Source organism: Nocardia sp. FDAARGOS_372 (genome assembly GCF_002554515.1).
In the GTDB taxonomy this organism is placed as follows: Bacteria; Actinomycetota; Actinomycetes; order Mycobacteriales; family Mycobacteriaceae; genus Nocardia; species Nocardia farcinica.
On the sequence record NZ_PDDW01000001.1, the window covers coordinates 5,150,100 to 5,206,589 of the forward strand.

Annotated in this window: 57 protein-coding genes (2 of these 57 running past the window's edge); 31 read left to right on the plus strand and 26 right to left on the minus strand. The window is 70.8% G+C overall.

Features of this window, described 5'->3' with window-relative positions:
- Positions 1-181, plus strand: partial view of a carbonic anhydrase gene (locus CRM89_RS24175; protein WP_011206959.1) — the end only. The gene continues 443 nt to the left of window position 1, outside the view; the window shows 181 of its 624 coding nt (coding positions 444-624); its start codon lies off the left edge, out of view; its stop codon occupies positions 179-181.
- A 123-nt stretch (positions 182-304) separates the two neighbouring features.
- Entirely contained in the window at positions 305-970 is a 666-nt protein-coding gene (locus tag CRM89_RS24180) for a hypothetical protein (RefSeq protein WP_098086393.1), read from the plus strand.
- 25 nt (positions 971-995) lie between these two features.
- On the opposite strand, the gene radA is transcribed toward CRM89_RS24180, so the two are convergent.
- Together radA and CRM89_RS24190 are read right to left on the minus strand one after the other, a co-directional pair.
- On the minus strand, positions 996-2,384 hold the full coding sequence (radA, locus tag CRM89_RS24185; RefSeq protein ID WP_060593727.1) for a DNA repair protein RadA: 1,389 nt from the start codon (positions 2,382-2,384) through the stop codon (positions 996-998).
- Between the two features lie 96 nt (positions 2,385-2,480).
- Positions 2,481-3,152 (minus strand): hypothetical protein, encoded by a 672-nt coding sequence (locus CRM89_RS24190; RefSeq protein ID WP_076573951.1) that lies wholly within the window; start codon positions 3,150-3,152, stop codon positions 2,481-2,483.
- Between the two features lie 351 nt (positions 3,153-3,503).
- Here CRM89_RS24190 and carD point away from each other — a divergent pair, with 351 nt between their 5' ends.
- The 6 genes from carD to CRM89_RS24220 all read left to right on the plus strand — a co-directional run bounded on the left by carD (position 3,504) and on the right by CRM89_RS24220 (position 8,058).
- Positions 3,504-3,992: an RNA polymerase-binding transcription factor CarD gene (gene carD / locus CRM89_RS24195; protein ID WP_011206964.1), complete on the plus strand. Its 489-nt coding sequence runs from the start codon at positions 3,504-3,506 to the stop codon at positions 3,990-3,992.
- Positions 3,993-3,994: 2 nt separating this feature from the next.
- Positions 3,995-4,687: a 2-C-methyl-D-erythritol 4-phosphate cytidylyltransferase gene (gene ispD / locus CRM89_RS24200; protein WP_098086395.1), complete on the plus strand. Its 693-nt coding sequence runs from the start codon at positions 3,995-3,997 to the stop codon at positions 4,685-4,687.
- Between the two features lie 57 nt (positions 4,688-4,744).
- Positions 4,745-5,212, plus strand: coding sequence for a 2-C-methyl-D-erythritol 2,4-cyclodiphosphate synthase (gene ispF / locus CRM89_RS24205; RefSeq protein WP_060593724.1), 468 nt, complete (start codon positions 4,745-4,747; stop codon positions 5,210-5,212).
- A 66-nt stretch (positions 5,213-5,278) separates the two neighbouring features.
- Entirely contained in the window at positions 5,279-6,682 is a 1,404-nt protein-coding gene (gene cysS / locus CRM89_RS24210; protein WP_060593723.1) for a cysteine--tRNA ligase, read from the plus strand.
- Entirely contained in the window at positions 6,682-7,656 is a 975-nt protein-coding gene (rlmB, locus tag CRM89_RS24215; RefSeq protein ID WP_011206968.1) for a 23S rRNA (guanosine(2251)-2'-O)-methyltransferase RlmB, read from the plus strand. The genes cysS and rlmB overlap by 1 nt, the downstream gene beginning before the upstream one ends.
- 123 nt (positions 7,657-7,779) lie before the next feature.
- A complete protein-coding gene (locus CRM89_RS24220) occupies positions 7,780-8,058 on the plus strand; it encodes a DUF4190 domain-containing protein (RefSeq protein ID WP_098086397.1) in 279 nt (92 codons plus the stop codon).
- A 37-nt stretch (positions 8,059-8,095) separates the two neighbouring features.
- On the opposite strand, the gene CRM89_RS24225 is transcribed toward CRM89_RS24220, so the two are convergent.
- The 7 genes from CRM89_RS24225 to kstR form a co-directional block, all read right to left on the minus strand.
- Complete coding sequence (locus tag CRM89_RS24225; protein WP_011206970.1) at positions 8,096-8,905, minus strand: enoyl-CoA hydratase/isomerase family protein; 810 nt, start codon at positions 8,903-8,905, stop codon at positions 8,096-8,098.
- Between the two features lie 19 nt (positions 8,906-8,924).
- On the minus strand, positions 8,925-10,094 hold the full coding sequence (locus CRM89_RS24230) for an acyl-CoA dehydrogenase family protein (protein ID WP_041560602.1): 1,170 nt from the start codon (positions 10,092-10,094) through the stop codon (positions 8,925-8,927).
- Between the two features lie 93 nt (positions 10,095-10,187).
- Positions 10,188-11,054, minus strand: coding sequence for a metal ABC transporter permease (locus CRM89_RS24235; RefSeq protein WP_086839283.1), 867 nt, complete (start codon positions 11,052-11,054; stop codon positions 10,188-10,190).
- Positions 11,054-11,890: a metal ABC transporter ATP-binding protein gene (locus CRM89_RS24240; RefSeq protein WP_098087110.1), complete on the minus strand. Its 837-nt coding sequence runs from the start codon at positions 11,888-11,890 to the stop codon at positions 11,054-11,056. Before CRM89_RS24240 ends, CRM89_RS24235 begins: the two co-directional genes overlap by 1 nt.
- A 126-nt stretch (positions 11,891-12,016) precedes the next feature.
- Positions 12,017-12,997, minus strand: a complete 981-nt coding sequence (locus CRM89_RS24245; protein ID WP_229434845.1) for a metal ABC transporter solute-binding protein, Zn/Mn family — start codon at positions 12,995-12,997, stop codon at positions 12,017-12,019.
- Positions 12,998-13,145: 148 nt separating this feature from the next.
- On the minus strand, positions 13,146-15,716 hold the full coding sequence (gene otsB, locus CRM89_RS24250; protein WP_086839279.1) for a trehalose-phosphatase: 2,571 nt from the start codon (positions 15,714-15,716) through the stop codon (positions 13,146-13,148).
- Positions 15,717-15,965: 249 nt separating this feature from the next.
- Positions 15,966-16,601: a cholesterol catabolism transcriptional regulator KstR gene (kstR, locus tag CRM89_RS24255; RefSeq protein WP_060593720.1), complete on the minus strand. Its 636-nt coding sequence runs from the start codon at positions 16,599-16,601 to the stop codon at positions 15,966-15,968.
- 145 nt (positions 16,602-16,746) lie between these two features.
- Here kstR and CRM89_RS24260 point away from each other — a divergent pair, with 145 nt between their 5' ends.
- The 7 genes from CRM89_RS24260 to CRM89_RS24290 are packed head-to-tail and all read left to right on the plus strand — an operon-like array spanning position 16,747 to position 24,273.
- A complete protein-coding gene (locus CRM89_RS24260; protein WP_098086402.1) occupies positions 16,747-18,933 on the plus strand; it encodes an acyl-CoA dehydrogenase in 2,187 nt (728 codons plus the stop codon).
- Positions 18,934-18,957: 24 nt separating this feature from the next.
- Positions 18,958-20,022, plus strand: a complete 1,065-nt coding sequence (locus tag CRM89_RS24265; RefSeq protein ID WP_060593718.1) for an acyl-CoA dehydrogenase family protein — start codon at positions 18,958-18,960, stop codon at positions 20,020-20,022.
- The gene (locus CRM89_RS24270; protein WP_011206979.1) at positions 20,007-21,176 is read left to right on the plus strand and encodes an acyl-CoA dehydrogenase family protein; all 1,170 of its coding nucleotides are present in this window, start codon (positions 20,007-20,009) and stop codon (positions 21,174-21,176) included. Before CRM89_RS24265 ends, CRM89_RS24270 begins: the two co-directional genes overlap by 16 nt.
- 43 nt (positions 21,177-21,219) lie before the next feature.
- Positions 21,220-22,152 carry a bifunctional MaoC family dehydratase N-terminal/OB-fold nucleic acid binding domain-containing protein gene (locus CRM89_RS24275; protein ID WP_011206980.1) on the plus strand — a complete coding sequence of 311 codons (933 nt, stop codon included), beginning with the start codon at positions 21,220-21,222 and terminating at the stop codon, positions 22,150-22,152.
- A complete protein-coding gene (locus CRM89_RS24280; RefSeq protein ID WP_011206981.1) occupies positions 22,149-22,586 on the plus strand; it encodes a MaoC family dehydratase in 438 nt (145 codons plus the stop codon). The genes CRM89_RS24275 and CRM89_RS24280 overlap by 4 nt, the downstream gene beginning before the upstream one ends.
- Entirely contained in the window at positions 22,576-23,772 is a 1,197-nt protein-coding gene (locus CRM89_RS24285) for a lipid-transfer protein (protein ID WP_098086403.1), read from the plus strand. Before CRM89_RS24280 ends, CRM89_RS24285 begins: the two co-directional genes overlap by 11 nt.
- Positions 23,773-23,817: 45 nt before the next feature.
- Complete coding sequence (locus CRM89_RS24290; protein ID WP_098086404.1) at positions 23,818-24,273, plus strand: NUDIX domain-containing protein; 456 nt, start codon at positions 23,818-23,820, stop codon at positions 24,271-24,273.
- Here the strand turns inward: CRM89_RS24290 and CRM89_RS24295 are convergent.
- Entirely contained in the window at positions 24,270-24,854 is a 585-nt protein-coding gene (locus CRM89_RS24295; protein WP_098086405.1) for a TetR/AcrR family transcriptional regulator, read from the minus strand. The two genes, CRM89_RS24290 and CRM89_RS24295, sit on opposite strands and share 4 nt — an antisense overlap.
- A gap of 80 nt (positions 24,855-24,934) precedes the next feature.
- Between CRM89_RS24295 and zapE the strand changes: the two genes are divergently transcribed.
- The 6 genes from zapE to CRM89_RS24325 all read left to right on the plus strand — a co-directional run bounded on the left by zapE (position 24,935) and on the right by CRM89_RS24325 (position 30,172).
- A complete protein-coding gene (zapE, locus tag CRM89_RS24300; protein WP_098086406.1) occupies positions 24,935-25,885 on the plus strand; it encodes a cell division protein ZapE in 951 nt (316 codons plus the stop codon).
- Positions 25,886-26,043: 158 nt separating this feature from the next.
- Entirely contained in the window at positions 26,044-26,979 is a 936-nt protein-coding gene (locus tag CRM89_RS24305; protein WP_228821904.1) for a DUF4129 domain-containing protein, read from the plus strand.
- Positions 26,976-27,473 carry a hypothetical protein gene (locus tag CRM89_RS24310; protein ID WP_011206987.1) on the plus strand — a complete coding sequence of 166 codons (498 nt, stop codon included), beginning with the start codon at positions 26,976-26,978 and terminating at the stop codon, positions 27,471-27,473. Before CRM89_RS24305 ends, CRM89_RS24310 begins: the two co-directional genes overlap by 4 nt.
- A gap of 10 nt (positions 27,474-27,483) precedes the next feature.
- Positions 27,484-28,446: a MoxR family ATPase gene (locus tag CRM89_RS24315; protein WP_060593713.1), complete on the plus strand. Its 963-nt coding sequence runs from the start codon at positions 27,484-27,486 to the stop codon at positions 28,444-28,446.
- A complete protein-coding gene (locus CRM89_RS24320; protein ID WP_060593712.1) occupies positions 28,443-29,717 on the plus strand; it encodes a DUF58 domain-containing protein in 1,275 nt (424 codons plus the stop codon). Before CRM89_RS24315 ends, CRM89_RS24320 begins: the two co-directional genes overlap by 4 nt.
- Positions 29,714-30,172, plus strand: a complete 459-nt coding sequence (locus CRM89_RS24325) for a hypothetical protein (RefSeq protein ID WP_098086408.1) — start codon at positions 29,714-29,716, stop codon at positions 30,170-30,172. The genes CRM89_RS24320 and CRM89_RS24325 overlap by 4 nt, the downstream gene beginning before the upstream one ends.
- Positions 30,173-30,258: 86 nt before the next feature.
- On the opposite strand, the gene CRM89_RS24330 is transcribed toward CRM89_RS24325, so the two are convergent.
- Positions 30,259-31,119 (minus strand): MaoC family dehydratase, encoded by an 861-nt coding sequence (locus CRM89_RS24330; protein ID WP_011206991.1) that lies wholly within the window; start codon positions 31,117-31,119, stop codon positions 30,259-30,261.
- 267 nt (positions 31,120-31,386) lie between these two features.
- Positions 31,387-33,111, minus strand: a complete 1,725-nt coding sequence (gene kstD / locus CRM89_RS24335; RefSeq protein ID WP_060593709.1) for a 3-oxosteroid 1-dehydrogenase — start codon at positions 33,109-33,111, stop codon at positions 31,387-31,389.
- A 99-nt stretch (positions 33,112-33,210) separates the two neighbouring features.
- On the opposite strand from kstD, the gene CRM89_RS24340 reads away from it, so the two are divergent.
- Genes CRM89_RS24340 through dmpG form a run of 4 tightly spaced genes read left to right on the plus strand, consistent with a single transcriptional unit; the run spans position 33,211 to position 37,602 of the window.
- On the plus strand, positions 33,211-34,845 hold the full coding sequence (locus tag CRM89_RS24340) for an FAD-binding protein (RefSeq protein ID WP_098086409.1): 1,635 nt from the start codon (positions 33,211-33,213) through the stop codon (positions 34,843-34,845).
- A gap of 1 nt (position 34,846) precedes the next feature.
- Positions 34,847-35,632, plus strand: coding sequence for a 2-keto-4-pentenoate hydratase (locus CRM89_RS24345; RefSeq protein WP_011206994.1), 786 nt, complete (start codon positions 34,847-34,849; stop codon positions 35,630-35,632).
- 10 nt (positions 35,633-35,642) lie between these two features.
- The gene (locus CRM89_RS24350; RefSeq protein WP_011206995.1) at positions 35,643-36,551 is read left to right on the plus strand and encodes an acetaldehyde dehydrogenase (acetylating); all 909 of its coding nucleotides are present in this window, start codon (positions 35,643-35,645) and stop codon (positions 36,549-36,551) included.
- A gap of 13 nt (positions 36,552-36,564) precedes the next feature.
- Positions 36,565-37,602 (plus strand): 4-hydroxy-2-oxovalerate aldolase, encoded by a 1,038-nt coding sequence (gene dmpG / locus CRM89_RS24355; protein WP_011206996.1) that lies wholly within the window; start codon positions 36,565-36,567, stop codon positions 37,600-37,602.
- Positions 37,603-37,842: 240 nt separating this feature from the next.
- Here dmpG and CRM89_RS24360 read toward each other — a convergent pair whose 3' ends face one another.
- The 7 genes from CRM89_RS24360 to hsaA all read right to left on the minus strand — a co-directional run bounded on the left by CRM89_RS24360 (position 37,843) and on the right by hsaA (position 43,750).
- Complete coding sequence (locus tag CRM89_RS24360; protein ID WP_098087111.1) at positions 37,843-38,979, minus strand: Fic family protein; 1,137 nt, start codon at positions 38,977-38,979, stop codon at positions 37,843-37,845.
- 65 nt (positions 38,980-39,044) lie between these two features.
- Positions 39,045-39,431, minus strand: coding sequence for a helix-turn-helix transcriptional regulator (locus tag CRM89_RS24365; protein ID WP_098086410.1), 387 nt, complete (start codon positions 39,429-39,431; stop codon positions 39,045-39,047).
- Positions 39,431-40,087, minus strand: coding sequence for an SRPBCC family protein (locus CRM89_RS24370; protein ID WP_098086411.1), 657 nt, complete (start codon positions 40,085-40,087; stop codon positions 39,431-39,433). The genes CRM89_RS24365 and CRM89_RS24370 overlap by 1 nt, the downstream gene beginning before the upstream one ends.
- Positions 40,088-40,160: 73 nt before the next feature.
- Positions 40,161-40,748: a 3-hydroxy-9,10-secoandrosta-1,3,5(10)-triene-9,17-dione monooxygenase reductase subunit gene (gene hsaB / locus CRM89_RS24375; protein WP_011207000.1), complete on the minus strand. Its 588-nt coding sequence runs from the start codon at positions 40,746-40,748 to the stop codon at positions 40,161-40,163.
- A 46-nt stretch (positions 40,749-40,794) separates the two neighbouring features.
- Positions 40,795-41,703, minus strand: coding sequence for an iron-dependent extradiol dioxygenase HsaC (gene hsaC / locus CRM89_RS24380; protein WP_011207001.1), 909 nt, complete (start codon positions 41,701-41,703; stop codon positions 40,795-40,797).
- A 2-nt stretch (positions 41,704-41,705) separates the two neighbouring features.
- The gene (hsaD, locus tag CRM89_RS24385) at positions 41,706-42,587 is read right to left on the minus strand and encodes a 4,5:9,10-diseco-3-hydroxy-5,9,17-trioxoandrosta-1(10),2-diene-4-oate hydrolase (protein WP_011207002.1); all 882 of its coding nucleotides are present in this window, start codon (positions 42,585-42,587) and stop codon (positions 41,706-41,708) included.
- Positions 42,587-43,750 carry a 3-hydroxy-9,10-secoandrosta-1,3,5(10)-triene-9,17-dione monooxygenase oxygenase subunit gene (hsaA, locus tag CRM89_RS24390; RefSeq protein WP_060593704.1) on the minus strand — a complete coding sequence of 388 codons (1,164 nt, stop codon included), beginning with the start codon at positions 43,748-43,750 and terminating at the stop codon, positions 42,587-42,589. Before hsaA ends, hsaD begins: the two co-directional genes overlap by 1 nt.
- 199 nt (positions 43,751-43,949) lie before the next feature.
- On the opposite strand from hsaA, the gene CRM89_RS24395 reads away from it, so the two are divergent.
- Both CRM89_RS24395 and CRM89_RS24400 read left to right on the plus strand, forming a co-directional pair.
- Complete coding sequence (locus CRM89_RS24395; protein WP_011207004.1) at positions 43,950-45,167, plus strand: Rieske 2Fe-2S domain-containing protein; 1,218 nt, start codon at positions 43,950-43,952, stop codon at positions 45,165-45,167.
- On the plus strand, positions 45,167-45,499 hold the full coding sequence (locus tag CRM89_RS24400; RefSeq protein ID WP_011207005.1) for a hypothetical protein: 333 nt from the start codon (positions 45,167-45,169) through the stop codon (positions 45,497-45,499). Before CRM89_RS24395 ends, CRM89_RS24400 begins: the two co-directional genes overlap by 1 nt.
- Before the next feature lie 59 nt (positions 45,500-45,558).
- Here the strand turns inward: CRM89_RS24400 and CRM89_RS24405 are convergent, their stop codons facing one another.
- The 7 genes from CRM89_RS24405 to CRM89_RS24435 all read right to left on the minus strand — a co-directional run bounded on the left by CRM89_RS24405 (position 45,559) and on the right by CRM89_RS24435 (position 53,137).
- Positions 45,559-46,800 (minus strand): MFS transporter, encoded by a 1,242-nt coding sequence (locus tag CRM89_RS24405; protein ID WP_060593702.1) that lies wholly within the window; start codon positions 46,798-46,800, stop codon positions 45,559-45,561.
- Positions 46,797-47,258, minus strand: a complete 462-nt coding sequence (locus tag CRM89_RS24410) for a MarR family winged helix-turn-helix transcriptional regulator (protein WP_041560605.1) — start codon at positions 47,256-47,258, stop codon at positions 46,797-46,799. Before CRM89_RS24410 ends, CRM89_RS24405 begins: the two co-directional genes overlap by 4 nt.
- Before the next feature lie 136 nt (positions 47,259-47,394).
- A complete protein-coding gene (locus tag CRM89_RS24415) occupies positions 47,395-48,450 on the minus strand; it encodes an acyl-CoA dehydrogenase family protein (protein ID WP_098086412.1) in 1,056 nt (351 codons plus the stop codon).
- 73 nt (positions 48,451-48,523) lie between these two features.
- Entirely contained in the window at positions 48,524-49,552 is a 1,029-nt protein-coding gene (locus tag CRM89_RS24420; RefSeq protein ID WP_098086413.1) for an acyl-CoA dehydrogenase family protein, read from the minus strand.
- Positions 49,549-50,691 (minus strand): acyl-CoA dehydrogenase family protein, encoded by a 1,143-nt coding sequence (locus tag CRM89_RS24425; protein WP_011207010.1) that lies wholly within the window; start codon positions 50,689-50,691, stop codon positions 49,549-49,551. The genes CRM89_RS24420 and CRM89_RS24425 overlap by 4 nt, the downstream gene beginning before the upstream one ends.
- Complete coding sequence (locus tag CRM89_RS24430; RefSeq protein WP_098086414.1) at positions 50,691-51,581, minus strand: enoyl-CoA hydratase; 891 nt, start codon at positions 51,579-51,581, stop codon at positions 50,691-50,693. The genes CRM89_RS24425 and CRM89_RS24430 overlap by 1 nt, the downstream gene beginning before the upstream one ends.
- The gene (locus CRM89_RS24435) at positions 51,581-53,137 is read right to left on the minus strand and encodes a FadD3 family acyl-CoA ligase (RefSeq protein ID WP_305778354.1); all 1,557 of its coding nucleotides are present in this window, start codon (positions 53,135-53,137) and stop codon (positions 51,581-51,583) included. Before CRM89_RS24435 ends, CRM89_RS24430 begins: the two co-directional genes overlap by 1 nt.
- A 90-nt stretch (positions 53,138-53,227) precedes the next feature.
- Between CRM89_RS24435 and CRM89_RS24440 the strand changes: the two genes are divergently transcribed.
- From CRM89_RS24440 to CRM89_RS24455, 4 genes are all read left to right on the plus strand, one after another.
- The gene (locus tag CRM89_RS24440) at positions 53,228-54,418 is read left to right on the plus strand and encodes an acyl-CoA dehydrogenase family protein (RefSeq protein ID WP_011207013.1); all 1,191 of its coding nucleotides are present in this window, start codon (positions 53,228-53,230) and stop codon (positions 54,416-54,418) included.
- A complete protein-coding gene (locus CRM89_RS24445; RefSeq protein ID WP_060593697.1) occupies positions 54,415-55,212 on the plus strand; it encodes an SDR family oxidoreductase in 798 nt (265 codons plus the stop codon). Before CRM89_RS24440 ends, CRM89_RS24445 begins: the two co-directional genes overlap by 4 nt.
- Before the next feature lie 45 nt (positions 55,213-55,257).
- Positions 55,258-55,881, plus strand: coding sequence for a TetR/AcrR family transcriptional regulator (locus CRM89_RS24450; RefSeq protein ID WP_170916178.1), 624 nt, complete (start codon positions 55,258-55,260; stop codon positions 55,879-55,881).
- A gap of 61 nt (positions 55,882-55,942) precedes the next feature.
- Positions 55,943-56,490, plus strand: partial view of an acetyl-CoA C-acetyltransferase gene (locus tag CRM89_RS24455; RefSeq protein ID WP_086838542.1) — the 5' end (the start) only. The gene runs 607 nt beyond the window's last position; the window shows 548 of its 1,155 coding nt (coding positions 1-548); it begins with the start codon at positions 55,943-55,945; its stop codon lies beyond the right edge, outside the window.

Here is a 56,490-nt window from a genome sequence, read left to right on the forward strand (position 1 = left end):
CGTGGACGAGATGGAAGCGCGACACGTGGTGGAGACGAGCAAGCTGCTCATGCAGCGTTCGATGATCATCTCCGAGAAGGTCGAGTCCGGCCAGCTCGCCATCGCGTGCGTGACCTACAAGTTGGCCGAGGGCAAGGTGCAGCTGCAGCGTGTCGTCGGCAACATCGGTGAAGTCGTCTGAACCAGACACAGCCGACATAACTCCAGCGTGCGGTGGGCGTCGACCTCGGCGCGCGGCCCCCTGCGGGGCCGACACGCCGAGGTCCTGAACCAACGCACCCCGCGGTGGCCGTAAGTTTGAATCGTGCTGGAACCGACTGGACCGCTGCCACCGGAGATCTACTGGCGTCGTCGTGTTTTCGCCGTCGGGATCCTCGTCGTGGTGCTCGCGCTGGTGATTTGGCTCGTGCTGATGGTGGCGCGCGGCGGTGACTCGCCGGGTGACGCGGCGGCCGCCACGACCACCTCGACCTCCTCGGCCGATCGGGCCACCGAGACCACCAAGCCGTCCGGCAGCGCCGATCCGAGCGCGCCCAAGTCCTCCGGGGCGAGCACGACCGCCGAGGCGCCGGTGGCCAACCAGTGCCCGGACCAGTCGCTGGCGGTGAAGGTGACCGTCGCGCAGCCGACCTACCGGGTGGGGGAACAGCCGGTCTTCGGCATCGTGATCACCAACATCTCCGCCGAGCCGTGCGCGCGGGACGTCGGCTCCGCCGCCCAGCAGGTCTTCGTCCAGACCCTCGACGGCACCCGCAGGCTCTGGGCCAGCACCGACTGCTACCCCGACGGCCAGCCCGACGTGCGCACCCTCGATCGCGGCGAACAGGCGGCCTTCCAGGTCACCTGGTCCGGCTCCACCTCGCAGCCCAACTGCGCGGGCGAGCGCGTCCCGGTCCCGCCGGGGGCCTATTCCGTTGTGGCGCAACTGGGCTCGGTGCGCAGCGCCGCCGAGCCGTTCAACATCGCCTGACGGGTATCGCCTGATCGGCGCGGAATCAGTCACCGCCGGACTTGCGTCCGCGTAATCCGCTGATGCGCAACGCCGAACGCACGTCCCCGACCTCGTGGACGCGAATGGTCGCGCCCTTCAACCGCTCCGAGCCGGGCGGCACCAGCGCGGTGGTGAAACCGAGCCGCTCGGCCTCGGCCAGCCGCCGCGCCACACCGGTCACCTTGCGCACCTCGCCCGCCAGGCCGACCTCGCCGAGGATCACCCAGCCGGCGGGCAGCGCGGTATCGCATTCCGCGCTGGCGATGGCCAGTGCGATGGCCAGGTCGGCGGCGGGTTCGGCCAGCCGCATGCCGCCGACGGTGGCGGCGTACACGTCGTGCTTGCCGAGGAACACCCGGCCGCGGCTCTGCAGCACCGCGAGCACCATCGCGACCCGGTTGTAGTCCAGGCCGCTGACCGCGCGGCGCGGTGCCGGGATCTCGGTCTTCACCGTCAGCCCCTGCACCTCGCCGACCAGCGGCCGCTTGCCGTCCATGGCCACGGTGACCGCGGTGCCCGGCACCGGGTCGGTGCGGTGGTGCAGGAACAGCCCGGACGGGTCGTCCACGCAGGCGATGCCGTCCTCGTGCAGTTCGAAGCAGCCCACCTCGTCGGCGCTGCCGAAGCGGTTCTTGATGCCGCGCACCATGCGCAGCGTGGAGTTCTTGTCGCCCTCGAACTGGAGCACCACGTCCACCAGGTGCTCGAGGGTGCGGGGCCCGGCCACGTTGCCGTCCTTGGTGACGTGACCGACCAGCAGCACCGCGATACCGCTGGCCTTGGCCAGCGAGGTGAGTGCCGCGGTCACCGCCCGGACCTGGGTGACACCGCCGATGACGCCCTCCGCCTCGGGCGCGAGCATGGTCTGCACCGAGTCCACCACCAGCAGCGTCGGCCGCACCTGCTCGACGTGGCCGAGCACGATCGACAGGTCCGACTCCGCGGCGAGGAAGACCTGCTCGTGCACGGCGCCGGTGCGGTCGGCGCGCAGCCGGACCTGCCCGGCCGACTCCTCGGCGGTGACGTAGAGCGCCTTCTCCCCGGGCCGGCGCGCCCACTGGTGGGCGACCTCGAGCAGCAGGGTGGACTTGCCCACCCCGGGTTCACCGGAGAGCAGCACCACCGATCCGGCCACCACCCCGCCGCCGAGCACCCGGTCCAGTTCCGACACTCCGGTGGGCCGGGCCTTGGTGACCTGCGAATCGATCGCGGAGATCGGTGCGGCCGCGGTGCTCGGCAGCATCGCGCGCCGACCGGGCGCACCCGGCGCCGTGGCCGAGACCGCCACCTCGTCCACCGTGCCCCAGGCGCCGCAGTCCGGGCACTTGCCCACCCATTTGGCCACTTCGTGCGAGCAGGCCGAGCACCGGAAGATCGCCTTGGTCTTTGCCACACCGGCACGATACGCAGCCGGGCCGACAGGACGAGAAAGGCTGCCGCACCGGGTGCGACAGCCTTTCGGTCTGGATCGGGGTGGCGGTGGGGCGCCTCAGTGGCCGCCGCCGTGGCCCTCCGGCGCCGGGCCGGACAGCGGCGACTCGTGCCGCTCGGCCTCGGTGCCCGCGTCGACGGGCACCTGGACCTGCACGGTGCCGTTCTCCTTGAAGTTGAACGAGACGGTGTAGGCGAGGCCGGGGGTGATGTCCTTGGTGAGCCCGGTGATCTCGATGAGGGCGTGCTCGGCCTCGTCCTGGTCCGCGGCGGGCTGTGCCGTGGTGGTCGGGGCGGGGGAGGTGGTCGCGGAACCGTGGCCGTCGCCGTGCTCGCCCGCGGCGGACGCGCCGGTCTGCGCGGGGGCCGCGACGACGATCTGCTGCGGGCCGATCTCGAAGCGCGACTTGCCGGCGGGCGGGGTGATCTCGACCTGGCCGAGGTCGGTGGTGATGCTGGTCAGCTCGTCGGCGGTGGTCTCGCTGTTGTTCACCACCGACAGCGCGAGCAGCGCCTTGCCGCCCTGGGTGTTGGTGTAGCCCTCGCCGGGGAACACGATGTGCACGTTGCGCAGCGAGATCTCCTCGACGTCGGCAAAGTTGCCGTTGATCGCCGAAGCCTGATTCGCGGTCTGCGAGATCTGACCCGCGCTGCAGCCGGACAGCGCGAGCGCGGCGCCGGCGGCGAATGCGGCCACCGTCACCATCAGACGTGAGTTCAGGGCAGTCACGGCTTGTCCTCCATGTCGACCGGGCACACTCCGCTACGGAGAGTAGTAACTAGGCAGCGTAGTAGTCGACTCGCGCGCGCTGGTTACGGGGTCGTCGACACGGGCGCGTCGGCATCCGTTGCATAACGGTTGACGGGTCGCGCGGGGGTTTGCCACGTGACCGCCACGACACCCGTTCCGGGCAGCCGCAGGTGATGCCCGTCGATAACTCGTTCTGGCACAACGTGATGCACACCCCGGCTGTTCTGTCAACCCCGGCGGTGCCCTCGTTGTGGCCCTGACCTGCACAGTTGATCGCGCCGTTATCGAGTCGCATGTTAAACTGTGAACATCGAAAGGGGCACGGGACACATGATTTTTAAGGTCGGAGACACCGTCGTTTACCCCCACCACGGAGCGGCGCTGATCGAAGCAATCGAGACTCGCACCATCAAGGGTGAGCAAAAGGAATACCTGGTCCTCAAGGTCGCCCAGGGCGACCTGACCGTACGCGTACCCGCGGAGAACGCCGAATACGTCGGCGTGCGCGATGTCGTGGGCCAGGAGGGTCTCGATCGAGTCTTCCAGGTGCTACGTGCGCCGCACACCGAGGAGCCGACCAACTGGTCCCGCCGCTACAAGGCCAACCTGGAGAAGCTCGCCTCCGGCGATGTGAACAAGGTGGCCGAGGTCGTGCGCGACCTGTGGCGCCGGGAGCAGGACCGCGGCCTGTCCGCCGGTGAGAAGCGGATGCTGGCCAAGGCCCGGCAGATCCTGGTCGGTGAGCTGGCGCTCGCCGAGGGCACCGACGACGGCAAGGCCGAGACGCTGCTCGACGAGGTCCTCGCAGCGGCTTCCTGACCGTGAACGACGCCGACAACGGCGGTTCCGTCGTTGCGTTGGTTCCTGCCGCCGGTCGTGGCGTGCGCCTGGGTGAGCAATCTCCCAAAGCGTTCGTCCCGGTCGGCGGCACACCCATGGTTCGACTCGCTGTCGACGGCCTGCTGGCCGCCGGGGTGGTCGACCGCATCATCGTGATGGTGCCCGCCGAATGGGTCGAGAGCGCAGTCGCCCTGCTGCCGCCCTCGGAGGTCGTGCGGGTCGTGGTCGGCGGTGCCGAGCGGACCGATTCGGTCCGCGCCGGACTCGCCGCCGCCCCGGATGCCGGGTATTTCCTGGTGCACGACGCCGCTCGGGCGCTCACCCCGCCCGCGCTGATCGGGCGAATCGTCGGCGAACTCCGCGCGGGTCGTCGCGCGGTGGTGCCCGCCCTCCCGGTGGTCGACACCGTGAAGTCCGTCGACGCCGCGGGCGTCGTCACCGGCACGCCCGACCGCGCCGCGCTGCGCGCCGTCCAGACTCCACAGGGCTTCACCGCCGATCTGCTGCGCGCGGCGTACGCGGCCGACGTACCGGCCACCGACGACGCGGGCCTGGTCGAGCGGCTCGGCGAGCCGGTGCACACCGTCGCCGGTGATCCGCTCGCCTTCAAGATCACCACGCCGCTGGATCTGCGGCTGGCCGAAACGCTGCTCGACCGCCGCGCCGCGCTGTGACCGAACTCGCGCCGCCCCCGCTCGGCGCCCCGTCGACGGTGTGAGAACGTCGTCGGCATGCGAGTGGGAATCGGCAGCGACGTGCACCCCATCGAGCCGGGCCGTCCGTGCTGGATGGCCGGGCTGCTCTTCGAGGGCGAGGACGGCTGTTCCGGGCATTCCGACGGTGACGTGGCGGCGCACGCGCTGTGCGACGCGCTGCTCTCGGCGGCCGGACTGGGCGACGTGGGCGCGGTGTTCGGCACCGGCCGTCCGGAATGGGCCAACGTCTCCGGCGCGGCCATGCTCACCGAGGTCAGGCGGTTGCTCGGCGAAGCGGGCTTCGAGGTCGTCAACGCCGCCGTGCAGGTGATCGGCAACCGGCCGAAGATCGGACCGCGCCGCGCCGAAGCCCAGCGGGTGCTCGGTGACCTGCTCGACGCGCCCGTCTCGGTGTCCGGCACGACCACCGACGGACTCGGCCTCACCGGCCGCGGCGAGGGCATCGCCGCGGTCGCCACCGCGCTGCTGCGGCCGCGCGTATAGCACCGCGGCCGCGTTCCGTCGAGCCGCGACACGAACGCCCTGCTACGACCGACTAGGATCGCCCCCGTGACACTGCGCCTCTTTGACACCGAAAGCCGAACCATGCGCGAATTCGCGCCGCTGGTTCCCGGCCGCGCTTCGGTGTACCTCTGTGGCGCCACCGTGCAGGGCGAGCCGCACATCGGTCACGTGCGCTCCGGAGTGGCCTTCGACGTGCTGCGCCGCTGGCTGCAGGCGCACGACTACGACGTCTGGTTCATCCGCAACGTCACCGACATCGACGACAAGATCCTGAACAAGGCCGCCGAGGCGGGCCGTCCGTGGTGGGAGTGGGCGGCCACCTACGAGCGTGCCTTCGATCGCGCCTACCGGCTGCTGGGTGTGCAGCCGCCCTCGGCCGAGCCGCGGGCCACCGGGCACATCACCCAGATGGTCGAGCTGATGCGGCGGCTGATCGAGCGCGGGCACGCCTACGCCTCGGCCGGCAACGTCTACTTCGACGTGCAGAGCTACCCCGAGTACGGCGCCCTGTCCGGCCACAAGCTCGACGACGTACACCAGGGCGAGAGCGCCGGCGAGGGCAAGCGCGACCCGCGGGACTTCACGCTGTGGAAGGCCGCCAAGCCCGGTGAGCCGAGCTGGCCGTCCCCGTGGGGCCCCGGTCGCCCCGGCTGGCATCTGGAGTGCTCGGCGATGGCCGAGTTCTACCTCGGCGCCGAGTTCGACATCCATTGCGGCGGCATGGATCTGGTGTTCCCGCACCACGAGAACGAGATCGCCCAGTCCAAGGCGGCCGGTGACGGCTTCGCCCGCTACTGGCTGCACAACGGCTGGGTGACGATGGGCGGGGAGAAGATGTCCAAGTCGCTGGGCAACGTGCTCTCGGTGCCGAACATGCTCACCAAGGTGCGCGCGGTGGAGCTGCGCTTCTACCTCGGCAGCGCGCACTACCGCTCGATGCTGGAATACTCCGACAAGGCGCTCGACGACGCGGTGGCGGGGTACCAGCGCATCGAGGCGTTCCTGCACCGCACCGCGGAGCGGGTGGGGGAGATCCCGGTGGGCAAATGGACCGACGCGTTCGCCGAGGCGATGGACGACGATCTCGCGGTGCCGCGCGCGCTGGCCGAGGTGTTCCGCCTGGTGACCGAGGGCAACAAGGCGCTGGAGGCGGGTGCCGTCGACACCGCGCGCGAGCTGGGCGGTCAGGTCCGCGCCATGCTCGGCATTCTCGGCGTGTGCCCGTTCGACCCGCAGTGGGACGACAAGCAGGACGATTCGGTCGCCCAGACGGCGCTCGACGTGCTGGTCCGCGCCGAGCTGGACCGACGCCAGCAGGCGCGCGCCGACAAGGACTGGGCCACCGCCGACGCGGTGCGCGACCGGCTGCACGCCGCGGGCATCGACGTCACCGACACCCCGAACGGCCCCGAGTGGTCGCTGCGCACCGCGCGCGGAAAGGCGAACTGATGGCAGGGAATTCGCAACGACGCGGCGCCGTGCGCAAGAGCGGCACCAAGAAGGGGCAGGTCGTCGGCTCCGGCGGCAAGCGCAGGCGCGGACTGGAGGGCCGCGGCGCCACGCCGCCCGCGGAGATGCGCACCAAGCATCCGGCGGCCAAGCGGGCCGCCGCCAAGGCGAAGGCCGCGGCGAAGGCCGGCCCGCGTGGTGCGGCGGGGCGTCCGGCCGGCCGCAAGAACGACGACGGCCCGGAGTTGGTGCTCGGCCGCAATCCCGTGGTGGAGTGCCTGCGCGCGGGGGTGCCCGCGACCGCGCTGTACGTGGCCGTCGGCACCGAGAACGACGAGCGGCTCACCGAGAGCGTGAAACTGGCCGCCGACACCGGCATCTCGATCCTCGAGGTGCCGCGCACCGACCTGGACCGGATGAGCTCCAACGGCCTGCACCAGGGCCTGGCGTTGCAGGTGCCGCCATACCGCTACGCCCACCCCGACGATCTGGCCGAGCGGGCGCGCTCCTCGGCCGAGCCCGCGCTGCTCGTCGCGCTGGACAACATCTCCGATCCGCGCAATCTCGGCGCGGTGATCCGCTCGGTGGCCGCGTTCGGCGGTCACGGCGTGCTGATTCCGCAGCGCCGCAGCGCCAGCGTCACCGCGGTGGCCTGGCGCACCAGCGCGGGCGCGGCGGCCAGGCTGCCGGTCGCGCGCGCGACGAATCTGACGCGCACGCTCAAGGATTGGGCCAACCAGGGGATGCAGATCGTCGGCCTGGACGCGGGCGGCGACACCTCGCTCGACGAGTTCGACGGTACCGATCCGACCGTGATCGTGGTCGGTTCGGAGGGCAAGGGCCTGTCGCGGCTGGTGCGCGAGACCTGCGACTCGGTGTTGAGCATTCCGATGGCCGGGCCGGTCGAATCGCTGAACGCCTCGGTCGCGGCGGGTGTGGTGCTCTCCGAGATCGCCCGCCAGCGTCGCCGCTGACCGAACGCCACTGCGCCGCAAGCGCTTACGATCGCCGTCCGCGGCCATGCGCGAAACGCCCGGGTGACCCGGTGCGGCGGTAAAAGACGCGCGGATGCGCTCGGGCCCCGTAGAATTCGGCTGGTGGTGATACCCAATCAGCCCATCGGCACGCCGATCGAGCATCCACACGCCACGGCGGTGTTGTTTCTCGGTGCGGCGAGCATCCTCTGCTGCGGTGTCCTCGGCCCGGTGGCGTGGGCGCTGGGCAAGCGGGCACTCGACCAGATCGAGGCGTCCGGCGGCGCGATCGGCGGCCGTGTGCAGGTGATGGTCGGCTACATCCTCGGCGTCATCGGCACCGTGCTGATGATCATCATGGCGGTGCTGTTCCTGTTGGTGGTGCTCGGCGGCAACGCCTGAGCGGGTGCCTCCGGTGCGCTGCCGGGTGCCGAGGCGGTCAGTCGAGGCTGGGGCGGTCCGGCTCCGAATTCTCGTCCCAGGTGGGCCATTCGGTGCTGATGCTGCCGGTCCAGTTCGGCTGGCGGCGGTCGCGGAAGGCCGCCATCGCCTCGCCGCCGTCGACGCTCTTGGCCACGTGGGCGTTCAGTTCCGACTCGAGCCTGCCCACCATGCCCGGCGTCATGCCGAGGCTCTCCCAGAGCAGGCGCTTGGACAGCGCGACCGGTAGCGGCGCGGAGCCGTTGGCCAGATCGTGTGCCACCGACAGCGCCGTCGGCAGCACTTCGCCGCCGGCCAGGCAGGCGTTCGCCAGGCCCATCGCCTTGGCCTCCTCGCCGTCGAAGGTGCGGCCGGTGAGCATGATGTCGGCGGCGTTGGCCATGCCGGCCAGGCGCGGCAGCGTCCAGTGCGCGTAGCCGTCGGCGAGCACGCCGCGGCGCACCTGGTTGAGTCCGTACACCGCGTCGCGGGCCAGGTACCGCAGGTCGCACTGCAGGGCCAGCGCCAGCCCGAGGCCGACCGCGTGCCCGTTGACCGCCGCGATCACCGGCTTGCGCACCCGCCAGGGCGCGGGCTCGATGGTCGCGCTGACCTCGCCGACGCGGTGGGACAGATCGGCACCGGCGCAGAACGCCGGCGGCGTGCCGGTGATGACCACGGCCCGGATCGCGTCCTCGGCGTCGCAGCGGGCCAGGGCCGCGCCCAGCTCGGCCGCCATCGTGGGGGTGAAGGCGTTCTGCTGGGCGGGGCGATTGAGGGTGAGGACGGCGATGCCCGCGGAGACATCGACGAGCAGTTCCGAACTCATGGGGGGATGGTAGCCGAAATCAGCGGAGGATTTTGCGGCCGATCGCGTACTTGTGGACCTCGGTCGGGCCGTCGTACAGCCGGAATGCGCGCATGTCACGGAAGATCATCTCGACCACCGTCTCGTCGCTGATGCCGATGCCGCCGAGCACCTGCACGCACCGGTCGGCGACCTTGAACAGCTCCTCGGAGACATAGGACTTCGCCATCGAGCTCTCGTGGCGGGCCTTCTCGCCCTGGTCCATCAGCCAGCACGCGTGCCAGATGGTCAACCGGCACTGGTGCAGGGCGATCTCGTTGTCGGCCAGCATGAACGACACACCCTGGTGCTCGCCGATGGTCTTGCCGAACGCGGTACGGGTCCTGGCGTGCTGCACGGCGATGCTCTGCGCGCGCTCGGCCGCGCCGAGCCAGCGCATGCAGTGGGTGAGCCGGGCCGGGGCCAGCCGCAGCTGGGCGTACCGCAGCGCCTGTCCGGCCTCGCCGAGCAGGGCCGACCTGGGCAGGGTGAGGTTGTCGAAGCGCACCACGCCGTGGCCGGCGACGTAGTTGCGGTCCATCGTGTTCATGGTCCGCTCGATGACGATGCCGGGCTGGTCGCCGTCGGTGAGGAACAGGGTCGGCCCTTCGGGCAGGTGCGGATTGGGCGCGAGGCGCGCCATGATGATCCAGGTCTTGGCTCCGTCGGCGCCGGTGATGAGCCACTTGCGCCCGTTGACGACGAAGTTCTCGCCGTCGAACACCGCCTCGGTGGACAGCTGGCCGGGATCGGAGCCCGCGCCTTCGGGTTCGGTCATGGCGAAGACCGAGCGCTGGTGCCCGTTGATCACCGGCATGAGGTAGCGGTCGATCTGGTCGCGGTCGGCGATCTTGCCGAGCAGGTACATGTTGCCCTCGTCGGGGGCGGCACAGTTCATCGCGACCGGGCCGAGGGTGGACCAGCCCGCCGCCTCGTAGATGACCGCCTGTTCGACGTGGCTGAGGCCGCGGCCACCGAACTCCTCGGGCGCCTGCACGGTGAGCAGCTTCTCCGCGCGGGCCAGTTCCACCAGTTCCTGGCGCAGCTCGTCGGTCGGGCCGTGCGCGGTCAGGCGCGGGTCGCGCTCGAACGGGACGATCTTGTCGATGACGAATCGGCGGACGCGGTCGCGCTCGGCGGCGAGGTCGGCGGGAATCGAGAAGTCGATCACGGTGGCAACCATTCGTTCGGTGGGCGGTCGGATCGAGCATACGAAACCGCGCGCACCCGACTGAGGTCGGCTGCCCTCAAAAGTTGCCGACGATCAGCGTACCGCCACGGACCTGCGGCGACGTGCGCCGATGAGGCGGCAGAGCAGGTAGATGGCGAACGAGATGGCGGTGACGAACGTCGACACCGGCACGCCCGGCGCCAGCGACAGCAGGATGCCGCCCACGGCCGCCAGCTCGGCGAACACGATCGCCAGCACGGTGGCCCGCACCGGATTCGCGGTCACCTGCGCGGCCGCCGCGGCGGGGGTGATGAGCAGTGCCAGCACCAGCAGCGCCCCGACGATCTGCACGCCGAAGGCGGCGGTCACGCCCAGCAGCACCGCGAACACCACCGCCAGCGCGCGCACCGGCACGCCGCGCGCGACGGCCACCTCGGGGTCGGCGCTGGCGAACAGCAGTGGCCGGTAGATCGCCGCCAGCACCGCCAGCACCAGCACGGTGCAGGTGATCAGCAGCGCGAGGCCGCTGTAGCCGACGGCCACCACCTGACCGGTGAGCAGCGAGAACTTCGATCCGGCACGTTCGGGCCCGAGCCACAGGAACAGCACCGACAGGCCGAGACCGAACGAGAGCACCACCGCGATCACCGAATCGCGCTCGCGGGCGCGGGTGCCGAGCAGGCCGAACAGCACCGCCGCCACCACCGACCCGGCGATCGCGCCGATGCCCACGCCGATGCCCGCGAGCAGCGCGGCCGCCGCGCCGGTCAGCGACAGCTCACTGGTGCCGTGCACGGCGAAGGACATCTGCCTGCTGATGATCAGCGGACCGATCGCACCGGCGAGCAGGCCGAGCAGCGCGGCCGCGAGCACCGCCTGCTGCACGAAGTCGTAGGAGAGCAGGTCGGCGGTGGTGGACAGGTCGAACATCTTGCCGAGTACGTCGGCCAGTTTGTCCATCAGGCGTTGACCCCGCTGTGGCTCGGCTCGGCGTGACAGTGTTCGGCCCCGGCCGAGCCGAGGGCGTCGAGGGTGTCGCCGGTGCCGACCACGACCAGCCGCCCGCGCACCCGCAGCACGTCGACCTCGGTGCGGTACAGCTCGGAGAGCACCTCGGAGGTCATCACCTCGGCGGGGGTGCCGATGCGGAATCGCCCGTCCACCAGATACAGCACCCGGTCCACCAACGGCAGGATCGGGTTGATCTCGTGGGTGACGAACAGGACGGCGGTGTCGTGGCTGCGCCTGCGCTTGTCGATCAGTTCGGCGACCAGCCGTTGATTGGCCAGGTCCAGGCTGAGCAGCGGTTCGTCGCACAGCAGCACCTCGGGATCACCGACGAGGGCCTGCGCCACCCGCAGCCGCTGCTGTTCGCCACCGGACATGGTCTCGAGCGGCGCGTGGGCGTAGTGCTGCGCGCCCACCGCGGCGACGGCGGCGGCCACCTTGCGGTTGCGCTCGGCGCGCCCGCGCAGGCCGAGGCCCCAGCGGTGCCCGTCCACACCGAGGCCGACCAGATCCACCCCGCGCAGCTGGACTCCGGCGTCGATGGTGCGCTGCTGCGGGATGTAGCCGATGTCGGCGTTGCCCGCCCTGGCCGGCTTGCCGACCACCTCGGCGGTCCCCTCGGTCAGCTGGAGCTGGCCGAGCAGCACCTTGAGCAACGAGGTCTTGCCCGAGCCGTTCGGGCCGAGCACCGCGACGAATTCGCCGGGCCGGATGTCCAGGTCGAGGCCGTCCCACAGGGTGCGCTCGCCGAAGGACAGCCGCGCCGCGCGCAGCCGGACCGCGGGCACGGCGGACTCGCGCCGCGCGTCCGGGGTGACGGCGGCGGGTGCGGCGGCGTCGGGCGGCGTGGCCCGTTCGATCGGCTCGGTCAGCGCTGCTCCCTGGGGGCGAAGTGGACGGGTCCGGGGCATGTCTCAGGCGAGTGCGGTGGCGAGTGCCTCGGCGTTGCGGGTCTGCCACTGAATGTAATCCAGGCCTTCGGGCAGGGTTTCGGTCACCTCGACCACCGCGATGCCCGCGGTGTCGGCGAGGGCGCGGATGTCCTTGGTGATCTTGTCCTCGGTCTGCACGTTGTAGATCAGCGCGCGCACCTGCTTGGTGGTGATCAGGTCGCGCACCGCGGCGACGGCGGCCGGCGAGGGATCGGTGCCCTGCTCGATGGCCTCCTGGAACTCGTGCGGCGTGCGGTCGTCGGCCTTGGCGGCCAGCACCAGGTACTGCGCCAGCGGCTCGGTCTGCACCACCGGCTCGTTCGGGTGCTCGGCGGCGATCCGGTCGACGACGGCGTCGATTCCGGCCAGGCGCGCGGTGAAGGCGGCGGCCCGGTCGGCGTAGGCCTGCCGGTGGTCGGGGTCCAGTTCGCCCAGCGAATCGGCGATCCGCTCGGCCACCTCGCCCGCGACGTGGGTGTCGTACCAGACGTGCTCGTTGTCGTGCTCGTGCGCGTCGTGCTCGTGGTTGCCGTGGTCGTGGCCGTCGGCCGGGGCGGCCTGGGCGTCGCCCTCGGCGCCGTGGTCGTGACCGTGCTCGTCCGCGCCGCCGCCGCCCGCGATCTCGACGGCGTTCACGGTGCGCTTGTTCTTGCCACCGATGGCCTTGTCGATGAACTCGTCGTAGTGCCCGCCGTTGTAGACGATCAGGTCGGCGTCGGACAGTTCGGCCGCCTGGACGGCGGTCACCTCGTAGGAGTGCGGGTCGGCGGCGGGGTCGGAGATCAGCGAACTCACCTCGGCATCGGGCCCGGCCACGGCCGCGGCGATGTCACCCCAGACGTTGGTGGAGGCCACCACGGTGATCCGGTCGCCGCCGTCGGAGCCGCCGGAGCAGGCCGTCGCGGCGGCGATGGTGACCGCGCCAAGGGCGATGCCGGCGAACCGGGTGATTCTGTTCCTCACGACGGGACTCCACACTACTTGAAACGGAAACGATTTCCATTAAAGAGTAGCGCACCTGTGCGATATCACCGGCCTCGGCCGGCGATGTTGTGGCCGGTGACACGACGACGGCCCCGCGGTCGGTCGCGGGGCCGTCGCCGGGATCGGGTCAGACCAGCACCTGCACCGGCTGGGAGAGCAGCTGGGCGCAGCGCAGCAGGCCCAGGTGGCTGTAGGCCTGCGGGTGGTTGCCCAGCGAGCGCTCGGCCACCGGGTCGTACTCCTCGCTGAGCAGGCCGGTCGGGCCCGCCACGTCGACCAGCTGGGCGAACAGCGCCTCGGCGTCGGAGCGCTTGCCGATCAGCAGGTACGCCTCGACCAGCCAGGCCGCGCACAGGTGGAAGCCGCCCTCGCCGCCGGGCAGGCCGTCGTCGTGGTGGTAGCGGTACACCGTCGAGCCACTGCGCAACTCGGCCTCGGTGGCCACCACGGTGGCCGCGAAGCGCGGGTCGGACGGGTCGATCAGCCCGCTCAGGCCGATGTGCAGGGTGGCCGCGTCCAGATCGGTGCCGTCGTAGGCGGCGGTGAACGACTGGACCTCGTCGTTCCAGCCCTTGGACTTGACCTCCTCGGCGATGGTCTCGCGCAGGCTCACCCACTCCGGGTCCACCGGCCGGTCGAACTTCTGCGCCAGCGTCAGCGCGCGGTCGACCGTCAGCCAGCCCATCACCTTGGAGTACACGTGGTGACGGGGGTTCCCGCGGATCTCCCAGATGCCGTGGTCGGGCTCGGTCCAGCGGCGCTGCACCGCGGCCACCATGGCGTGCACCAGTTCCCAATCGGCATCCGGCAGTGCCTTGGCGGGCTCGGTGATGCCCTTGCGCTCGCGCGCGTGCGCCAGCGTCGAGATCAGGTCGACGATCGGGCCGAAGACGTCCAGCTGCACCTGCATGTTCGCCGCGTTGCCGACGCGCACCGGCCGCGAGCCCGCGTATCCGGGCAGCTGGTCGATCACGGCCTCGGGCGGCAGCGTCTCGCCGTAGATGGTGTAGAGCGGGTGCAGGCGCTCGGGGCCGGGCAGCGTCTCCAGCACCCGGTGCACCCAGCCGAGGAACTGCTCGGCCTCGGTCAGCGAACCCAGGGTGACCAGCGACTGCGCGGTCAGCGCCGCGTCGCGCAGCCAGCAGTAGCGGTAGTCCCAGTTGCGCACGCCGCCGATGTCCTCGGGCAGCGAGGTGGTGGCCGCCGCGAGGATCGAGCCGGACGGCGCGTGCACCAGCCCGCGCAGCGTCAGCGCCGAACGCTTCATCAGGTCCGGCTTGAGCGGCGGCAGCTCCAGCGAGTTCGCCCACTCCCGCCAGTACCGCTCGGCCTCGCGCCTGCGCTCGGTCTCGCTGGCCGATGCGGGGTCCAGATCGTGTGTGCCACAGCGCAGTTCGAGCACCACCGGGCCCTGCGCCGGGTCGACGACGGCGGTGGCGACGTCGTGCACGCCGTCGTTGTCGATGCGCCACTGCACGCCGGGGGAACGCAGCACCATCGGGTCGTTGGTGCCGAGCACCTTGAGCCCGTCCCGGTCGGCCTCGAGGCTCACCGGCACCTGGCCGAACTCCGGCCGGGGCGCGAAGGTGACCACGGCCCTGGCGTGACCGCTGATCACCCGGGTCAGGTCGGTGCGGGTGGGGGCCACGTCGTGCGGCAGGTAGTCGGTGACCTGCAAACTGGCCCAACGCGTTTCGACGGTCATGGTGCCGTCCACGTAGCGCTGCGACAGCGGCAGGCCGGGCCGTTCCGGCGCGACGCTGAAGTGCCCGGCCTGCGGCCCGCCCAGCAGATGGGCGAACACCGCGGCCGAGTCCGGTTCGGGGTGGCAGAACCAGGTGACGGTGGCGTCGGGGGTGAGCAGCGCCACCGAGCGCGGGCTGGCCAGCATGGTCAGCCGCTCGATGCGCGGCGCGCTCGCACCGGCCAGCCAGGTGCGGCGTTCCTCGAGCAGGAAGGCCAGCGCGCAGGCGACGGCCTCGGTGCTGTCCACCCGGTACTTGGCCAGGCTCTCGCCCTCGCCCACCTTGATGCCGACATCCGGGCCCGACAGCACGCGGAACGCCTTCTCGTCGGTCACGTCGTCGCCGAAGAACACCGCCGCCGTCGCGCCCTCCTGGTGGCGGATGGTGTCCAGGGCGGTGCCCTTGTCGGTCTGGATGACGGCCAGTTCGATGACCGCCTTGCCCTCGGTGACCTGCACCCCGACCCAGCGCGCCGGACCCTGGCGGACCGATTCCAGCGCCCGGCGCCCGATCTCGGGGGCGGCGTTGCGCACGTGCAGCGCGACACTGGCCGGCTTGGTCTCCACCGAGGCGCCGGGGTTGTCGTCGGCGATCTGGGTCAGCGCGGCCTGGACCTCGTGCAGCAACTGCTTGGCGTCGTTGTCGATGGCGTGCACGAAGCCGACGTCGAACTCCGAGCCGTGGCTGCCGATCAGCTGGACCTCGACGGGCAGGCGCGAGAGTGCCGCCAGATCACGCAGGGCGCGGCCGGAGATCACGGCCGCGGTGGTGCCGGTCAGCCCGGCGAGGGCGCGTAGCGCGCTCACCGACTCCCGGTGGGGATACGCCTTGGACGGATCGGAGACGATGGGCGCGAGCGTCCCGTCGTAGTCCGATGCGACCAGCAGCCGTGGCTCGCGCGCGACCGTCGACAGTGCACGGCGAAGTTCTTGTGGCAGATCCTGTGCGCTCACGCATCCAACCTAGTGATCGGAGGGGATGATTCAGGGGCGGCCAAAACAATACTGTGTTGAATTTGCCGCACCGCAGCGCGCCGGTCGGCGTGCGGACGATCGCGAGCCCACATCGCGGATTCGGCTGGTCGCCGCACGGATAACCGACGGGTAACCCCCTCGACGGCACCGCGGCATGACTACCACGGTAACCCGCTCACGGGCACTGTGCGCACCGGGGAAGCGAGGCGCCGATCACGCCCCGCCGCCTCACTCCTTGTCGCCGAGCAGCAGATCGACGGTCAGTTCCAGCCGGTCGCTCACGTCGGTGGCCGAGGCGCGGCGGGTGAGCCAGGCCACCAGATTCGACAGCCACACGTCGCTGATGACGCGGGCGATGGCGAGCTGGCGCTCATCCGGCTCGCCGTCGTTCATCGCCCGGGCGAAGACCCGGTCCATCACCTTGCCGACCCGGTCCACCTCGGCGGCCGCGGAGGCGTCGGCGAACATGAACGCCCGGGTCATCGCCTCGGTGAGCAGCGGGTCGCGCTGCATCATCCGGGTGATCTGGGTGAGCAGCAGGTGCATGCGCTCGCGCGGCGTGGAGCCCGCCAGCGGCTTGCGTTTGCTCTCGAACTGCTCGAACTCCCTGGCCAGCGCGGACACCAGCAGATGCACCTTGGACGGGAAGTACCGGTAGAGGGTTCCCACGGCCACGTCGGCCCGCTCGGCCACCGCGCGCATCTGCACCGCGTCGTACCCGCCCTTGGACGCCAGCGCGAGGGTGGCGTCGAGGATGCGCTTGCGGCGCTCCCGCTGCGCCGCCGAGCTCAGCTCGTCCTCGCTCAGGGTGGTGACTGTCGCGGGGCGCGCGGCGGCGGGCTGCGATCGGGACGGACTGGCCATCGATGAGAGTCCTTTCCGGAAACGTCGTTTCGTCTGCCTGGCTGCGCGGTCGAGGAGAGGACGGCGTTGTCTTGACTTCCGCCCGGCAGGGATATTAGAACATGTTCTAGGTGTGGGAGTCACGCCGGGAAAGGCGGTATGGAGTGTGACCATCGCCACCACTGACGAGCATAAAGCCGTTCAGGAGTCGATGCGGGGCTGGGCCGGATCGGTCCGCCCGATTGCAACAATGCGAGCCGAACCCGAGGGATTCTGGCGTGGGTACTGGCCCGCGCTGGCCGACCTCGGCGTCTTCCGCGTCGCGGTCGCCGAGGAGGCGGGTGGCGCGGGCGCGACGGTCGCCGACCTGGCCGTGCTCCTGGAACAGGCTGCGCACGATCTCGTCGGCGGACCGGTGCTGACCACGGCGTTGGCCAACCTCGTCACCTCCGGTGCGCTCGCCGAGGATCTGCCCTGCGGCGTCGCGCTCGATACCCTCGATACTCTCGACAGCGTTGCCGAGACGGGCTTTTCGCCCGAATCGGCACAGAGCTTACCCGCGCTCGCCGAGACCGGGTCACTCAGCGGTAGCTGGCCCCTCGTGCTGGGCGCCGCGCCGGGCACCGCGGTGTTGCTGCCGGTGCGCTCGGCCGACGGCCCGCGCTGGTGCCTGCTGCCGCCGGACGCGCCGGGCCTGCGGGTGGAACCGCTGCGGCCCACCGATCCGAGCACGCCGCTGGCCGCCGTGCACTGCGCGGAGACGCCGGTCACCGCCGGGCAGGTGTTCACCGCACCGCACCGGGTCGAGGACCTGCTGGTGGTGCTGGCCGCCGCGGAACTGGCCGGGCTGGCCGGCTGGTGCCTCGAGACCGCGGTCGACTACGCCAAGGTGCGCGAGCAGTTCGGCCGCAAGATCGGCTCCTTCCAGGCGGTCAAGCACATCTGCGCGTGGATGCTGTGCCGCACCGAGCTGATCCGCGCCGTCGCGCTGGACGCCGCGGCCGCGGTCGACGAGGGCGGCGCCGAGCTGCCGATCGCCGCGGCCATCGCGGCCGCCATCGCCCTGGACGCGGCGGTGGAGACCGCCAAGGACTGCATCCAGGTGCTCGGCGGCATCGGCTTCACCTGGGAACACGACGCACACTTCTACCTGCGCCGGGCCACCGCGCTGCGGCAGCTGCTCGGCGGGTCGGCGCGCTGGCGCGCCCGGGTCACCGAACTCACCCGCGCCGGGCATCGCCGCACCACCGGTGCCGATCGGGTGCTCGCCGCCGACGGCGTGCAGGTCGACGGCGCCGCCACGACCGGCCTGGCCCGTGAGGTCGCCGCGATCGCCGCGCTGCCCGCCGAACAACAGCGCGCCGCGCTGGTCGACGCGGGCCTGGTGATGCCGCACTGGCCGCCGCCCTACGGCCGCGGCGCCGATCCGATGACCGGCCTGATGATCTCCGAGGAACTGCGCCGTGCCGGCCTGGCCGCCCCGGATCTCGCGATCGGCGGCTGGGCGATCCCGACCCTGCTGCAACACGGCACCCAGGAGCAGATCGACCGCTTCGCCTGGCCGACGCTGCACGGTGAGGTGGTGTGGTGCCAGCTGTTCAGCGAGCCCGAGGCGGGATCCGACCTGGCGGCGCTGCGCACCACCGCGACCCGGGTCGACGGTGGCTGGCGGCTGCGCGGACAGAAGGTGTGGACCTCGCTCGGCGACCGCGCGAACTGGGCGATCTGCCTGGCCCGCACCGACGCCGAGGCGCCCAAGCACCGCGGCATCAGCTACTTCCTGGTCGACATGAAGAGTCCCGGCCTCGAGGTTCGTCCGCTGGTGCAGATCACCGGGGAGGCGCGCTTCAGCGAAGTCTTCCTCGACGACGTCTTCGTGCCCGACGACTGCCTGGTCGGCGCGCTGAACAACGGCTGGAAGATCGCCCGCTCCACCCTCTCCGCGGAACGGATCGCCATGGGCGGCAACGGGATCGGGCCCGCCCTCGAGGAGTTGATCGCCAAGCTGCCCGCCACCGGGCCCGGCGCGGAGCTGATCGCCGACCGGCTCGGCGGATTCGTCGCCGATGCGATCGGCGGGTTGCTGCTCGAACAGCGCGCCGCGCTGACCGTGCTGGCCGGTGGCGACGCGGGCGCGCAGAGCAGCGTGCGCAAACTCGTCGGGGTGCGGCATCGGCAGGCGGTGGCCGAGTTCGCCGTGGAGGTCGCCGGGCCGCTCGGTGCGCAGGAGACCGCCGAGGTCACCGAGTTCCTGCTCACCCGGTGCCTGTCCATCGCCGGCGGCACCGAGCAGATCCTGCTCACCGTCGCCGCCGAGCGGATCCTCGGGCTGCCCCGCGACGCGGACAGCTGATCGAAAGCCAACTGGGAGAACACCGTGGATTTCACCAGGGACGAGGGCCAGGACGCCGTCGCCGAGGTCGTCGTCGGATTGCTCGAGCGCGAGCCCGCCCGCGACATGGGGCTGTGGCCGAGCCTCGTCGAGACCGGCCTGCTGGGGCTGGCGCTGCCGGAGCGCTTCGGCGGTGACGGGATGGGGCAGGCGGAGATCTCCGTGCTGCTCACCGAACTCGCCACCGATGCCGTCGCCGTGCCCGCCCTGCCGACGCTCGGATTCGGGTTGCTGCCGCTGCTACCGGTGCTGCCGGACGCGGTCGCCGAAGTGGTCTACCCGGAAGTCGGCAAGGGCGCGGTGCTCACCGCCGCGCTGAGCGAGCCCGGCCGCCCGTTCACCACCTCGCCGAAGACCACCGCGGTCGCCGACGGCGCCGTGGTGCGGGTCAGCGGGCACAAGATCGCCGTGCCCTACGCCGAGGAGGCCCGCTGGCTGCTGATCCCGACCGACGCCGGTATCGCCCTCGTCGACGGCGACGCCGAGGGGCTGACCCGCACCGCCTCGCCCGCCTCCGGTGGTCTGCCGGAATGCACGGTACGGCTGGCGGATGTGGCGATCCCGGCGGAGCGGCTGCTGCCCGGCGACCTGGCCGACCTGCACCGCTACGCGGTGTCGGCGATCGGGTCGGTGGCCGACGGGCTGCTGAAGGGTGCGCTCACGCTCACCGCCGAGCACCTGCGCACCCGCCGCCAGTTCGGCAGGCCGTTGGCGGAGTTCCAGGCGGTGGCCCAGGAGGTCGCCGATCTGTATGTCGTCTCCCGCACCCTGCACGCGGTCGCGGTCTCCGCGAGCTGGGCGCTCGCGCAGGAGGAGGGCGACGCGGACCACCGCGCGCGCGTCGACGACGACCTCGACGTGCTCGCCTACACGGTGGCCGCGGAATTGCCCGCGGCCATGCAGAAGTGTCATCACCTGCACGGCGGCCTCGGCGTCGATATCACCCATCCGATGCACCGCTACTACTCACAGGCCAAGGACCTCGCCCGCTGGCTCGGCGGCGAATCGCTGCGCCTGGATCGTCTAGGAGCAAGATGTTCATCGATCTGACCGCCGAGCAGCGCGCGCTGCGCGACGAATTGCGTTCCTACTTCGCGGGTCTGGTGACCCCGGAGGAAGAAGCCGAGATGGCGGTCAACCGCCACGGCGACGCCTACCGCGCCGTGGTGCGCCGGATGGGCCGCGACGGCTGGCTGGGTGTCGGCTGGCCGAAGGAGTTCGGCGGGCAGGGCTTCGGCCCGGTCGAACAGCAGATCTTCTACAACGAGGCGGTGCGCGCCGACGTGCCGCTGCCGCTGGTGACACTGCTGACCGTCGGACCGACGTTGCAGGTGTACGGCACCGAGGAACAGAAGCAGAAGTTCCTGCCCGCCATCCTCACCGGCGACATCCACTTCGCCATCGGCTACTCCGAACCCGAGGCGGGCACCGACCTGGCGGCGCTGCGCACCAGCGCCGTGCGCGACGCCTCCGGCGACTGGATCGTCAACGGGCAGAAGATCTTCACCACCGGCGCACACGAAGCCGACTACATCTGGCTGGCCTGCCGCACCGGCACCGTGGAATCGCGCCACCGCGGCATCACCATCCTGATCGTCGACACCAAGGATCCCGGCTACAGCTGGACGCCGATCATCACCTGCGACGGCGCGCACCACACCAACGCCACCTACTTCGACAACGTCCGGGTACCGGCGAACATGCTGGTGGGCGAGGAGAACCGGGGCTGGCAGCTGATCACCACCCAGCTCAACCACGAGCGTGTCGGCCTCGGCCCCTCGGGCAAGATCGAGCAGCTCTACGACCGCGTGCGCGAGTGGGCCGCCGCCCAGGGCGTGCTCGCCGAGCCGGACGTGCGCCGCACGCTGGGCCGGGTGCACGCGATGGTGCGGCTCAACGAACTGCTGAACTGGCAGGTCGCCGGAACCGCGGAGCGCGCGGACGCCGACCAGTCACAGGTCATCGCCGACGCCTCGGCCACCAAGGTGTTCTCCACCGAGAAGTTGCAGGAGGCGGGCCGGCTGGTGGAGGAGATCGTGGGCCGCTACGGCGACCCCGCCGAACCGGCCACCGCGGAACTGCTGGGCTGGCTGGACCGGCGCACCAAGCAGAACCTGGTGGTGACCTTCGGCGGCGGCGTCAACGAGATCATGCGCGAACTCGTCGCCACCGCCGGGCTGAAGCTGCCGCGCGTGCCGCGCTGACCCGGCGTATCCGACCCCCCTACCGACAGAGAAGGAGCCGCGCGTGCCGGACACGACGACGCCGGAGGCCATCGTCGCCGCCGCGGAGCAGATCATCGCGGCGGGCGAGTGCGCACCGCGCCTCGCGCGCGACCCGGTCAACCAGCCGATGATCAACAACTGGGTGGAGGCCATCGGCGACACCAACCCGATCTACGTCGACGAGGCCGCCGCCCGCGCCGCCGGCCACCCCGGCATCGTCGCCCCGCCCGCGATGGCGCAGGTCTGGACGATGTTCGGGCTGGGCGGCGTCCGCCCGCCCGACGATCCGATGGCGCAGACCAACGACCTGCTCGACGCCGCGGGCTACACCTCGGTGGTGGGTACCAACTGCGAGCAGATCTACCACCGCTACCTGGTACCCGGCGAACAGGTCACCGTGACCAGCAGGCTGGACAGCATCTCCGGCCCCAAGCGGACCGGACTGGGGGAGGGGTGGTTCGTCACCTTCCGCACCCTCTGGTACGTCGGCGACGAACTCGTCACCGAGATGCTGTTCCGCATCCTGAAGTTCGCACCGCGACCCGCCGCCGAGCAGCCCGCGGGCGAGCGGGTCAAACCGCTGGTCTCCCACGACACCGAATTCTTCTGGGCAGGCACGAAACTCGGCGAGTTGCGGATCCAGCGCCTACCCGACGGCACGCTGCGGCATCCGCCGATCCCGGCGGTGTGGAAGGACAAATCCGAACAGACCGACTACGTGGTCGCCAGCGGCCGCGGCACCGTGTTCAGCTACGTGGTGCACCACGCGCCGAAGGTGCCCGGACGGCAGCTGCCGTTCGTGGTCGCCCTGGTGGAACTGGAGGAAGGGGTGCGCATGCTGGGCGAACTGCGCGGCATCGACCCCGGTGAGGTGCGCGTCGGCCTGCCGGTCGAGGTGGCCTTCGAACAACTCGACGACGACGCCACGCTGCCCTACTGGAAGGTGACGGCATGACCGAGACGACCGACGCACCGCCGATCCCGGCGCGGATCGAGGTGGGCACGACGCTGCCCGAACTGGTCATCCACGCCGATCCGACCTTCGTGATCAGCACCGCGATCGCCACCCGCGATTTCCAGGACGTGCACCACGATCGCGACAAGGCGGTCGCGCGGGGCTCGAAGGACATCTTCGTCAACATCCTCACCGACACCGGCCTGGTGCAGCGCTTCGTCACCGACTGGGCGGGTCCCCGCGCGGTCGTCAAGTCCATCGCGCTGCGCCTGGGCGTGCCGCTGTACGCCGGGGACACGCTCACCCTGACCGGCACCGTCACCGAGGTGTCGGACACCGACGTCACCATCGCCGTCGTCGGCCGCGACAGTCTCGGCGACCACATCACGGCGACCGCCGTCATCGGCTTCACCGGAGGCAGTCTTGACCAGTAAATCGCCGGCCGACCGTTCCCCCCTGAGCGGCCGCGCCGCCATCGTCGGGATCGGCGCCACCGACTTCTCCAAGGAGTCCGGGCGCAGCGAATTGCGGCTGGCCGCCGAGGCCGTGCACGCGGCGCTGGCCGACGCCGGGCTCACCGCGGCCGATGTGGACGGGCTCACCACGTTCACGATGGACAACAACACCCAGGCCGCCGTCGCCCGCGCGACCGGCATCCCGCAGCTCACCTTCTTCAGCCACATCGGCTACGGCGGCGGCGCTGCCTGCGCGACCGTGCAGCAGGCCGCGATGGCGGTGGCCACCGGGGTGGCCGAGGTGGTGGTGGCCTACCGGGCGTTCAACGAGCGGTCGGTCTCGCGGTTCGGGCAGTTCTCCACCGCGCTGGCCACCGCGCCCACCTCCTCCGGCATCGACGCGGGCTGGTCCTACCCGCACGGCCTCGGCACGCCCGCCGCGCAGGTCGCCATGGTGGCCCGCCGCTACATGCACGTCTACGGCGCCACCAGCGAGGATTTCGGCCGGGTCGCGGTGGCCGACCGCAAGCACGCCGCGGTCAACCCGGACGCGTTCTTCTACGGCAAGCCGATCACCCTCGAGGACCACCAGCGCTCCCGCTGGATCGCCGAGCCGCTGCATCTGCTCGACTGCTGCCAGGAATCCGACGGCGGGGTGGCCATCGTGGTCACCAGCGTGGAACGGGCCCGCGACCTGCCGCAGAAGCCCGCGGTGATCGTCGGTGCCGCCCAGGGTTCCGGGGCGGACCAGTACGTGATGACCAGCTACTACCGCGACGCCATGACCGGCCTGCCGGAGATGGGCCTGGTCGGGCAGCAGCTGTGGGCGCAGAGCGGGCTCGGCCCGCAGGACATGCAGGCCGCGATCCTCTACGACCACTTCACCCCGTTCGTGCTCATGCAGCTCGAGGAACTCGGGTTCTGCGGGCGCGGCGAGGCCAGGGACTTCATCGCCGACGGCGCCATCGAGCACGGTGGCAGGCTGCCGCTGAACACGCACGGCGGACAGCTCGGCGAGGCCTACATCCACGGCATGAACGGCATTACCGAGGCGGTGCGGCAGATCCGCGGCACGTCGGTGAACCAGGTCGAGGGACTGGCGAACATCGTGGTCACCGCGGGCACCGGCGTGCCGACCTCGGGGCTGGTGCTCAGCGCGGCCTGAGTCGCCCGCGCTACCGTGGCGGCGGTCCCCGCGCGAAGGAGTCCGATGACCGTCCGCCACTTCGTCGATGTGCACGTGCTGCTGGTGCGCGACGGTTCGCTGCTGCTGAGCCGCCGCCGGAGCGCGGACCGCTTCGACGGGCGCTGGCATCTGCCCGCGGGCAAGCTGGAGGCGGGCGAACCCGCCCGCGCCGGCGCCGCGCGGGAGGCGCGCGAGGAGGTGGGCGTCCGGATCGATCCGGCCGACCTGCGGCTCGTGCACACCGCGCACGTCGTGGACGTGGGCCTGGAACCGCGACTCGGGTTGTTCTTCCTGGCCGAACGATGGACGGGCGAGCCGGTCAATCGGGAGCCGGACAAGTGCTACGAGCTGCGCTGGTTCGCGCTCGACGCGCTGCCCGCGGACGTGATCGACTATCCCGCGGCCGGTGTCCGGGCACTGCGTTCCGGCCGGCCGTACTCCGAGATCGGCTGGGCGGCAGTACCTCCGGGGGAGCCCTAGCGGCCACGCACCCCGCGCAGGTAGGCCGTCACCAGGCCGGTGAGCTGTGCGCGGCTCTCCGCTGTGCCCGCCACCAGGGCGCGCCGGTGGCCCGCGAACCGGTCGAACACCGCGCCCTCTAGAACGGCGACGAAGTCGAGCGCGGCCCGATGAGGATCTCCGATTCCCCAGGCGGCGAACAGCTCTCGGACCCGCTCCACCGCGAACAGCCCGGCGGCCAGCCGCTCGCGCAGTTCGGTATCCGCGCCGAGCTCGAGGATCAGGGCGTGCCGGACGAGCAGCTGCGCGCGGCGGGCGGCCAGCAGGTCGTCGAGCCAGTTCCCGATGCCGTCGGCCACCGCGTCGACGTCGTCCGAGGCAGCGAGTCCGGCCTCCCGGAAATCCGCGCGCGAGCGTTCGGCGATGTGGTCGACCACCGCGGCCAGCAGCGCCCGCCTGGTGCGGAAGTAGTACGACGCCGATCCGGCGGGCAGTGCCAGCGCGCGGTCGAGCGCGCGGTGGGTGAGCGCCCGGATGCCTGCGTCGGCGATCAGGTCGACGGCCGTCGCCACGATCTGTGTGCGCCGGTCGTCTGTGGACATCGTCACCTCCGCTGGTCGTCTCGCGCGTCCCCCTCTACAACTGTAGAGGGGGACGGCGGTGACGACAGGAGGGAGTCGCGGTGAGCGGGATCGTGGAACTCGATGCCGGGCAGCGCGCGGCGGCGGACCGGCTGGCCGCGCTGCTCGACGGCGGTCGGCCCCGCCGTCGCGCCCGGGGCGTCTACCTGCACGGGCGCCCCGGCCGTGGCAAGACCATGCTGATGGACCACCTCCTCGCCGCCGCGACCCGCACCCGCACGCGCCGGTGGCATTTCCACGAGTTCTTCGCGCTGCTGCACCGCGCCCGGCAGGACACCGGGTCCGTCGACGGCGCACTGACCGCGTTGATCGGGGATGCCGAACTGGTGTGCTTCGACGAATTCCACGCCGACGACATCGGCGACGCCATGCTGGTGGCCCGGCTGCTCGACGCGCTGTTCGCCCGCCGCGTCCCGCTGGTCGTCACCTCGAACCAGCGTCCGGAGCAGCTGCTGCCCAATCCGCTGTTCCACGACCGCTTCCTGCCCGTCATCGCGGCCATCCGCGCGCACCTGGACGTGGTGGCCGTGGACGGTCCACTGGATTACCGCAGGCACGGCTCCGGCCGGACCGTAGCCGGATTCGCGGCCGGCCGGTACCTGCTGGGTGGCCCGCCCTGTGCGGCGACGACCGCGGTGCGGATCGGTGCGCACACCGTGCCGGTGCACGCGGCCACCGCGGGCACCCTGGTGGCGTCGTTCACCGACCTGTGCGGCAGCGCGGTGTCGGCCGCGGACTACGTGGCGCTCGCCGCCCGGTTCGAGCGCTGGGTGATCGGCGCCGTCCCGCTGCTGCGCACCGTGCACGCGGACCTGGTGACCCGCTGGATCACCCTGATCGACGTGCTCTACGACGCCGACCGGCCGGTCATCGTCCATGCCGCCGCGCCGCCGGCCGCGCTGGCGGCGGGGATGCCCGCCGGTAGCGACCTCGACCGGACGGTCAGCAGACTCTATGAGATTTCACAGCCGGCGGCCCGCGGGGCTGTGTGATCATCACCCCGCCGTCGACCTGCGGCGACGCCGCGCATCCTGGGGCGCTCGAACTCTGCGATTCGGTCCCGGGCGGACCGTCCGGCATGTAACTATGTGGCTGTTTCGAGCAGTTCTCAGGTTTGGTGGTAATGCTGGTGGCTCGGGCGAGTGCGCCGATGACCCGCGTGATCGTGCTGATCATGCTGATCGCGGTCGCCACCGTCGCGTTGCGCGGTCACATCCCCGGCGCTCCCGCCGCCGGACCGGCCGAACCGGGCCCGCCGTCGGCGCTCACCGTCGCCCTGATGCCCGTGCTGCTGACCGTCTCGATCGTGGTGTTGCTGGCGGGCGTGCTCGCCAGCCAGCACCGGCTACCGCTGAGCATGCCCGAGCCCGAGCGCGAACCGGAACCCGTACAGTGGCGGCTGGGCCGCACGGGCCTGCTGGTGCTGGCGGCCCTCACCGCGTTAGCCCTGCTCGTCGCCGCCGCCTCGGCGGTCTTCTTCGTCGTGCTCCCGGCGCAGGCTCCCACCGAGCCCGCCCCGGCCACCGGGAGCGGTGCGCCACCGGAACCCGCACCCACCGGCGCGCCGTCGCCCGGTTCCGGTGCGGCCGAACTCAGCGGCACCGCCCTGACCCTGGCGGTCGTCGCCGCCGTCGCGCTGGTCGCCGTCGCCTGCGCCGGGCTGCTGGCGGTCGCGTTGGCGACCCGGCGCCGGGCACGCGAGACCGTCCTGGTCGAGGCGCCCGCGCCCCCGGCCGAAGTCGGTTCGCTGGCCCGCGCCGCCGAGATGGGCCTGGCCGCGATGAACGCCCCCGGCCAGGACCCGCGCACCGCGATCATCGCCTGCTACGTCGCCATGGAGCGCGGTCTCGCCTCCGGCCGCGCCGCCGCCCCCTTGGCCTCCGACACCCCGATGGAGGTGCTGGCCCGCGCCTTCGAACGCGGCGCCCTGCACGACACCTCCGCCCGCGAGCTGGTGGCATTGTTCGAGGAGGCGCGGTTCAGCCCGCACGCCATGCTCGAATGGCAGCGCATGCGCGCCGAGCAACTGCTGCGCGTCGTGCTCGCCGACCTGCAGGGCGAGATGCCGCAGGAGGAGACGGTATGACCAGGACCGCCGTCGCGGTCACCGCGATCGGCGCGGTACTGCTGCTGGAGGCGATCGCCGCGGCCCGGCTGCGCGAGGCGCTGCTGCCGCTGGCCGCCGTGCCCGTCGCGATCGCGCTGGTGCTGCTGCTGGCGTCGCTGCGGGAGCGCACCGCGCGCGCCGCCGACGACCGCGCCGACGAGATCGACAACGGCCCGGTGGAGATGCTGCGGCGCTGGGAGGCCAGGGCGCAGATGCTCGCCGACCGCGCCGACGGCACCCGCGCCGACTGGGACCGGCATCTGCGGCCCCTGTTGGCCAAGGAATTCGAGCTGTCCGCCGGCATGCGGGTGGCCAAGAACCGCCGCGCGATGGAGGCCGCGGGCCTGCACCAGTTCGGCCCGGAGTTGTGGCGGTGGGTCGACCCGGCGAACTCCGAGCTGCGCGACCAGACGACCCCCGCCCCCGGCCGGGCCGCGCTGGACGAGATCCTGCACCGCCTGCAGAGAATGTGAGACGAGTGCCATGACCATGCCCTTGGACGTGACGGTCCAGCGTGCCGAGGCGGTGCTGCGGGAACTGTCCCGCGTCGTCGTCGGCAAACAGGAAGAGCTGCGGCTGATCATGATCGCCGTGCTCTCCGGCGGCCACGTGCTCATCGAGGACCTGCCCGGCCTCGGCAAGACCCTCATCGCCCGGTCCTTCGCCGCCGCGCTCGGCCTCGAGTTCACCCGCGTGCAGTTCACCCCCGACCTGCTGCCCGCCGACCTGCTCGGTTCCACCATCTACGACATGAACTCCGGCCGGTTCAACTTCCGGCGCGGGCCGGTGTTCACCAACGTGCTGCTGGCCGACGAGGTCAACCGCACCCCGCCCAAGACCCAGGCCGCCCTGCTGGAGGCGATGGCCGAGGGACAGGTCAGCATCGACGGCGAAACCTTCCCGCTGCCACAGCCTTTCATCGTGCTGGCCACCGACAACCCGATCGAGTACGAGGGCACCTACCCGCTGCCGGAAGCGCAGCTCGACCGCTTCGCCGTGCAGCTGCGGCTGGGCTACCTCTCCGAGGCCGACGAGACCCAGATGATTCGGCGCAGGCTCGAGCGCGGTTCGGTGCAGCCGGAGGTCGACCAGGTCGTCGACGCGCACGCGTTGCTGGAGATGCGCCAGTCCGTCGAATACGTCTCCGTGCACCCCGACGTGGTCGGGTACGTGGTGGCCCTGGCCGGGGCCACCCGCGGGCATCCCCAGGTGGAGGTGGGGGCGAGCCCACGCGCCGAACTGGACCTGGTGCAGATGGCCCGTGCCCGTGCCCTGCTGCTCGGCCGCGACTACGTCATCCCGGAAGACGTGAAGGCGCTGGCGATTCCGGCGATGGCGCACCGCATCACGCTGCGCCCGGAGATGTGGGTGCGCCGGGTGCGCGGCGAGGACGTGATCGGCGAACTGCTGCGCAGGCTCCCGGTGCCGCGCGCCACCACGACATGAGACACCGCGACGCCGAGACCACCGTCGAGGCCGAACTGCGCTGGCAGCCCGCCCCGCTGGTCTACATGCTCGCCGGCTGCGCGGCCGTCGCGTTGCTGGCGGCGGTGGTGTTCGCGCGGTGGCAGCCGGTGGTGTTCGCGGCGCCGCTGCTCGGAGTGCTCGCCACCGCGCCGTGGCAGCGTTCGCCCACCCGGATCGAGGTCGACGGCGGCGGCACCCAGCGGTGCTTCGAGACCGAGGAGGTGGTGTGCACGGTCGCCGCCTTCGTCGAATCCGGGCACGCGCTGCTACGCATCACCCCCGAACCGGTGCCGGGGCTCGACGTGACGATCGAGGAGACCAGCGATTCCGGTGCCGCGCCCGCCGGGCTGCGGCTGGCGTTGTCGGCGTCGCGGTGGGGCCGCTATCCGCTGTCGGTGCGGGTGTCGGCACTGAGTCCGGCGGGACTGGCCGTGGCAACCGAGATCCTGCCCGCCGGTGAGCTCTTCGTCTATCCGGTCACCGATCCGCAGCTGATGCGGATGCCGCGCACCGAGCTGCCCGAGCGCCTGGGCACCCACCTGACGCGCAGGCACGGGCCCGGCGTCGAATACGCCGACATCCGCGCCTACACCCCGGGCGACCAGCTGCGCACGGTGAACTGGCCGGTCAGCGCCCGGCGGGGACGGCTGTATGTCACCGAACGGCTGACCAACCGGTCCGCCGACGTGGTGGTGCTGATCGACACCTCGCTCCAGGCGCCCGGCCCCGCCAGCGACGCGCTGGAGCTGTCGGTGCGCGGCGCCGCGCAGGTCGTGCAGTCGACGTTGTCGGCGGGCGACCGCACGGCCGTGGTGTGCCTGGGCGAGCAGCCGCGCTGGCTGCGCCCCGACATCGGCCGCCGCCAGTTCTACCGCATCGTCGACACCGTGCTCGCCGTCGGCGACGAACACATCCCGACCACCGGCACGCTCGCCCCGCACGCCGCGGTGCCGTTGGGCGCGATCGTCGTCGCGTTCTCCACACTGCTCGACACCCAATTCGCGCTGGCACTCATCGATCTGCGCAAGCGCGGGCACGTGGTGGTCGTCGTGGACGTGTTGCGCGGCACGCCTTTCCGCGACGGACTCGATCCGACGCTGGCCAGGATGTGGCATCTCGAGCGCGCCACCATGTATCGGGACATGGCGGCGATCGGCGTGGACATCGTGCCGTGGCCCGAGGACGTGCGGCTGGACCAGGTGATGCGCCTGCTGCCCGAGCACCGCCGTAGTACGAGGGTGCGCCGATGACCCGATTCCTCGCCGCGCTCGCCGGTGCGCTCCTGGTCGCCGCCGTCGCGCTGATCTTCGCCCCCGCCGCGCTGCCCGCGCTGGTCCTGGTGGTGCTGAGCTGGTGGTTCCGGTCCGCCGCGGTGGGCGCGGTGCTGCTCACCGTCGCCGTGCTCGCGCTGGCCGCGGACATCGGCGTGGTCGAAGCCGCCGCCACCGGCCTGGTCGCCACCGCCTACCTGCTCAACGCCGCCACCGTCGCCGCCCCCGCCGGCGTCGTCCCCACCACCCTTCCGTCGGTCCTCGGCGCCGTCGGTTGCACCGCCTGCGCCGCCACCGCCGCCGTCCTCCCGCTCCACCTCGCCTGGCTCCCCGCCCTCGCCCCGGTGGCCGTCATCGCCCTCTACGCCGTCCTCGTCCCCACCCTCACCCCCCGCCCCACCCCGGCCGCCGCGCCGAGCCCCCGCCGGGAATGACGACTACTACGTCACCGAAAGCGAACTCGTCATCGTGGTGGTGGGCGGGCGCTACGCCGAGTAGCCCGCCCACCCGGCGGGGTCCGCTACTGGAAGGTCAGCGTGACGTCGCCGAGGACCGGGGCGTCGTCGCGGTCGGCCACCGTGGCGGCGATCGTCAATTCGCCCGCGCCGCGCCAGATCCGGGCGCGGATGGTCTCGCCGGGGAACAGCACACCGGCGAAGCGGGCCCGGAAACCCGTGACGCGGGTGGCATCGGAGTCGAGCACGGTGTCGGTGGCGGCCTTGCAGACCAGGCCGTAGGTGCACAGGCCGTGCAGGATCGGCGCGGGGAACCCGGCCGCCTTGGCGAACGCCGGGTCCGAGTGCAGCGGATTGCGGTCGCCGAGCATCCGGTACAGCAGGGCCTGCTGCGGCAGGGTGGGAATCGCGACCTCGGCGTCGGGATCGCGGTCGGGCAGTTCGGTTCTGGTGCTCGGCCCGCGTTCACCGCCGAATCCGCCCTCGCCCTTGGCGAAGATCGACGAGCGGGTCGTCCACAGCGGTGCGCCGTCGGAGCCGGTGATGGTGTGCTCCTGCACGATCACCGCGGCCGAACCCTTGTCCCACAGCTCGCTGATCCGGCCGGTGCTGGTCGCCTTGCCCGCCGCCGGAATCGGCCGGTGCACCTGCACCTCCTGGTGGGCGTGCACCACCTTGGCCAGATCGATGTCGATGCCGGGGAAGCTCACCTTCGGTGGCTCGGTCTCGTGCAGGGTCTGCGCCACGGTCGCGAAGGTGGGCAGCACCTGCGGCTCGCGATCGTCGAGGTAGCGCAGTTCGGCCTCGTCGGTCCAGCGGGTCCCCGCGCCCAGCCCCAGGTGGTAGAGCTGCACGTCGGAGGGGGTCCACGCGAACTCGCGGCTCGGCAGCTGCGCGCCGAGGGCGACGGACGGATCGATGGGCATGGGGAAATCTCCTTGTGGATACGTGGGGACGGCCGGACCGTGCCTCCATCCTGAGGGGAGAGCTCCGGTCCGGGAAGACCGGAGCCCATCAGGCGGACAGGTGGTGCACCGCTGACCGCTCAGGCTGTGCCTGTTGTGCCTGAGCGGGGCGGCTTCGTGGTGACGCTGCGCTGCCGCCTTCGCCGCTGACCGCTCAGGCTGTGCCTGATGTGCCTGAGCGGGGCGGCTTCGTGGTGACGCTGCGCTGCCGCCTCCGCCGCTGACCGCTCAGGCTGTGCCCGAAGCGGCTGGGGACTGCTCGTTCTTGCGCGCGAGGATGTCGAGTACCGAGAGGTAGCCGAAGGTGATGGCCGGTCCGATGGTGGCACCGGGCCCGGCGTAGGTGTGGCCCATCACCGGCGTCGAGCAGTTGCCCGAGGCGTACAGGCCGGGGATCGGCGAGCCGTCCTCGCGCAGCACCCGCCCGGACTCGTCGGCCACCAGGCCGCCCTTGGTGCCGAGATCGCCCGGCACGATCTTTGCCGCGTAGAACGGGCCCTGCACCAGCGCGGCCAGGCACGGATTGGGCTTCACCGTCGGGTCGCCGTAGTAGCGGTCGTAGTGGCTGTCGCCGCGGCCGAAGTCCTCGTCCTTGCCGGTCTCGGCGAACTTGTTGAACCGCTCGACGGTCGCGGTCAGATTGCCCACCGGCACGCCGATCAGTTCGGCCAGTTCGGCGAGGGTGTCGGCCTTGACGATGTTCTGATCTTCCATCCAGCGGGACGGGAAGCGCTGTCCGGGCTGGAGTCCGGCGAATATGTAGCGGTTGCGGTAGCGCTGGTCGAACACCAGCCACGCGGGGATGTTCTCCCCGGGCCCTTCACCCTGCCCGTATTCACCGCCGTACATCGCGTGCACGGCCTCGACGTAAGGAGCGGACTCATTCGCGAACCGCTTGCCCTGCGCGTTGACGATGACGCATCCGGGCAGATTCCGTTCCGCCAGCGCGAACCACGGCCGACCGCCCTTGAAGATCGTCGGACCCCACCAGGCATCCTCCATGAAGTCCACGTCGGCGCCGATCTCCATGCCCGCGCGGATGCCGTCGCCGGTGTTGGCCGCCGCGCCCGTCGTCCATTCGGTGGTGATGGGCTGGCGCTGGTATTTCGCGCGCATCTCCGCGTTGTGCTCGAAGCCGCCGCTGCCGAGCACCACCCCGTAGCGCGCCGAGAACACCACCGGCTCGCCGTCGTGCAGCGCCTCCACGCCGGTCACCCGGCCGTCCTCGACCACCAGCTTCGTCATCGGGGTGTTCAGCAGCAGCGGCACGTTCGCATCCATCAGCCCCTTGCGCATGGCGGCGATGATGGCCTGGCCCATGCCGACGATGTGCTTGCCGGTGAACTTGGCCCAGTAGGTGCGCGCTCCGACGCGCATGGCCCGCAGCATGCCCTTCGGGTGGCGGCGGATCAGGTTGAGCCGCACGAAGTCGGCCTGCATGACGACCACGTTCAGCGGCGCCTTGGCGTAGGCGGGCTCGAGCTTGTCCTTCTCCGGTCCGAGCACCTTCAGGTCGAACGGCTTGGGCTCACACGAGCGGCCCTCGCCGCGCCCGCCCGGCGCCTCCGGGTAGTAGTCGGAGTATCCGGGCACCCACTTCATCTGCAGCGGGGTGTGGTCGAGCACGAAATCGAAGGCTTCGGCGCCCCGGTCGATGTAGGTGTCGATCCGTTCCTTGGGCACCACGTCGCCGATGATGCTGTGCAGGTAGGTGCGGGCTTCCTCGCGGTCGTCGGGACGACCGGAGGCGCGCAGCGCCTTGTTCCCGGGAATCCACACGCCACCGCCGGACCGGGCGGTCGAGCCACCGTAGTGCGCCGCTTTCTCGAGGACGACCACGCGCAGGCCGTGGTGCGCGGCGGTGAGGGCGGCGGTCATACCGGCGGCGCCGCTGCCGACCACCACCACGTCGTAGCTGTGTGGGTCCAGAACCGGATCAGTCATGTAGAACACGTTATAGAATGGACGCGCCTTTGGTCTATGTTGAGTGGCAGAAGACCTGCTCGGCGTTCCATCTGCCGAGAAAACTTGTTTCAATTCGGAGTGGAGTGCATGGCCAGTCGAGTGCAGGTGGGCGCGGATGCGGACCTCGCCGCCGATGTCGTCGTCATCGGGTTCGGGGCGGCGGGCGCCTGTGCCGCGCTGGAGGCCACCGCGGCCGGTGCGCAGGTGCTGGTGCTCGAGCGGTTCACCGGCGGCGGCACCTCCGCGCTGTCCGGCGGCATCATCTACGCGGGCGGCGGCACCTCGGTACAGCGGGCGGCGGGCGTCTCCGACACCCCGGAACAGATGCTGGCCTACCTGACCCGCGAGGTCGGTGACGCGGTCGCGCCGGAGACGCTGCGCCGGTTCGTCGAGGAGAGCCCGGCGATGATCGACTGGTTGCAGGGGCACGGTGTGCCGTTCGAGCCCTCGCTGTGCCCGTACAAGACCTCCTACCCGAACGACAAGTACTACCTGTACTACTCCGGCAGCGAGGTCTCCGGCTACGGCCGCGAGGTCGCCGAGCCTGCCCAGCGCGGCCACCGCGTCAAGGGGCGTGGCACCTCCGGCAAGAAGCTGACCGGCCCGCTGGCCGCCTCCGCGGCCCGCCACGGTGTCCGGGTCGAAACACTCACCACCGCAACGCGTCTCATCACCGACGCCGACGGCGCGGTCGTCGGGGTCGAGTGCCGCACGCTGCGCGACGCCCCCGCCGCCGTGCGCGACCGCTACGTCCGGATGGCGAAGGTCGCCGCCAAGCCCGGCATCTACTACCCGCCGCTGCGCAAGAATCTCGAGCGCCGCCTGGAGGCGCTGGACCGCCGCTACGGCACCACCATCCGGGTGCACGCCCGCCGTGGCGTGATCGTCAGCGCGGGCGGCTTCATCGCCAATCGTGAACTCGTGCACCGCTACGGCCCGCAGTACCGGCACGGCCTGGAACTGGGCAGCACCGGCGACGACGGCAGCGGCATCCTGATGGCGCAGGAGGTGGGCGCGGCCACCGACCGGATGGGCAACATCTCCGCGTGGCGGTTCATCCTGCCGCCCAGCGCGTTCACCGGTGCCCTGCTCGTGGACGCCGAGGGCCGCCGGGTGATCGACGAGACCCGCTACGGCGCCGCCGTCGGCCACAAGCTCGTCAACGAACACGACGGGCTGGGCTGGGTGCTCGCCGACGACGAGCGCATGCGGCTCGGCATCGCGCAGATGCGCACCCAACCGGCCTGGTTCCAGCGCGCCCAGTTCGAGGTGATGCGCCGCAAGGCGATCCGCGGCGCGACCCTCGAAGACGCCGCGCGCAAGGCGGGCATCGATCCGGCTGGACTGCGCGCCACCGTCGAGGCGCACAACGCCGCCATCGCCGCGGGCGCGCCGGACCCGGTCGGCAAGCCCGCCGAGTTCTGCGAACCCGTGCGCAGCGGGCCCTACTGGCTGTTGGATGTCGGTATCAAACCGAGCGTCATCAACCCCTGCCCGATGCTCACCCTCGGCGGTGTGGTCGTCGACGAGACCACCGGAGCGGTGCGGTCGACGGCCGGACACGACATCCCCGGATTGTTCGCGGCGGGCCGTACCGCCGTCGGCATCTGCTCGGACTCCTATGTCAGCGGACTGTCCCTGGCCGACTGCGTCTTCTCCGGCCGCCGGGCGGGTCGCAGCGCGGCGGGCGTCCTCGAACAAGCCTCAGCGGAAGGAAATTAGCGTGCTGTCCGACGCGGTACGAACCGAACTCGCCGACGAGCTCTGGCGGGCCGAGACCGAGCGGGTCGCCATCGACCCGCTGGTCGCCAGGCACCCCGACATCGACGTCGTCGACGCCTACGAGATCCAGCTGATCAACATCCGCCGCCGCCTGGACACGGGCGCGCGGGTGGTCGGGCACAAGGTCGGCCTGTCCTCGCTGGCCATGCAGCAGATGATGGGCGTCGACGAGCCCGACTACGGGCACCTGCTGGCCGAGATGGAGGTCTTCGAGGACGTTCCGGTGGAGGCCGGTCGCTACCTGTTCCCGCGGGTGGAGGTCGAGGTCGGCTTCGTGCTCGGCGCCGACCTGCCCGGCGCGGACTGCACCGAAGCCGACGTGCTGGCCGCGACCGTGGCCTACGCACCGGCGATCGAGCTGATCGATTCCCGCATCAAGGACTGGAACATCGGGTTGTGCGACACCATCTCCGACAACGCGTCCTCGGCCGGTTTCGTGCTCGGTCCGCAGCGGGTGGCGCCCGCCGACATCGACATCAAGGCCATCGACGCGGTGCTCACCCGCAACGGTGAGGTGGTCGCCGAGGGGCGCAGCGACGCGGTGCTCGGCGACCCGGTGATCGCGGTCGCGTGGCTGGCCCGCAAGGTCGCCTCGTTCGGGGTGCGGCTGCGCAAGGGCGACATCGTGCTGCCCGGCTCGTGCACCCGCGCCATCGACGCCCGCCCCGGCGACACGTTCCACGCCGAGTTCGCCGGACTCGGTTCCGTCCGTCTGCAATTCACCTAGGAGGCCTGTCGTGTCCAACGGGACCGTCACCGCCGCGATCGTCGGGTCCGGCAACATCAGTACCGATCTGCTCTACAAACTGCTGCGTTCGCAGGCCATCGAGCCGCGCTGGATGATCGGCATCGACCCGGAGAGCGAGGGCTTGAAGCGCGCCCGCGGCCTGGGGTTGGAGACCTCGCACGAGGGCGTGGACTGGCTGCTGGCGCAGTCGGAGCTGCCCGACATGATCTTCGAGGCCACCTCGGCCTACGTGCACCGCGCCGCCGCCCCCCGCTACGCCGAGGCGGGCATCCGCGCGGTCGACCTGACCCCGGCCGCCGTCGGCCCTGCGGTGGTGCCGCCGGTGAACCTGGGCGCGAACCTGGACGCCCCCAACGTCAACATGATCACCTGCGGCGGGCAGGCCACCATCCCGATCGTGGCCGCCGTCTCGCGCGTCGTGCCGGTGCCCTACGCCGAGATCGTCGCCTCGGTGTCGTCGGTCTCGGCCGGGCCCGGCACCCGTGCCAACATCGACGAATTCACCAAGACCACCAGCCGGGGCGTGGAGACCATCGGCGGTGCGCAGCGCGGCAAGGCGATCATCATCCTGAACCCGGCCGAGCCGCCGATGATCATGCGCGACACCATCTTCTGCGCGATCCCCGAGGACGCCGACACCGACGCGATCGCCGACTCCATCCATCGGATGGTCGCCGACATCCAGCAGTACGTGCCCGGCTACCGGCTGCTCAACGAGCCGCAGTTCGACGAGCCCTCGGTGGTGTCCGGCGGCTTGGCGAAGGTGTCGGTGTTCGTCGAGGTGGAAGGCGCGGGCGACTTCCTGCCGCCGTACGCGGGCAACCTCGACATCATGACCGCGGCAGCGACCAAGGTCGGCGAGGTCATCGCCGGCCAGATCACCTCGGCCCGGGTGTAAGGAGCGATCAACCATGGCTTATTCCGCAGAACTCGACATCCGCGTCACCGACACCTCGCTGCGTGACGGCTCGCATCACAAGCGCCACCAGTTCACAGCCACCGAGGTGCGCGACATCGTCGCCGCTCTCGACGGCGCGGGCGTGCCCGTCATCGAGGTCACCCACGGCGACGGGCTCGGCGGTTCCTCGTTCAACTACGGGTTCTCCAAGACCCCGGAGCAGGAACTGGTCACCATCGCCGCGCAGACGGCCAAGCAGGCCAAGATCGCGGTGCTGATGCTGCCCGGCGTCGGGGTGAAGGAGGACATCAAGGTCTCCCAGGACAACGGCGCCTCCATCTGCCGCATCGCCACCCACTGCACCGAGGCCGACGTCTCCATCCAGCACTTCGGCCTGGCCCGTGAACTCGGCCTGGAAACGGTCGGCTTCCTGATGATGTCGCACACCCAGCCGCCGGAGGTGCTGGCCAAGCAGGCCCGCATCATGGCCGACGCGGGCTGCCAGTGCGTCTACATCGTCGACTCCGCGGGCGCGCTGGTGCTCGAGCAGGTCTCCGACCGGGTCGCCGCCGTGGTCGCCGAACTCGGCGACGACGCCCAGGTCGGCTTCCACGGCCACGAGAACCTCGACCTCGCGGTCGCCAACTCCATCTACGCCATCCGTGCGGGCGCCACCCAGATCGACGGCAGCGCACGGCGTTTCGGTGCGGGTGCGGGCAACACCCCGGTCGAGGCGCTGGTCGGCGTCTGCGACAAACTCGGCATCAGGACCGGCATCGATTTCTTCGCCATCGCCGACGCGGCCGAAGACGTGGTGCGCCCGGCCATGCCGCAGGAATGCCTGCTCGACCGCCAGGCCCTGATGATGGGCTACGCGGGGGTGTACTCGAGCTTCCTCAAGCACGCCGAACGCCAGGCCGAACGCTACGGGGTCTCCGCCGCGGAAATGCTCGTGCGCGCCGGCCGGCGCAAGCTCGTCGGCGGGCAGGAGGACCAACTCATCGACATCGCACTGGAATTGCAGCGCGAACAGCAGACCGCCACCGTGTGAGCGGATAGGTCGACCGTGCGCCACGACCCGGGTCGTCCGTTGCGGGCGGCCCGGGTCGTCGCATGCGGTTGGCGTCGGCGCCGAACTGCGCACCGTCAGCTACGTCAGCCGCTCGAAGGCGCCCGACCTCGACAACCCCATCCTCGTCCGCACCCTGGCCGCCGACCGCGGCGTCCCCGACGAACTGACCCCCGCCCAGGCCCGCGAGATCTTCGCCACCGTCCGCCTTGTGGAGTAGGCCTACTCGCTGTACGGATCCCGCAGGACGATCGGCGTCCGGGCCAGTTCCATCGCCCGTTCCGGGAAACGCGGCCCGGCGACGTAGTACCTCGCCCTGGTTCGGCCGACCGGCTCGAGAATGCGCATCTTGACCAGGTCGCGCAGGTCGCGTTGGGCCTGTTGCATGTTCAGACCTTCACTCCGCTCGTACCGGGAACGTCGCACGCGACCCGACATCGCCACGTCGTGCAGGGCCGATACCGTCCGAGGATCGAGGCGCTCCTGCGCGGCTGATTCCGCGAGTGCGGTCCACACCCGGCCGGAGATGTCGAATCGTGCGTGGACGGTCTGCGCCCGCTGGTGATACGCCGTGAGATTGAACCTGAGCCAGTCCGATACGTCCTGGTCCGGCTGGTATTCGGGGCCGCGGCGGGCGAGCACCTGGTAATACTCCCACGTGTTGCCCGGTCTACCGAGCCACGCTTCGATCGAGGAGAACTCGGGGGCGAGCACACCTTCCCGCGCGATGAGCAGCGTCTGCAACGACCGAGACATCCGGCCGTTTCCGTCGGCCCAGGGATGGATGCACACGAGGTGCAGGTGCGCCATCGCCGCACGTACCAGCGAGTGCGTCCCGTCGTCGTCCTCGAGCCAGTCGACCAGCTCTGCCATCAGGGCCGGTACGGCGGCGGCGTCGGGGGCGACATAGGCCGCGATGTTCGGGTCGCGAGCGTCGGTGACATACACGGGCCCGCGCCGCCACTGGCCGGCCGGCTTGCGCGTGCTGTGGCGGTGCCCCTGCAGCATCCAGTGCAGTGAGTTGAGCAGTCCCTTGCTGTAGGCGAAGTCGGGGACGTCGTGCAACGTCTGGATGTAGGTCATCATCCGCTCGTAGGCGAGCGTCTCGGCGCGATTCTCCTCCGAGACCTCGACATCTCGTTCGCCCGCCATGAGGTCTTCCACGTCGACGGTCGAGACCTTGAAGCCCTCGATCGAGTTCGACGCGGCTACGGCGTCGGCGGTGAGGAACTTGCGCAATCCTCCTGTCCACGGTGCTGGAGTCCCGCGAAGCTGGTGCTGGAGGTCGTGCCGAATCCGGTCGACGTCGGCCAGCACCTTCTCGTCGCGGGGACTCAAGGGCGGCGTCGGAAACAGCATGACCCGCATTCTAGATGACGTAATGATTCAATCAATCTGATGTCAGGACGCTCGGACGGGCGGCTTCAGGCGCCTCGGGCGGTCGTCTCGGAGTCGGGGCTGGTGCGGCGGGTGCGTTTGCCGCGGGCCACTTCGGTGGCGAGGGCGTCGAGGGGTTGGGTGAACGGGTGCAGGGGGTCGAGCAGGGTGGTGAGCCAGGTGCGGGCGGTGTCCAGGCCGGTGGGGTCGAGGGCGTAGAGGCGGCGGGTGCCCTCGGCGCGCACGGTGACCAACCCGGCGGCGCGCAGCGTTTTCAGGTGCTGGGAGACGCCGGGCTGGGAGATGGCGGCGTGTTGCTGCACCGCCGCGACGAGGGCGCCCGCGGGTTGTTCACCCGCCGCGAGCAGCTCGAGCAGGTGGCGGCGGATCGGGTCGCCGAGTGCCTCGAAGATCTTCGCCGGGGATGCCGCCATCAGGACTCGGCGCCCTCCTCGGGTTCGGTGGTGTAGAAGACGATGGTTTGTTCGGCGGCGGTGTGCGCGGTGGTGGGGTCGTCGCCGTCGGCGATGGCGGCATCGGCCCACGATTCGGCGGCGGTGCGGATGAATGTGATCCCGTCGGGCGTGGTGTGCAGGGTCAGCGCGGCATCGGTGTCCACCGGTTCGCCGGTGCGCACATGCTCGTCGAGCCCCATCAGCGCCAGATCCCAGCCGACACCGACCGCGCCCGGCCCGAACTGTTCCCACATCTGCGGATCGACCGGCGCCTCGTGCACCAGCTCCAGCACGGTCCCGCCGTCGCCGGGGGTGAGCGTCACCCGCAGCCACGACACCTGCGGTCCCATCTCCCAGGTGACGGCGAACTGCCGCGGCTCGTCGCATTCCTCGACGATCCCGCCCGCGTTTCCCTCGAGCTGATAGCGACCGCCGACGCCGAGTTCCCCGGTGATCGGCAGGAACCAGCGCGGCAGCCGCTCGGCGTTGGTGAGCGCGTCCCACAGGTCCGCCTGCTCGGTGGGGTAGCTGCGCCGCGCCACCGCGATCCGGGTCGGCACTCCCGCCCGGCTCCCGGTCCTGACCTCGCGCGTCACCAGCCCGGCCGTGGCGACCGGATCCGTCAACAATGCCATGACGACCTCCTTTGATAAGTTTGAACTTATATTAGCAGGAGGTCGCGGCCACCGGCCGGGCCCCGGTGGACAGCTACAGCCAGGTGTCCAGCGTGGTGGTGGTGAGGAAGTGGTCCAGATCGGCGCGCCAGGGGGCGGGGGTGGTCTTCTCCGGCTCGATGGCGGTGTACTGGCCGCGGTAGAACAGCAGCGGGCGGCCGGAGTCGGTGGATTCCGACAGGGCGAGCACCCGGCCGATGACGATGTAGTGGTCACCGCCGTCGATGACGCTGTCGACCCGGCACTCGACGGTCGCCAGCGCGTCGTCGAGCACGGGCAGGTCCAGTTCCGAGGTGTGCCAGGAGGTGCCTGCGAACTTGTCCTCCTCGCGGGACCCGAACCGGGCACACACCGGTTGCTGCGCCTCGGCCAGGATGTTCACGCAGAAGCGGCCGGACCGCTCGATCGCCGCCCACGAGCGCGACCCCTTGGTGGGGCAGAACAGCACCAGCGGCGGATCCAGGGACAGGGCGGCGAACGACTGGCAGGCGAAGCCCACCGGCGCCGCGTCCGCACCGAAGGTGGTGATGACGGTGATGCCGGTGCAGAACTGCCCGAGCACAGTGCGGAACTGCCGGGGATCGATCACCGGATTGGCGTCGGCGGTCACATTCGTCTCCATCGTTGCTGCCCTGTCCCGTCCCCGGAATCCGCCGGGGCCGCTCGAATCACTGCTGCTCGCGCATGCCCACCGAGAAGTCGTGACCCCACAGGCTCACGGCGGTGGACTCCCGGGCGATCCAGTCGCTGTCGTCGACTTCCAGCCCCTCGCAGCCGAATTCGACGTCGAAGCCGCCCGGGGTCTTCATGTAGAACGAGAGCATCTTGTCGTTGACGTGCCTGCCCAGGGTGGCCGACATCTTGACCTTGCGCCGCAGCGCGCGGTCCAGGCACAGGCCGACGTCGTCGGCGTTCTCCACCTCGATCATCAGGTGCACGATGCCGCTGGGGGTGGGCATGGGCAGGAAGGCCAGCGAGTGGTGGCGCGGGTTGCAGCCGAAGAAGCGCAGCCAGGCCGGTTCGCCGTCGGCGGGCCGGCCGACCATCTGCGGCGGCATCCGCATGGAGTCGCGCAGCCGGAAGCCGAGCACGTCACGGTAGAACTCGAGCGCGGCCTTGTCGTCCTTGGTGCTGAGCACCACGTGCCCGAGGCCCTGTTCCTCGGTGACGAAGCGGTGCCCGTACGGGCTCACCACCCGCCGGTGCTCGAGCGCCACGCCGTGGAACGCCTCGAGCACATTGCCGGAGGGGTCTTCGAAGCTGATCAGCTCGTAGACGCGGCGGTCGGCCTTCTCCGCCTCGGTGCCCTCCTTGTAGGGCACGCCCGCGCGGTCGAGCCGGTCGCGGATGTCCTGCAGCTCCTCGGCGTTGGCGGTCTCCCAGCCGGAGACCAGCAGGCGGTCCGCCTCGCCCGGCACGATCACCAGGCGGGCGGGGAACTCGTCCATGCGCAGGTAGAGCGAGTTCGGATCGCCGCCCTTGCCCTCCACCATGCCGAGCACCTTGAGGCCGTACTCGCGCCAGGCCGCCATATCGGTGGCCTGGATGCGCAGGTAGCCGAGCGATCGGATGCCCATGTCTAACTCTCCTTGCCGGGCCCGGACAGGAAGTCCGTTGCCAGCCGGTTGAATTCGTCGAACTTCTCCAGTTGCGCCCAGTGCCCGCAGCCGCCGAACACGTGCAGCTGCACGCGCGGGATCATCTTGGTGGCGACGATCGCGCCGTCGAGCGGGTTCACCCGGTCCTCGCGACCCCAGATCAGCAGCACCGGCTGGCGCAGCTTGTACGCGTCGCGCCAGAGCATGCCGAGCTCGAAATCCGGGCCGGCGAAGGACTTGCCCATCGCCCGGGTGGCGGCCAGCGCCTCGGGTGTGGCGGCCGAGGCGAAGCGCTCGTCGATCAGCTCGTCGGTGATCAGCTTCTGGTCGAACACCATGATGCGCAGGAACGCCTCCAGGTTCTGCCTGGTGGGCTCGAAGTTGAAGCGGGAGAGCAGCTTCACACCCTCGGTGGGGTCGGGCGCGTAGGCGTTCATGCTCAGCCCGCCGGGGCCCATCAGCACCAGCTTGCCCGCGCGGTCGGGGTAGTCCAGGGCGAACCGCACGGCCGCGCCGCCGCCGAGCGAATTGCCCAGCAGGTGCACCCGTTCGGTGACGCCGAGGGTGTCCAGCAGATCCTTCAGCGCCGCGGCCGAGTGCGAGAAGTACTGCGGATGGTCGACCGGCTTGTCCGACCGCCCGAATCCCGGCTGGTCCACCGCGAGCACATGGAAATTCTGCGCCAGCACCGGGATGTTGCGGGCGAAATTCGACCAGGAGGAGGCGCCGGGGCCGCCGCCGTGCAGCAGCACGATCGTCGGGCCGTTGCCCACACCGGCCTCGTGGTAGTGCAGTTTCAGATCCGGGCGGACCTGGGCGTAGCGGGAGGTCGACTCGTAGGTCAGTTCGGCGGTCGAGGTCATCACACCATCCCGTCGGTGACCGGCAGCCCGAACTCGTGCGTGCCGTACATGACGTAGGCGCGCTCGGGGTCGTTGGCGGCGTGGACCCGGCCGGCGTGCGCGTCGCGCCAGAAGCGCTGCAGCGGTGTGCCGTTGGCGAGCGCGGTGGCGCCGGAGGCCTCGAAGAGCTTGTCGATGGAGGCGATCGCGCGGCCGGTGGCGCGCACCTGGTCGCGGCGGGCCCGCACGCGCAGGTCGAAGGGCACTTCCTTGCCCTCCTTCAGCAGCGCGTACTCCTCGGCCACGTTGCCGGAGAGCTGGCGCCAGGCGGCGTCGATGTCGCTGGAGGCCTCCGCCACCCGCACCTTGGTGAAGGGATCGTCCTTGGCCTTCTCCCCGGCGTAGGCGGCACGGATGCGCTTGCCCTGGTGTTCGACGTGCGCGGCGTAGGCGCCGTAGGCCATGCCGACGATCGGGGCGGAGATGGTGGTGGGGTGGATGGTGCCCCACGGCATCTTGTAGACCGGGTCGGTGTTGCGCTCCAGGCCGGGCGACTTCATCTCGTTCATGGCGCGGAAGCTCAGGAAGCGGTGCCGCGGCACGAACACGTCCTCCACGACCACGGTGTTGGAGCCGGTGCCGCGCAGGCCGACGACGTTCCACACGTCATCGATGCGGTAGTCCGAGCGGGGGATGAGGAAACTGCCGAAATCGACCGGCTTGCCGTCCTTGATCACCGGGCCGCCGACCACGACCCAGGTCGCGTGGTCCGAGCCCGAGGACCAGGCCCACGACCCGGAGACCCGGTAGCCGTCCTCGACCGCGGTGCCCGCGCCCATCGGGGCGTAGGAGGAGGAGATGCGGACCTCGGTGTCCTCACCCCACACGTCTTCCTGGGCCTGCTGGTCGAACAGCGCCAGATGCCAGTTGTGCACGCCGATGATGCCGGCCACCCAGCCGGTGGAACCGCACGCGGCCGCGATCCGGCGGACGGTGTCGTAGAAGACGACCGGATCGGCGGCGTAGCCGCCCCACTGCTTGGGCTGCAGCAGTCGGAAGAAGCCGGTTTCCTGTAGCGACTTCATCGTCTCGTCGGGGATGCGCCGCAGGTCCTCGGCCTCTTGCGCGCGTTCGCGCAGCGTCGGCAACAGCGCTTCGACCCGCTCGGTCACTTCTTGCGTCATCTCGGGACCTGCTCCTGCCTGGTCGGATTGGTAACCGGTACTCATTTGTCTCTGAGACTAGAACACGTTCTTATTTATGTCGAGAAGTGCGGTTCATCGCAGGTACTCGGACGCGCCCATGCAGGAAGTGGGCCGAATCGCTGGCATGGAACGCGACATTTTTGTAACGTGTTCTAGTACAGAAGGAGGAGGAATCGCGATGGCAGATACGCCCAAGGGCGGTGCGAAGGTCAGGGAGCTCGATGTGGGTACCACGCCCACGCGATATGCGCGCGGCTGGCACTGCCTCGGCCTGGCCAAGACGTTCCGGGACGGCAAGCCGCACGCGGTCGAAGTCTTCGGCACGAAGCTGGTCGTCTGGGCCGACAGCGCGGGCGAACTGCGGGTGCTCGATGCCTACTGCAGGCACATGGGTGGCGACCTGAGCATGGGCGAGGTCAAGGGTGACGACATCGCCTGCCCGTTCCACGACTGGCGCTGGTCCGGCGTCAACGGCAAGTGCACCGCGATCCCGTACGCGCGGCGCGTGCCGCCGCTGGCCCGCACCCGCAAGTGGACGACGCTCGAGCGCAACGGTCAGCTGTTCGTCTGGCACGACCACGAGGGCAATCCGCCGCCCCCGGAGGTCACCATCCCCTACATCGAGGGGCCCTACGCCGACGCCGAGGGCAACCCCAAGGACGGCCACGACAGCGGCTGGACCGAGTGGACCTGGAACTCGCTGCTGATCGAGGGCGCCAACTGCCGCGAGATCATCGACAACGTGGTCGACATGGCGCACTTCTTCTACATCCACTTCGCCTTCCCGACGTACTTCAAGAACGTCTTCGAAGGGCATGTCGCCACCCAGTTCCTGGAGACCAAGGGGCGCCCGGACGTCGGGATGGCGGCCAAGTACGGCGGTGAGACGCTGCTGAAGTCGGAGGCGTCGTACTTCGGCCCGTCGTACATGATCAACCCGCTGACCAACATCTACGGCGGGTACGAGATCAAGGTCGTGCTGATCAACTGCCACTACCCGGTCACCCAGGACTCCTTCGTCCTGCAATGGGGCTTGACGGTGGAGAAGCCGACCGGGATCGACGACGCGACCGCCGAGAAGCTCGCCAAGAGCATGACCGAGTTCTTCGGCACCGGCTTCCTGCAGGACGTCGAGATCTGGAAGCACAAGTCCAAGGTCGAGAACCCGCTGCTGTGCGAGGAGGACGGCCCGGTCTACCAGCTGCGTCGCTGGTACGAGCAGTTCTACGTGGACGTGGCCGACGTGACCGAGAAGATGACCCAGCGCTTCGAGTTCGAGGTGGACACCACCAAGGCGAACGAGGCATGGGAGGCCGAGGTGGCGGAGAACCTGCGCCGCAAGCGCGAGGCCGAAGAGGCCGAGCAGGCCAAGAAGGAAGCCGAGGCCGGGGTCTGATGGGCGCGAGCTGGGCCAAGGCGCCGGACTTCGCCGATCAGCCCGCGCGGCGGGCGGCGGTGCAGGCCCAGACCGCGCTCGACAAGCAGCGCTACCTCGAGGACGGCATGACACCCCTGCACTGCCAGGGGTGTCACAGCCGTGTGCTGGTGCGCAAGTACAGCGCGCACCAGACCTCGGTGGAGTGGACCGAGCCGCCCGCTACCCGCTGCCCGGTCTTCGCCCGGCTCGCCGAATCCGGTGCCGCCCCCGGCCGCCCCGATACCTGCCCGAGCCTGGAGAAGACCATCAAGTGGGCGGTCGACGAGGGCGTCCTCCCGATCCCGGAGTGAGTCTCGGCCGGCGACCGTTCTGTACATCGCCTGCCGGTTCCGTCACGGGGAGTGACGGGTCAGTCGTCGCCGAGGGTGATGGCCTGGGCTTCGGTGATCGAGTGCGGGGCCGGGTCGTGGTCGTCGATGTGGGCCAGGGCGTTGCGGCCGAGGAGCAGCACGGCGACGGCGGCGGCGGTGCAGGCGGCGCCCACCCAGAACGGCAGCGCCACCATGTGCTCGCCGAGCTTGCCCGCCAGCCACGGGGCCACCGCGCCACCGGCGAAGCGGACGAAGCTGTAGGCGGCCGAGGCGGTGGAACGCTCGACCGGCGCGGAGATCATCACGGCCTCGGTGATCAGGGTGTTGTTCACGCCCAGGAAGGCGCCCGCGAGCACCACGCCGACGATCAGCACCGGCTTGTGCTCGGCGAACATCGCCATCACCGCCAGGTCGAGGGCGAACAGGCCGAGCACGGTGGCGATCATCGGCAGCGTGCCGAAGCGGCGCTGCAGGCGCGGGGCCGCGAACACCGAGGTGATCGCCAGCAGCACACCCCAGCCGAAGAAGATGAAGCCGATCGCGTAGCTGCCCATGTCCAGCGGGAACGGGGTGTAGGCGAGCAGGGTGAAGAAGCCGAAGTTGTAGAGCAGCGCGGTGATGCTGACGATCAGCAGTCCGCGGTGGCGCAGCGCCCGGAACGGGGCCGCGAGCGAGGTGGGCTGCGCGGGCTTGGGCAGTTCCGGCAGCAGCGCCACGATCGCGACGAAGGCGATCGCCATCAGCGCCGCGACGCCGAAGAACGGCCCGCGCCAGCTGATGTCGCCGAGCACACCGCCCAGCAGCGGGCCGGCCGCGATACCGATGCCAAGCGCCGCCTCGTACAGGATGATCGCCTTGGCGACCCCGCCGCTTGCCGCGCCGACGATGGTGGCCAGCGCGGTGGCGATGAACAGGGCGTTGCCCAGGCCCCAGCCCGCGCGGAAACCGACGATCTGCCCGATCGAGTCGGACATGCCCGCCAGCGCGGAGAACACCACGATGATGGCGAGACCTGCCAGCAGTGTCTTCTTCGCGCCGAACCGGCTGGACACCACACCGGTGACCAGCATCGCGATGCCGGTGACGGCCATGTAGCTGGTGAACAGCAGCGACACCTGCGAGGGGGAGGCGTGCAGCTGTTCGCCGATCGGCTTGAGGATCGGGTCGACCAGGCCGATGCCCATGAAGGCGATGACGCTGGCGAATGCCACCGCCCAGACTGCCTTGGGTTGCCTGGTCGATTCCGGCGCGCTCGGGCGCGCGTGGGTCGCGGTGCTCATGGGTGGGGAGTCCTCGACGGGTCGGGCCGGGGCGCGGGCGTGGACAGCGCCGCCAGCAGTTCGGTCATGACGTCGTGTGCGGAGCGCAGGCGTTCGGGGTCGATGCCGTCGGCGAGCCGGGCGGTCATCGCCGTGCCGTAGGCCGCGCGCACCCGGGCGAGCCGTTCGCGTCCGGCCGGGGTGAGGGCGACGACGACGGCCCGGGAATCGGCGGGGTCCTTGCTTCTGCTCGCATAGCCCGCGTCGACGAGTCGGCCGAGCAGCGCCGTTGCCGCCGGTTGGGACGACCCGTAGTTGCGGGCGAATTCGCTGACGCGCACCGCGTCGTGCTCGTCCAGGACCGCCAGGGCCCGGGCTGTCGCCCTGGGCAGATCGTCGTCGGCGATCGCCCCGGCCAGCCGGGTGAGCCTGCTCGCGGCGACGACGAGATCGACGACCGTGTCGTCCGTTCTGGTCACCGCAGCATGCCGCACCAGAACATTATTACCTAAGCTAACTATATATTTCTCGTGAAATATCCCACTCCAGACGCCGAAGACCCCGGCGAGCGGGCTCGCCGGGGTCTCGTCGGTGCAGGTCGGGGCCGTACCGGGGTCAGGCGGTCAGCGGCAGGGGCCGCCGGGCCGGGCCGAACAGCTGCGCGTCGCCGTGGGCGCGTTTGAAGAACAGGTGCGCGTCGTGCTCCCAGGTGATCGCGATGCCGCCGTGCATCTGCACGGTCTCGGCGACCACGTCGGTGAAGGCCCGCGAGCACTGTGCACGCGCCACCCACACGTCCTCGGCCGCCGATTCCGCACCGGTGGCCACCGACTCCGTCGCCAGCCGGGAGGCGGACTTCGCCGACTCCACCAGCACGTACATGTCGGCCATCCGGTGCTTGAGCGCCTGGAAGCTGCCGATCGGCCTGCCGAACTGCACCCGCGACTTGGTGTACTCGACGGTCATCTCCAGGCACCGCTGCGCCGCGCCGACCTGCTCGGCGGCCACGGCGGCCCACGCGACCTCGCGCAGCCGGGCCATCACCGGGGCGGGATCGCCCGTGCCGAGGCGCCGGGCGGGCACCTCGGTGAAGGTGACCTCGGCGAGCTTGCGGGTGGGATCGAGGGTGGGCACCACCCGCCGGGCGACGCCCTCGGCATCGGCCGCGACCTCGAACAAGCCCTCCGCCGTCACCACGATCAGCGTGCCGGCTCCGGCCGCGTCGAGCACGTAATGCGCTGTGCCGGACAGGCTCTCACCCCGGGCGCGCACGCCGGGCTCGTCCCAGCCGCGCGGGCCCGCCCAGCACACCGCCAAGGTGCGGCCGCCCTCGGCCACCTCGGGCAGCAGCCGGGCGCACGCCTCGTCATCGCCGGACAGCAGCAGCGCCTGCGCGCCGAGCACCGCCGAGCCGAGCATCGGCACACCGGCCAGCGTGCGGCCCAGTTCGCCCACCACCAGCAGGGATTCGACCAGGCTCGCCCCGATGCCGCCGTACTCCTCGGGAATCGCCAGCGCGGCGACGCCGATCTGCTCGCACAGCAGCCGCCACAACGCCGGGTCGTAGCCGAGGTCGGTGTCCATCGCCGCCCGCACGGCCGCGGGCTGGGCGTGCTTGCCCAGCAGTGCCCGCACCGAGTTGGCGAACTCCTTCAATTCGCTCTCGCTCATGCTGTACCTCTCTTGCGTGATCGGGGCGCCCTGCGTGGTGATGCTGCGCTGCCGCCTTCGGGCGCTGACCCGCTCACGCTGTGCCCCGCAGTGCTCGTTCGCGCAGCGCCTCCTCGCGGAGCGCGCGGGCGATGCGCCCGCGGTGCACGTCGGCGGTGCCCCACGCCGATCGCAGTGCGGTGACCTTGGTCAACCACAACGACAGGTCGTACTCGGCGGTGTAGCCGATCGCACCGTGCACCTGCAGGGCCGCGCGGGCGGCCGTGTACGCGGCCTCCCCGCAGGCCACCGCGGCCGCGGACACATCGCGCTCCCGGCTCGGCTCGTCGAAGGTCAGCGCCGCGCGATACAGCAGCGGCTCGGCCAGGTCGAGCGCGATCAGCACGTCGGCCAGCTTCTGCTTGACGGCCTGGAACTCGCCGATCGGCCTGCCGAACTGCTTGCGCTGCTTGGCGTATTCGGTCGCGGCGTGCAGCAGCGCGCGGCCCGCCCCCAACTGCTGGGCGGCGCAGGCGAGCACACCCGCGTCGAACGCGCGGGCCACCGCGGCGCGCGCCCGCTCGCCCTCGGCCACCGTCTCACCCGGCGCGACCGTGCTCAACCGCCGGGCCGGATCCACCGAACGGACCTCGCCCGTCGCCCGGCCCACGGTGACCCGGTCGCCGGAGACCACGAACACCACGTCGGCGGCCTCGGCGTCCAATGCCACCGTCGTACCGGCGGATTCGAAGGCGATGGTGGCCAGCGCCGACCCCTCGGCGATGCCGGGCAGCCAGCGTTGCGCGGCGTCGGCGTCCGGCAGCGCTTGCAGCAGGGCCGGAATCGCGGCGGCGCTCTCCACCAGGGGGCCGGGGGCGGCGGCGCGGCCGAGTTCGACGAACGCCACCACCAGGTCGATCGGTTCGGCGCCCATGCCGCCGTTGTCCTCGTCGATGGCCAGACCGAGCACGCCCTGCTCGGCCAGCTGTCCGAGCAGCGCCCGGCCGGGTTCACGGTCGCCCGCCGCCCAGGCCCGCACCGCGGCGGGCGTGCGGCCCGCGTCGAGAAGTTTGCGCACGCTGGCGGCGAAATCGGCCTGCTCGGGACTGAGCGCGAATCTCATCGGCTGCTTCCTCTCGGTAGACCGAGCAGCCGCTCGGCGATGATGTTGCGCTGGATCTCGTTGGTGCCCGCGTAGATCGGGCCCGACAGCGCGAACAGGTAGCCGTCGGTCCAGCGCCCGGCCAGTTCGGCGTCGGCGCCGAGCACGTCGAGCGCGGTCTCGTGCATGGCGATGTCCAGCTCGGACCAGAAGACCTTGGTGATGGAGGATTCCGCGCCCAGCTTGCCGCCCTCGTTCAACCGGGTGACGGTGCCGAAGGTGTGCAGGCGGTAGGCCTCGCTGCGGATCCAGGCGTCCACCACGGCGTCGCGCTGAGCGGTGTCGGTGCGCTCGCCGCGCTCGAGCCACAGGTCGATCAGCCTGCTTGCGGTGGCGGTGAACCGGCCCGGGCTGCGCAGCGACAGGCCGCGCTCGTTGCTGGAGGTGCTCATCGCCACCCGCCAGCCCTCGCCGGGTGCGCCGATGACGTCCTGATCGGGCACGAACACGTCGTCGAGGAAGATCTCCGCGAATCCCGGCTCACCGTCGAGCTGGGGGATCGGCCGCACCGACACGCCCTCGGCGGTGAGCGGGAACATCACGTAGGTGAGGCCCTTGTGCCGCTCGGCCTCGGGGTCGCTGCGGAACAGCCCGAACGCCCAGTCCGCGAACGACGCCCGCGAACTCCACGTCTTCTGGCCGCTCAGCAGCCAACCGCCCTCGGTGCGCCGCGCCGTCGAGCGGATGCCCGCCAGGTCGCTGCCCGCCTCCGGCTCCGACCAGGCCTGCGCCCAGATGTCGTCGCCGCGTGCCATCCGCGGCATGATCCGGTCGAGCTGCTCGGGGGTGCCGTGCTCGAACAGCGTGGGCGCGAGCAGGAAGATGCCGTTCTGGCTGACCCGGCCCGGCGCCTGCGCGGCGTAGTACTCCTGCTCGAACAGCACCCATTCCAGCAGCGAGGCATCGCGCCCGCCGTATTCGCGCGGCCAGGACACCACCGAGAACCGGGCCTCGGCCAGGGTGCGCTCCCAGTCGCGGTGCGCCTCGAACCCGGCCTTGGTGTCCATCGAGGGCAGCGGCTGCGCGGGCTTGTTCGCGGCGAGGAATTCCCGGACTTCCCGCTGGAAGTCCTGCGCCGCCTGATCCAGTTCCAGATCCACTACGCCGTCCCGTTCTGCTCTGCCGTGCGCGCCGAGTCCCGCATGGAACGGGCGTTCATGCCGCCCAGCGAGTCGGCGCCGACCTCGGCGTTGTGCGCGTGCGCGAAATGGTGCAGGCCGAACACCGAGTCCATGCCGGTGCGCATGCCCATCAGGTCCTCGGCCTGGTTGACCGCCTTCTTGGTCAGCGCGAGCCCGAAGCGCGGCATGGCCGCGATCTTCTCGGCCAGCGCCATCGTCTCGGCCTCCAGCTCGGCGCGCGGCACCACCCGGTTCACCATGCCCCACTCCTTGGCCTGCGCGGCCCCGAACCGGTCACCGGTGAAGAGGAATTCCTTGGCCGCGCGCGGCCCGAGCACCCACGGATGGGCGAAGTACTCCACGCCCGGAATGCCCATGCGCACCACCGGATCGGAGAAGAACGCGTCGTCGGAGGCGACGATCAGGTCGCACACCCAGGCCAGCATCAGCCCGCCCGCGATGCAGGCGCCCTGCACCATCGCGATGGTCGGCTTCGGGATCTCCCGCCAGCGCCGGCACATGCCCAGGTAGACCTCGGACTCGCGGGCGAAACGCTGATCGCCGCCCGCCTTGTGGACGTGGTCCCACCACAGCGTGGCCTTGTTCTGGTAGCGCACGTGGTGGTCGCGGCCCGGTGTGCCGATGTCGTGGCCCGCGCTGAAGTGCTTGCCGTTGCCCGCCAGCACGATCACCCCGACCTCGTCGTCCTCGACGGCGCGCTCGAAGGCGGCGTCGAGGGCGTAGGTCATCACCGAGTTCTGCGCGTTGCGGTAGTCGGGCCGGTTCATGGTGACGATCGCGACCCGGCCGCGCCGTTCGTAGGTGACGACCTCGCCTTCGTCGGGCACCCCGGCGGGTTGGTCTGACATCACTGCTTCTCCTCACGTAATTGACGCTTGAGCACTTTCCCGGCGGCGCTGTAGGGCAGCTGGTCGCGGAATTCGACGAAGCGCGGCACCTTGAAATTGGCGAGCACGGTCTTGGCGTGCGCGATCACCTGCTCCTCGGTGAGCTCGGCACCGGGCTTGCGCACCACGTACGCCTTGCCGACCTCGCCCATCCGCTCGTCGGGCACCCCGATCACCGCCGACTCGGCCACCCCGTCGAGCCGGGCCAGCGCCTGTTCGACCTCGGCCGGATAGACGTTGAAACCGCCGCTGATGTACATGTCCTTGAGCCGGTCGGTGATCTTGAGGTAGCCGCGCTCGTCGACGGTGCCGATGTCGCCGGTGTGCAACCAGCCCTCGGCGTCGATGGTCTCGGCGGTGGCCTCCGGATCGTCGAGGTAGCCGAGCATCACGTTCGGTCCGCGCAGCAGCACCTCGCCCGCCTCGCTCAGCTTCAGTTCGAAGTCCGCGATCGGCCTGCCGCAGGTGTTGGCGACGGTGACCGCGTCGTCGTCGGGGCTGCACATGGTGCCGAAGCCCGCCGACTCGGACAGCCCGTAGGCGGTGAGCACCACGTCGAAGGCCAACTCCGAGCGCATCCGCTCGATGAGCACCACCGGCACCGTGGCCGCGCCGGTGACGGCGACCCGCAGCGAACTCAGGTCGTAGGACTCGCGGCCGGGGAAGTCCAGGATGGTCTGGTAGATGGTGGGCGGGCCGGGCAGCACGGTGATCCGCTCCGAGCCGATCAGCTGCATCGTGCGCGGCACGTCGAAGGTGACCTGCGGGACGATGGTCGCCCCGGTGACCATGCACGCCAGGAAGCCCGCCTTGTAGCCGAAGTTGTGGAAGAACGGGTTGACCACCAGGTACCGGTCGTCGGCCCGCAGCGTCGCCCGTTCGGCCCACGCCCGCACCACCGACATGGCCTGGCGGTGGGCCACCAGGGTGCCCTTGCTGCGGCCGGTGGTGCCGGAGGTGAACAGGATGTCGGACAGGTCCTCGGGGTCGACCTCGCGCGCCCGCTGTTCGGCCTCGGCCGGCGTGACCGTCTCGGCGGCGGCGTCGAGATCCGGCCAGTTGAGGGTGCGCGCGTCGGTGGGTACCGAGGTGTCCGGCTCGACCGGGATCACCACCACGGTTTCGATGGCCAGTTCCGGTGCGGCGGCGCGGAGTTCGGTGAGACGGTCGCGGCCGAGGAAGGTGCCTGCGACGAACAGTGCCGCCGGGCGCACCCGGCCGAGCACGTCGGCGGCCTCGTCGGCGACGTACCGGGTGTTCAACGGCACCAGCGCGGCGCCCGCGTAATGCGCGGCCAAGGCGGCGACCACCCAGTGATAGGTGTTCGGCGACCAGATGGCGACCCGGTCGCCGCGGCGCACGCCCCGCGCGATCAGCGCGCGCGCCGTGCGCTGGACCTCGGCCAGCAGCTGGGTCCAGTCGAGCCGGACCTCGCCGTCGGCCAGCGCGGGCGCCGCGCCGTGGGTGCGCGCGGCGTCGTGCAGTGCCATCGGTGTCGTCTGAGCAGGGGGAGTCACGGAGTTTCCTCACCGTCGGTGCGCGAGCCGGATCCGGGGACTTGGGCCGGCGCTCTACAAAGCAAGTGCTTGGTAGGTTATCCTACCGACGTGGTTGCGATCCAGACCTCAGAATCCGGCACCGCCGCGCAGGACGCGGCGTTTTGCGCCGAAGTGCGGGAGTGGTTGGCGGAGAATCTCGACGGAGAATTCCGCGAGCTGCGCGGACTCGGCGGTCCAGGCCGCGAACACGAGGCATTCGACGAACGGCTGGCCTGGGACCGGCACCTGGCCGCCGCGGGCTGGACCTGCCTGGGCTGGCCGAAGGAATACGGCGGCCGCGAAGCGAGCGTGCGCCAGCAGGTGATCTTCCACGAGGAATACGCCAGAGCCAACGCGCCCGCGCGCGTCTCGCACGTGGGGGAGGAGCTGCTCGGCCCGACCCTGCTCGCCTTCGGCACCGAGGCGCAGAAGCAGCGCTTCCTGCCCGGCATCCGCACGGTCTCCGAGCTGTGGTGCCAGGGCTATTCCGAACCCGGCGCCGGCTCGGACCTGGCCGCCATCACCACCGCCGCCCACCTCGACGGCGACCAGTGGTCGATCAACGGGCAGAAGATCTGGACCTCGCTGGCGCACGTGGCCGACTGGTGCTTCGTCGTCGCCCGCACCGAGAAGGGGTCGAGCCGGCACAAGGGCCTGTCCTACCTGCTCGTGCCGATGAAACAGCCCGGTGTCGAGGTGCGCCCGATCATCCAGCTCACCGGCACCTCGGAGTTCAACGAGGTGTTCTTCGACGATGCCCGCACCGACGCCGACCTCGTCGTCGGCGAACCCGGCGACGGCTGGAAGGTGGCGATGGGCACCTTGGCCGTCGAACGCGGCATCTCCACCCTGGGTCAGCAGATCCGCTTCGCCCGCGAGCTGGCCGACATCGAGGCGCTGGCGCGGCGCACCGGCGCCGCCGACGACCCGCTGATCGCCGACCGCATCGACCGCGCCTGGGTCGGCCTGCGGGTGTTGCGCGCCCACGCGCTGCGCACCATGGAGGGCGGCGGCATCGACGAATCCGGGCAGGCCTCGGTGGCGAAGCTGCTGTGGGCCAACTGGCATCGCGGGCTCGGCGAGCTGGCGATGGCGGTGCGCGGCGCCGAGGGCCTGGTGGCGGGCGAGGGCGATCTCGACGAATGGCAGCGGCTGTATCTGTTCACCCGCGCCGACACGATCTACGGAGGTTCGAACGAAGTGCAGCGCAACATCATCGCCGAGCGAGTGCTCGGCCTCCCGCGGGAGGCTCGGCCGTGAGCGGACCCTTGTCTGTCGCCCCGCAGCCGATTCCCGGTCACGGCCTGCTGACCGGTCGCGTCGCCGTCGTCACCGCCGCCGCGGGCACCGGCATCGGCTCGGCCACCGCCCGCAGGCTGCTCGCCGAGGGCGCCGACGTGGTGATCTCCGATTGGCACGAGCGCAGGCTCGGCGAGACCGAGGTCGAGCTGAAGGGCGAGTTCCCCGAGCGCCGGGTGGCCGCCATCGCCTGCGACGTGCAGAGCACAACCCAGGTCGACGAGCTGGTGCGGGGCGCGGCCGCCGCCCTGGGCCGCATCGACATCATGGTCAACAACGCCGGTCTCGGCGGTGAGACCCCGGTCGTGGACATGACCGACGAGCAGTGGGACCGCGTCCTCGACATCACCCTCAACGGCACCTTCCGCTGCACCCGCGCCGCGCTGAACTACTTCCGCGCGGCCGGCCACGGCGGCGTGATCGTCAACAACGCCAGCGTCCTCGGCTGGCGCGCCCAGTACGGCCAGGCTCACTACGCCGCCGCCAAGGCCGGCGTCATGGCCCTGACCCGGTGCAGCGCCATCGAGGCCGCCGAACTCGGCGTGCGGATCAACGCGGTCGCGCCGAGCATCGCCCGGCACGCCTTCCTGGACAAGGTGAGCTCGTCCGAACTCCTCGATCGCCTCTCCGAACGAGAAGCCTTCGGCCGCGCCGCCGAACCGTGGGAAGTGGCCGCCACCATCGCCATGCTCGCCAGCGACTACACCACCTACCTCACCGGCGAAGTAGTCTCCATCAGCAGCCAGCGAGCCTGAGATGCGACAGCTTGGGCTGGCACCAAGCAAATGCTTGGTTGTATCATGGCTCGCGTGACCGCACCTGACGCCTCGAAATCGACCCGGCGCACCGAGCTGCTGGGGCTGGCCGCCGAGCTGTTCGCCGAGCGGGGGTTGCGGGCGACGACGGTGCGCGACATCGCCGACGCCGCGGGCATCCTGTCCGGCAGTCTCTACCACCATTTCGATTCCAAGGAGTCGATGGTGGACGAGATCCTGCGCGGCTTCCTCGACGATCTGTTCGGCCGCTACCGCGAGATCGTGGCGGCGGGCCTGAGCTCGCGCGACACCTTGGAAGCCCTCGTGCTCGCCTCCTACGAGTCCTTCGACCGCAGCCACGCGGCCGTGGCCATCTACCAGGCCGAGGCCAAGCGGCTGCGCGATGCGGAGCGGTTCGCCTACATCGACGAATACAACCGCGAGTTCCGCGCGCTGTGGCATCGGGTGCTCACCAACGGCGTCGCCGACGGCAGCTTCCGCCCGGAGCTGGACGTCGAGCTGGCCTACCGCTTCCTGCGCGACACCGTGTGGGTGGCGGTGCGCTGGTACCGGCCCGGCGGCCCGATCACCGTGGAGAACCTCGCCAAGCAGTACCTCACCATCGTGCTCGACGGGCTCACCGTGCCCGAGCGCACCGACCAGGCGTAGCGCCTGCGCACCACTAGGAGTTCTGATGTCTGCACCTTCGGCCCGCCGCCCCTACGCCCCGTTGCGTGACGCCTACGTCGTCGACGCGGTGCGCACCCCCGTCGGCAAGCGCGGCGGTGCCCTGGCCGGCGTGCACCCGGCCGACCTCGGCGCGGCCGCGCTGCGCGGCCTGTTCGATCGCAACTCCATCGACCCGATCAACGTCGACGACGTGATCGTCGGCTGCGTCGACAACGTCGGCCCGCAGGCCGGCAACATCGGCCGCACCATGTGGCTGGCCGCGGGCTACCCGGAGGAGGTGCCCGGCGTCACCGTCGACCGCCAGTGCGGCTCCAGCCAGCAGGCCATCAACTTCGGCGCGCAAGCCATCATGAGCGGCACCGCCGAAGTGATCGTCGCGGGCGGCGTGCAGAACATGAGCGCCATCCCGATCTCGGCGGCCATGCTCGCGGGCAAGGAATACGGCTTCGACTCCCCGTTCGTCGGCGCCCAGGGCTGGGACCACCGCTACGGCACCGAAGAGGTCTCGCAGTTCCGCGGCGCCCAGCTGATCGCCGAGAAGTGGAACATCAGCCGCCGCGACATGGAGGAATGGGCGCTGCGCAGCCA

Bases quoted from the DNA above. Each gene is read 5' to 3' on its own strand.
- carD (WP_011206964.1), top strand. From the start codon at position 3,504: ATGATTTTTAAGGTCGGAGACACCGTCGTTTACCCCCACCACGGAGCG.
- ispF (WP_060593724.1), top strand. From the start codon at position 4,745: ATGCGAGTGGGAATCGGCAGCGACGTGCACCCCATCGAGCCGGGCCGT.
- rlmB (WP_011206968.1), top strand. From the start codon at position 6,682: ATGGCAGGGAATTCGCAACGACGCGGCGCCGTGCGCAAGAGCGGCACC.
- CRM89_RS24225 (WP_011206970.1), bottom strand. From the start codon at position 8,905: ATGAGTTCGGAACTGCTCGTCGATGTCTCCGCGGGCATCGCCGTCCTC.
- CRM89_RS24235 (WP_086839283.1), bottom strand. From the start codon at position 11,054: ATGGACAAACTGGCCGACGTACTCGGCAAGATGTTCGACCTGTCCACC.
- kstR (WP_060593720.1), bottom strand. From the start codon at position 16,601: ATGGCCAGTCCGTCCCGATCGCAGCCCGCCGCCGCGCGCCCCGCGACA.
- CRM89_RS24270 (WP_011206979.1), top strand. From the start codon at position 20,007: ATGTTCATCGATCTGACCGCCGAGCAGCGCGCGCTGCGCGACGAATTG.
- CRM89_RS24280 (WP_011206981.1), top strand. From the start codon at position 22,149: ATGACCGAGACGACCGACGCACCGCCGATCCCGGCGCGGATCGAGGTG.
- CRM89_RS24290 (WP_098086404.1), top strand. From the start codon at position 23,818: ATGACCGTCCGCCACTTCGTCGATGTGCACGTGCTGCTGGTGCGCGAC.
- CRM89_RS24295 (WP_098086405.1), bottom strand. From the start codon at position 24,854: ATGTCCACAGACGACCGGCGCACACAGATCGTGGCGACGGCCGTCGAC.
- CRM89_RS24305 (WP_228821904.1), top strand. From the start codon at position 26,044: ATGACCCGCGTGATCGTGCTGATCATGCTGATCGCGGTCGCCACCGTC.
- CRM89_RS24310 (WP_011206987.1), top strand. From the start codon at position 26,976: ATGACCAGGACCGCCGTCGCGGTCACCGCGATCGGCGCGGTACTGCTG.
- CRM89_RS24315 (WP_060593713.1), top strand. From the start codon at position 27,484: ATGACCATGCCCTTGGACGTGACGGTCCAGCGTGCCGAGGCGGTGCTG.
- CRM89_RS24320 (WP_060593712.1), top strand. From the start codon at position 28,443: ATGAGACACCGCGACGCCGAGACCACCGTCGAGGCCGAACTGCGCTGG.
- CRM89_RS24325 (WP_098086408.1), top strand. From the start codon at position 29,714: ATGACCCGATTCCTCGCCGCGCTCGCCGGTGCGCTCCTGGTCGCCGCC.
- CRM89_RS24330 (WP_011206991.1), bottom strand. From the start codon at position 31,119: ATGCCCATCGATCCGTCCGTCGCCCTCGGCGCGCAGCTGCCGAGCCGC.
- CRM89_RS24340 (WP_098086409.1), top strand. From the start codon at position 33,211: ATGGCCAGTCGAGTGCAGGTGGGCGCGGATGCGGACCTCGCCGCCGAT.
- dmpG (WP_011206996.1), top strand. From the start codon at position 36,565: ATGGCTTATTCCGCAGAACTCGACATCCGCGTCACCGACACCTCGCTG.
- CRM89_RS24360 (WP_098087111.1), bottom strand. From the start codon at position 38,979: ATGCTGTTTCCGACGCCGCCCTTGAGTCCCCGCGACGAGAAGGTGCTG.
- CRM89_RS24365 (WP_098086410.1), bottom strand. From the start codon at position 39,431: ATGGCGGCATCCCCGGCGAAGATCTTCGAGGCACTCGGCGACCCGATC.
- CRM89_RS24370 (WP_098086411.1), bottom strand. From the start codon at position 40,087: ATGGCATTGTTGACGGATCCGGTCGCCACGGCCGGGCTGGTGACGCGC.
- hsaB (WP_011207000.1), bottom strand. From the start codon at position 40,748: ATGGAGACGAATGTGACCGCCGACGCCAATCCGGTGATCGATCCCCGG.
- hsaC (WP_011207001.1), bottom strand. From the start codon at position 41,703: ATGGGCATCCGATCGCTCGGCTACCTGCGCATCCAGGCCACCGATATG.
- hsaD (WP_011207002.1), bottom strand. From the start codon at position 42,587: ATGACCTCGACCGCCGAACTGACCTACGAGTCGACCTCCCGCTACGCC.
- hsaA (WP_060593704.1), bottom strand. From the start codon at position 43,750: ATGACGCAAGAAGTGACCGAGCGGGTCGAAGCGCTGTTGCCGACGCTG.
- CRM89_RS24395 (WP_011207004.1), top strand. From the start codon at position 43,950: ATGGCAGATACGCCCAAGGGCGGTGCGAAGGTCAGGGAGCTCGATGTG.
- CRM89_RS24400 (WP_011207005.1), top strand. From the start codon at position 45,167: ATGGGCGCGAGCTGGGCCAAGGCGCCGGACTTCGCCGATCAGCCCGCG.
- CRM89_RS24405 (WP_060593702.1), bottom strand. From the start codon at position 46,800: ATGAGCACCGCGACCCACGCGCGCCCGAGCGCGCCGGAATCGACCAGG.
- CRM89_RS24415 (WP_098086412.1), bottom strand. From the start codon at position 48,450: ATGAGCGAGAGCGAATTGAAGGAGTTCGCCAACTCGGTGCGGGCACTG.
- CRM89_RS24420 (WP_098086413.1), bottom strand. From the start codon at position 49,552: ATGAGATTCGCGCTCAGTCCCGAGCAGGCCGATTTCGCCGCCAGCGTG.
- CRM89_RS24430 (WP_098086414.1), bottom strand. From the start codon at position 51,581: ATGTCAGACCAACCCGCCGGGGTGCCCGACGAAGGCGAGGTCGTCACC.
- CRM89_RS24450 (WP_170916178.1), top strand. From the start codon at position 55,258: ATGGCTCGCGTGACCGCACCTGACGCCTCGAAATCGACCCGGCGCACC.